Source organism: Sphingobacterium populi, assembly GCF_001586775.1.
GTDB lineage: Bacteria > Bacteroidota > Bacteroidia > Sphingobacteriales > Sphingobacteriaceae > Sphingobacterium > Sphingobacterium populi.
The window spans coordinates 749730-807400 of the sequence record NZ_LQXS01000001.1 but is presented as its reverse complement, the minus strand read 5'-3'; the positions used below and the strand labels follow the sequence as shown (position 1 = coordinate 807400).

General features: G+C 41.2%; 47 protein-coding genes and 3 pseudogenes (2 of these 50 cut by a window edge). 30 read left to right on the top strand and 20 right to left on the bottom strand.

The annotated features are described in order from the left end of the window. The 3 genes from A0125_RS03205 to A0125_RS03195 form a co-directional block, all read left to right on the top strand. Positions 1 to 981, top strand: partial view of a sensor histidine kinase gene (locus A0125_RS03205; RefSeq protein ID WP_066751984.1) — the 3' portion only. It extends 114 nt beyond the left edge of the window; 981 of the gene's 1095 nt are visible here — the last part of the coding sequence; the start codon falls outside the window, past its left edge; its stop codon occupies positions 979 to 981. Positions 982 to 1160: 179 nt separating this feature from the next. Next, complete coding sequence (locus A0125_RS03200) at positions 1161 to 1604, top strand: ferritin-like domain-containing protein (protein WP_197464748.1); 444 nt, start codon at positions 1161 to 1163, stop codon at positions 1602 to 1604. 192 nt (positions 1605 to 1796) lie between these two features. Continuing rightward, positions 1797 to 2189: a hypothetical protein gene (locus A0125_RS03195; protein WP_066751980.1), complete on the top strand. Its 393-nt coding sequence runs from the start codon at positions 1797 to 1799 to the stop codon at positions 2187 to 2189. Between the two features lie 3 nt (positions 2190 to 2192). Here A0125_RS03195 and A0125_RS03190 read toward each other — a convergent pair whose 3' ends face one another. Beyond that, positions 2193 to 2678: a regulatory protein RecX gene (locus A0125_RS03190; RefSeq protein WP_066751977.1), complete on the bottom strand. Its 486-nt coding sequence runs from the start codon at positions 2676 to 2678 to the stop codon at positions 2193 to 2195. Positions 2679 to 2778: 100 nt separating this feature from the next. On the opposite strand from A0125_RS03190, the gene A0125_RS03185 reads away from it, so the two are divergent. The 8 genes from A0125_RS03185 (at position 2779) to A0125_RS03150 (ending at position 13290) form a co-directional block, all read left to right on the top strand. Further along, entirely contained in the window at positions 2779 to 3759 is a 981-nt protein-coding gene (locus A0125_RS03185; RefSeq protein WP_066751974.1) for a TolB-like translocation protein, read from the top strand. Positions 3760 to 3876: 117 nt separating this feature from the next. After that, a complete protein-coding gene (locus A0125_RS03180; protein WP_066751972.1) occupies positions 3877 to 5805 on the top strand; it encodes a tetratricopeptide repeat-containing sensor histidine kinase in 1929 nt (642 codons plus the stop codon). Beyond that, complete coding sequence (locus A0125_RS03175; protein ID WP_066751971.1) at positions 5798 to 6418, top strand: response regulator; 621 nt, start codon at positions 5798 to 5800, stop codon at positions 6416 to 6418. Before A0125_RS03180 ends, A0125_RS03175 begins: the two co-directional genes overlap by 8 nt. A 60-nt stretch (positions 6419 to 6478) precedes the next feature. Continuing rightward, positions 6479 to 7492: a ligase-associated DNA damage response exonuclease gene (locus tag A0125_RS03170; RefSeq protein WP_066751968.1), complete on the top strand. Its 1014-nt coding sequence runs from the start codon at positions 6479 to 6481 to the stop codon at positions 7490 to 7492. Continuing rightward, positions 7489 to 9078, top strand: coding sequence for an ATP-dependent DNA ligase (locus A0125_RS03165; RefSeq protein WP_066751966.1), 1590 nt, complete (start codon positions 7489 to 7491; stop codon positions 9076 to 9078). The genes A0125_RS03170 and A0125_RS03165 overlap by 4 nt, the downstream gene beginning before the upstream one ends. Before the next feature lie 4 nt (positions 9079 to 9082). Then, positions 9083 to 11551: a ligase-associated DNA damage response DEXH box helicase gene (locus A0125_RS03160; protein ID WP_231863097.1), complete on the top strand. Its 2469-nt coding sequence runs from the start codon at positions 9083 to 9085 to the stop codon at positions 11549 to 11551. Further along, the gene (pdeM, locus tag A0125_RS03155) at positions 11548 to 12207 is read left to right on the top strand and encodes a ligase-associated DNA damage response endonuclease PdeM (RefSeq protein WP_066751963.1); all 660 of its coding nucleotides are present in this window, start codon (positions 11548 to 11550) and stop codon (positions 12205 to 12207) included. Before A0125_RS03160 ends, pdeM begins: the two co-directional genes overlap by 4 nt. 12 nt (positions 12208 to 12219) lie before the next feature. Next, complete coding sequence (locus tag A0125_RS03150) at positions 12220 to 13290, top strand: endonuclease/exonuclease/phosphatase family protein (RefSeq protein ID WP_066751960.1); 1071 nt, start codon at positions 12220 to 12222, stop codon at positions 13288 to 13290. A gap of 41 nt (positions 13291 to 13331) precedes the next feature. On the opposite strand, the gene A0125_RS03145 is transcribed toward A0125_RS03150, so the two are convergent. Further along, complete coding sequence (locus A0125_RS03145) at positions 13332 to 14108, bottom strand: SDR family NAD(P)-dependent oxidoreductase (RefSeq protein WP_066751957.1); 777 nt, start codon at positions 14106 to 14108, stop codon at positions 13332 to 13334. 91 nt (positions 14109 to 14199) lie between these two features. Here A0125_RS03145 and A0125_RS03140 point away from each other — a divergent pair, with 91 nt between their 5' ends. Genes A0125_RS03140 through A0125_RS03130 form a run of 3 tightly spaced genes read left to right on the top strand, consistent with a single transcriptional unit; the run spans position 14200 to position 17908 of the window. Further along, complete coding sequence (locus A0125_RS03140) at positions 14200 to 16044, top strand: glycoside hydrolase family 15 protein (protein ID WP_066751954.1); 1845 nt, start codon at positions 14200 to 14202, stop codon at positions 16042 to 16044. Between the two features lie 23 nt (positions 16045 to 16067). Further along, positions 16068 to 16958, top strand: coding sequence for an SMP-30/gluconolactonase/LRE family protein (locus tag A0125_RS03135; RefSeq protein WP_066751951.1), 891 nt, complete (start codon positions 16068 to 16070; stop codon positions 16956 to 16958). A gap of 56 nt (positions 16959 to 17014) precedes the next feature. Then, positions 17015 to 17908 (top strand): bestrophin family protein, encoded by an 894-nt coding sequence (locus tag A0125_RS03130; protein ID WP_066751948.1) that lies wholly within the window; start codon positions 17015 to 17017, stop codon positions 17906 to 17908. A gap of 172 nt (positions 17909 to 18080) precedes the next feature. On the opposite strand, the gene A0125_RS03125 is transcribed toward A0125_RS03130, so the two are convergent. Genes A0125_RS03125 through A0125_RS03115 form a run of 3 tightly spaced genes read right to left on the bottom strand, consistent with a single transcriptional unit; the run spans position 18081 to position 21070 of the window. Next, positions 18081 to 18926: a glycosyltransferase family 2 protein gene (locus A0125_RS03125; RefSeq protein WP_066751945.1), complete on the bottom strand. Its 846-nt coding sequence runs from the start codon at positions 18924 to 18926 to the stop codon at positions 18081 to 18083. Continuing rightward, positions 18919 to 19995, bottom strand: a complete 1077-nt coding sequence (locus A0125_RS03120; protein WP_066751942.1) for a glycosyltransferase — start codon at positions 19993 to 19995, stop codon at positions 18919 to 18921. The genes A0125_RS03125 and A0125_RS03120 overlap by 8 nt, the downstream gene beginning before the upstream one ends. Next, a complete protein-coding gene (locus A0125_RS03115) occupies positions 19985 to 21070 on the bottom strand; it encodes a glycosyltransferase family 4 protein (RefSeq protein WP_066752723.1) in 1086 nt (361 codons plus the stop codon). The genes A0125_RS03120 and A0125_RS03115 overlap by 11 nt, the downstream gene beginning before the upstream one ends. Positions 21071 to 21379: 309 nt before the next feature. On the opposite strand from A0125_RS03115, the gene A0125_RS03110 reads away from it, so the two are divergent. Next, positions 21380 to 22255 (top strand): helix-turn-helix domain-containing protein, encoded by an 876-nt coding sequence (locus A0125_RS03110; protein WP_066751939.1) that lies wholly within the window; start codon positions 21380 to 21382, stop codon positions 22253 to 22255. A 5-nt stretch (positions 22256 to 22260) separates the two neighbouring features. Continuing rightward, entirely contained in the window at positions 22261 to 22722 is a 462-nt protein-coding gene (locus tag A0125_RS03105) for a DUF983 domain-containing protein (protein WP_066751936.1), read from the top strand. 97 nt (positions 22723 to 22819) lie between these two features. Here the strand turns inward: A0125_RS03105 and A0125_RS03100 are convergent, their stop codons facing one another. Continuing rightward, the gene (locus tag A0125_RS03100; protein WP_066752720.1) at positions 22820 to 24361 is read right to left on the bottom strand and encodes a family 43 glycosylhydrolase; all 1542 of its coding nucleotides are present in this window, start codon (positions 24359 to 24361) and stop codon (positions 22820 to 22822) included. A gap of 264 nt (positions 24362 to 24625) precedes the next feature. Between A0125_RS03100 and A0125_RS03095 the strand changes: the two genes are divergently transcribed. Further along, a complete protein-coding gene (locus tag A0125_RS03095; RefSeq protein WP_197464747.1) occupies positions 24626 to 25003 on the top strand; it encodes a VOC family protein in 378 nt (125 codons plus the stop codon). Positions 25004 to 25013: 10 nt separating this feature from the next. Beyond that, positions 25014 to 25406, top strand: a complete 393-nt coding sequence (locus A0125_RS03090) for a nuclear transport factor 2-like protein (protein WP_066751926.1) — start codon at positions 25014 to 25016, stop codon at positions 25404 to 25406. 130 nt (positions 25407 to 25536) lie between these two features. Here A0125_RS03090 and A0125_RS03085 read toward each other — a convergent pair whose 3' ends face one another. Next, positions 25537 to 25911, bottom strand: coding sequence for a DUF4180 domain-containing protein (locus A0125_RS03085; protein WP_197464746.1), 375 nt, complete (start codon positions 25909 to 25911; stop codon positions 25537 to 25539). Positions 25912 to 26160: 249 nt separating this feature from the next. Between A0125_RS03085 and A0125_RS03080 the strand changes: the two genes are divergently transcribed. From A0125_RS03080 to A0125_RS03070, 3 genes are read left to right on the top strand one after another with little or no spacing between them, the layout of a single operon-like run. Then, entirely contained in the window at positions 26161 to 26745 is a 585-nt protein-coding gene (locus A0125_RS03080; RefSeq protein WP_156472390.1) for a hypothetical protein, read from the top strand. A gap of 3 nt (positions 26746 to 26748) precedes the next feature. Continuing rightward, a complete protein-coding gene (locus tag A0125_RS03075; RefSeq protein WP_066751920.1) occupies positions 26749 to 28872 on the top strand; it encodes a cation:proton antiporter in 2124 nt (707 codons plus the stop codon). A gap of 10 nt (positions 28873 to 28882) precedes the next feature. After that, on the top strand, positions 28883 to 29578 hold the full coding sequence (locus tag A0125_RS03070) for a hypothetical protein (protein ID WP_066751917.1): 696 nt from the start codon (positions 28883 to 28885) through the stop codon (positions 29576 to 29578). Between the two features lie 30 nt (positions 29579 to 29608). On the opposite strand, the gene A0125_RS03065 is transcribed toward A0125_RS03070, so the two are convergent. The 3 genes and pseudogenes from A0125_RS03065 to A0125_RS16010 form a co-directional block, all read right to left on the bottom strand. Then, positions 29609 to 30244, bottom strand: coding sequence for a hypothetical protein (locus tag A0125_RS03065; protein ID WP_066751914.1), 636 nt, complete (start codon positions 30242 to 30244; stop codon positions 29609 to 29611). 290 nt (positions 30245 to 30534) lie between these two features. Beyond that, positions 30535 to 31740, bottom strand: coding sequence for a thioester reductase domain-containing protein (locus A0125_RS16015; RefSeq protein WP_231863123.1), 1206 nt, complete (start codon positions 31738 to 31740; stop codon positions 30535 to 30537). 69 nt (positions 31741 to 31809) lie between these two features. Beyond that, positions 31810 to 33579, bottom strand: a pseudogene (locus tag A0125_RS16010) (amino acid adenylation domain-containing protein); the annotation flags it as partial. A 567-nt stretch (positions 33580 to 34146) separates the two neighbouring features. Here A0125_RS16010 and A0125_RS03055 point away from each other — a divergent pair. Next, positions 34147 to 34704, top strand: a pseudogene (locus A0125_RS03055) (AAA family ATPase). A 41-nt stretch (positions 34705 to 34745) separates the two neighbouring features. On the opposite strand, the gene gloA2 reads toward A0125_RS03055, so the two are convergent. Genes gloA2 through dinB form a run of 4 tightly spaced genes read right to left on the bottom strand, consistent with a single transcriptional unit; the run spans position 34746 to position 39435 of the window. Beyond that, positions 34746 to 35132 (bottom strand): SMU1112c/YaeR family gloxylase I-like metalloprotein, encoded by a 387-nt coding sequence (gloA2, locus tag A0125_RS03050; protein ID WP_066751910.1) that lies wholly within the window; start codon positions 35130 to 35132, stop codon positions 34746 to 34748. A gap of 53 nt (positions 35133 to 35185) precedes the next feature. After that, on the bottom strand, positions 35186 to 36838 hold the full coding sequence (locus tag A0125_RS15755) for a helix-hairpin-helix domain-containing protein (RefSeq protein WP_197464743.1): 1653 nt from the start codon (positions 36836 to 36838) through the stop codon (positions 35186 to 35188). Further along, complete coding sequence (locus A0125_RS15750; protein ID WP_197464742.1) at positions 36757 to 38238, bottom strand: PHP domain-containing protein; 1482 nt, start codon at positions 38236 to 38238, stop codon at positions 36757 to 36759. The genes A0125_RS15755 and A0125_RS15750 overlap by 82 nt, the downstream gene beginning before the upstream one ends. An 18-nt stretch (positions 38239 to 38256) precedes the next feature. Further along, the gene (gene dinB / locus A0125_RS03040) at positions 38257 to 39435 is read right to left on the bottom strand and encodes a DNA polymerase IV (RefSeq protein WP_066751908.1); all 1179 of its coding nucleotides are present in this window, start codon (positions 39433 to 39435) and stop codon (positions 38257 to 38259) included. Positions 39436 to 39516: 81 nt separating this feature from the next. On the opposite strand from dinB, the gene A0125_RS03035 reads away from it, so the two are divergent. Beyond that, positions 39517 to 39756, top strand: coding sequence for a helix-turn-helix domain-containing protein (locus tag A0125_RS03035; protein ID WP_066751905.1), 240 nt, complete (start codon positions 39517 to 39519; stop codon positions 39754 to 39756). Positions 39757 to 39779: 23 nt separating this feature from the next. Here the strand turns inward: A0125_RS03035 and A0125_RS03030 are convergent, their stop codons facing one another. Further along, complete coding sequence (locus A0125_RS03030; protein ID WP_197464741.1) at positions 39780 to 40904, bottom strand: hypothetical protein; 1125 nt, start codon at positions 40902 to 40904, stop codon at positions 39780 to 39782. Between the two features lie 226 nt (positions 40905 to 41130). On the opposite strand from A0125_RS03030, the gene A0125_RS03025 reads away from it, so the two are divergent. Then, complete coding sequence (locus A0125_RS03025; protein ID WP_066751899.1) at positions 41131 to 41355, top strand: hypothetical protein; 225 nt, start codon at positions 41131 to 41133, stop codon at positions 41353 to 41355. Positions 41356 to 41398: 43 nt separating this feature from the next. Here A0125_RS03025 and A0125_RS03020 read toward each other — a convergent pair whose 3' ends face one another. Continuing rightward, positions 41399 to 42457: a PA0069 family radical SAM protein gene (locus tag A0125_RS03020; RefSeq protein WP_066751896.1), complete on the bottom strand. Its 1059-nt coding sequence runs from the start codon at positions 42455 to 42457 to the stop codon at positions 41399 to 41401. Between the two features lie 52 nt (positions 42458 to 42509). Continuing rightward, a complete protein-coding gene (gene ppk1, locus A0125_RS03015) occupies positions 42510 to 44573 on the bottom strand; it encodes a polyphosphate kinase 1 (protein ID WP_066751894.1) in 2064 nt (687 codons plus the stop codon). A 406-nt stretch (positions 44574 to 44979) separates the two neighbouring features. Here ppk1 and A0125_RS03005 point away from each other — a divergent pair, with 406 nt between their 5' ends. The 3 genes from A0125_RS03005 to A0125_RS02995 all read left to right on the top strand — a co-directional run bounded on the left by A0125_RS03005 (position 44980) and on the right by A0125_RS02995 (position 51144). After that, positions 44980 to 45357 (top strand): hypothetical protein, encoded by a 378-nt coding sequence (locus tag A0125_RS03005; protein ID WP_156472389.1) that lies wholly within the window; start codon positions 44980 to 44982, stop codon positions 45355 to 45357. Positions 45358 to 45441: 84 nt separating this feature from the next. Then, complete coding sequence (locus tag A0125_RS03000; protein WP_066751886.1) at positions 45442 to 46572, top strand: efflux RND transporter periplasmic adaptor subunit; 1131 nt, start codon at positions 45442 to 45444, stop codon at positions 46570 to 46572. A gap of 9 nt (positions 46573 to 46581) precedes the next feature. Then, positions 46582 to 51144, top strand: coding sequence for an efflux RND transporter permease subunit (locus A0125_RS02995; RefSeq protein ID WP_066751883.1), 4563 nt, complete (start codon positions 46582 to 46584; stop codon positions 51142 to 51144). Positions 51145 to 51268: 124 nt separating this feature from the next. On the opposite strand, the gene A0125_RS02990 is transcribed toward A0125_RS02995, so the two are convergent. Continuing rightward, on the bottom strand, positions 51269 to 52477 hold the full coding sequence (locus tag A0125_RS02990; RefSeq protein WP_231863096.1) for a pyridoxal phosphate-dependent aminotransferase: 1209 nt from the start codon (positions 52475 to 52477) through the stop codon (positions 51269 to 51271). 311 nt (positions 52478 to 52788) lie between these two features. Then, positions 52789 to 53460: a DUF4397 domain-containing protein gene (locus tag A0125_RS02985; RefSeq protein ID WP_066751880.1), complete on the bottom strand. Its 672-nt coding sequence runs from the start codon at positions 53458 to 53460 to the stop codon at positions 52789 to 52791. A gap of 235 nt (positions 53461 to 53695) precedes the next feature. Between A0125_RS02985 and A0125_RS02980 the strand changes: the two genes are divergently transcribed. Then, positions 53696 to 54199: a lipocalin-like domain-containing protein gene (locus A0125_RS02980; RefSeq protein ID WP_066751877.1), complete on the top strand. Its 504-nt coding sequence runs from the start codon at positions 53696 to 53698 to the stop codon at positions 54197 to 54199. A gap of 88 nt (positions 54200 to 54287) precedes the next feature. Next, positions 54288 to 56200 (top strand): annotated as a pseudogene (locus tag A0125_RS02975) (amidophosphoribosyltransferase). Between the two features lie 27 nt (positions 56201 to 56227). Here the strand turns inward: A0125_RS02975 and A0125_RS02970 are convergent. Beyond that, positions 56228 to 56827, bottom strand: a complete 600-nt coding sequence (locus A0125_RS02970; RefSeq protein WP_066751874.1) for an HPP family protein — start codon at positions 56825 to 56827, stop codon at positions 56228 to 56230. A gap of 55 nt (positions 56828 to 56882) precedes the next feature. On the opposite strand from A0125_RS02970, the gene A0125_RS02965 reads away from it, so the two are divergent. Next, positions 56883 to 57671, top strand: the 5' portion of a protein-coding gene (locus tag A0125_RS02965; RefSeq protein ID WP_082784863.1) for a neutral/alkaline non-lysosomal ceramidase N-terminal domain-containing protein. 555 nt of this gene lie beyond the right edge of the window; only the first 789 of its 1344 coding nucleotides appear in the window; the start codon lies at positions 56883 to 56885; its stop codon lies beyond the right edge, outside the window.

Sequence of the window (57671 nt, the reverse complement as noted above, 5' to 3'; positions counted from 1 at the left end):
GCTAGATTTGCGACCATCGCGCAATTACGTGAAGGGCATCAATATAATTATTGCAGTTATGGATTTGAACTGGATAGAATAGATCAAGCGGATTCTTTACTGTATAGGTTACAACAAGGAAGTGATCTGGTGGTATGTGAAGATGTACTAAACTTACCACTTTTATCACCAATTTTGCTGGGGAATGAATCGTTGAGAATACTTTTCTATGTTGGCGTACCTTTGTATTGTGAAAATGGAAATTTGCTGGCTTTCCTATGCATATATCATGATGCACCCAATAAAATATCCAGTATACAGCTCGAATTGCTGAAAACAGTTGTCAAAAAATTGTCCAGCTTAGTTGAGAACAATACGATAGATTTGAATACTGGTCTTTCGCTTGATGATCCAGAAGCAGAGGTTATTCGTCGAGAAAAGCTTTTTGATGGCAAGACGGTGGTCACATTATTATTAGATAAAAATTTTCGAGTTGTTACCTGCCATCCATACCTATCGCAATTAATCTGTGAGAATTTGCAACTTGAGATCAAAGCTGGTGATGATATTAGAGATTACCTTGGGCCTCAAACCAAGTCTGATTTTATTGAAAATTATTATAAAGCCTTAGATGGCAAAAGCATTTCTCAAGAAATTAAATATGGTATTTGTTGGGGCGGTGTCCAGTCGTATTGTCACTTTAGTCCGGCATACGATCTCTCAGGTAAGCTAATTGGCGTATCTTATCACGCTTTGCCCATCTTGCCGGAAAATACTGAAAATCACATCTCGTTGCGAGATAGGAAGAGAATACAGTGGATTAATGATTTACAATCCCATCGATTTCGTGGTCCAGTATCGTCCATTTTGGGGATTACCCAGATATGGAAAGAACTTGGAAGCGCACCGCAGCAGCAGGAGATCAATATGATTATCGAAGCTGCCAACAAACTCGATAGGGAGATACAGAGTGCCTTACTAGAGTTAAGTAAAAGTTCGTAGCAATTTAAATCGTAATTTCCAGTGATTCGTGTACGCTTTGAATTATAGTCGGATAATGGAACGCTGAATCTTAAATTTTTGTTAAAGTAACCAATTCGAACTAGCGTAGTAAAACCATATCGTAAAATACGTGTTGAATCTTGGACGGTTGATAGTCGCCGTCGTAAAAATAATTAATCATGATGAAAGTAGATATTTTACACGATTTGATCGAAATTAATAATGATCGGGTAGCTGGTTTTAACAAAGCTAATGAAGATATTGGAGACGAAAATGTGGATCTGCGTGAATTATTTACGCAATACGCTGATCAAAGTAGACGCTTCGCACAAGAGCTTAGTGCTGAGGTAGGTAAACTCGGTGAAGACGTAGAGACGGATAAAAGTGTTGCAGGCACATTGCACCGCGCATGGATCGATATTAAATCCCTATTCACATCTGGTGATCGCAAGACGATTCTTGACGAGGCCGAACGCGGTGAAGACGCAATAAAAGCTGCTTACAAAAAAGCTTTAGAAGATGAAACGGTTACTGCGGATCTTCGTGAAGTATTGACAAAACAAGCAAAGGACATTCAAGATGCCCATGATACAATCAAGGGATTACGAGACCTTTCAAAATAGCGCTGTCTTTACGTACTGAAGCGCAAAGTTTTAAATTTCAAGGAGTTAAATTAGCGCCGCACATGATTTTTTGTGTGTGGCGCTGATTTAACTTTCGTTATTTTATAATTGCTTGCTATAATAGTTATTTATTTTAAAATATATTATTTATATAATATATTTGTTTTTTAAAAAACTAATATCTAACGAATTATGAAATTGAATAAGCGAATTGGGGAAACGCTAAAATTAGTAAAAATCGAATATAAGACTGATTACCAAAAAGCGATTAACGCTGATCTAATTGCTGACTACCTACATGCCTTATGTAGCTATTACAATGAACTAGTAGGGAAGAACATTTCGTTATCCAATCCCATTGAGTTTGCTTGCAAATATTATCGAATGTATTTACAAGGTATGCTTTGCCAGGTTGGTTATCAAGGGGATCAATCAAAAGCTTCGATTTATACTTACTTCAACACATTAATTGCAGAAGAATTGCATACTTCAAAGATTCGTCAGAAAGAAATTAAACTTTCGCTTTGGCAACAATATAGTGCTGAATTATTGTCCGAATTTACACACCGAGAAGATTTATCATAGCAGCTATTCGCTTCGGGAGTCCATCACCTCCGCAATTAAGTTTGATTCATACCCTCGACCGATAGCGTACTGAAAAAGTTTATGTTTTCTTTTGAAATCATCCGCCTCCCGAAGTAACGATTCTTTTTTGTGTATTAGTGATTCCAGCGTCGCAAAGTATTCTTGTGAATCAATTTCTTCCATAGCGATCCGGATTAAAGGAGCAGATATTTGCTTTATTTTTAAGCCTTGTTTGATCTTGATCCTTCCCCAGCCCTTCATCTTAAATTTGCCACGAGCATACGCTCGTGCAAAGCGTTCCTCATTCAAGAAATTGTCTTCAATAAGCTGACTGATCGTGGCTTCTACATCATTTTTATGCAGTCCCCAGCTATATAATTTATCACGTACCTCTTGTTGTGCGCGTTCTTGAAACGCGCAAAAATTTTCTGCTTTAGCTTTCGCCTGCATCGGAGTATATTTTTTTGGGGAGCGGTCAGTTTCTTGCATAGCAAATGGCTTTGTACAAAAATACTGGTTTCCATGGATTGTGCTGCAAAACTTATTATGCGAAATTTAAGTTTAGATAGCGCACTTAAAAAATTACTTTATGAAAACATCTTTTTCGTCCGTACGAGCGTACGGCATCATCTTTTTTGTCATATCAGTTTTTGTCGGCTGTTCGAAAGATAATGGCATTGGTGATCATGATAATGCGGGTGGATTAGCTAGCCTTTCTGGTACCATTTATTATGATTGGGCGACAGATGGAATTTTAAGATTTAATATGCCAGCTGGTTCTGGCGGCGCATTTATTCCGAATAATAGCGACCTGAATAGTTTTGATGTTTCCAGAGATGGCCAAGAAAGATTGACCGTGATGAACGAAAGTACAGTAGGTGTTTACCCGATTCGTTTTACCATTAGTAAAATGTCTGATAATGCCATTCTGGAAAACTTCGTGTACCATAGTCCGGCTTTGAACGCCTACTGTAAAGGTTATCTATCACATGATAAAAGTCATATCCTCATTACGTCTAATGACAAAGAAGATGGTATTACCATCGTCAAGCGAAATGGTGAATTCGTAACCCGCATTAACGATATTAATGGCGAGCCGTTTGATTTCAATGCCACGCGACTGTGGCTACCCGGCAATAGCTTATTGCTTACTCACAAGAATTACATTATCCGCCTAAATCCACCTTATACATCTGGTCAATTAGTTAAAGAGATGACTTATGATGACTGGGGCGATCTTGCCGTCAATCCGGCTGGTACGCAGCTTCTGGTTCGTATCGGCAATCATTTGCATACTATGGACATGAACGGATCCGAGCCAGTTAAGATTACAGAAAGCAATTTTAAAGAAGCAGAAGGAGTATTCTCCCCAGATGGTAAACACATCTTAGTAGGCTCTAATTATAGGCAGACAGGTCCGTTTGGATATGTTTGGGATTTGAAGATCATACCGAACGACGGCAAAATATACAATGTAGATCCGGTCGCAGCTAATTCAGCAGGAGTAATACCTGTGATTTGGAGAGATGAAAAAACGGAAATGGCAGGTGGACAAGTCATTTGGCGCTAGCCAATATAATATGTGCTGCTAATTCTGTAACTTACGTCTTACGTGAATACATCTTACGCTATGCGCATTTTTCGTTGGTTTATTTGTTTTTTGCTAACACTGTTTACTTACGTTGGTATGGCACAGTCCATGCAAGATATCAAACAGTATGGAGACAGCATATATAAGACCATCCATGCACTGCCAGACAACGAAGAAAAAGCTTTTGCCCTGCTAGATTTGAGCTTCTTTTGGGGAGATTATGATACTGCTAAAGCATTTTTGTACATCAAGCAAGCCGAGGAGCTATTTCCTAAAGACAAAAATCAGGCTTTTCTCCAAGGTGTTTTAAGTTTTTACAAAGCGTCGGCCAATTTTGATGCCAATCCGGACAAGGCAAAGCAACTATATATGGCAGCCGAAAAAAGTCTGAAATCCGTAAACCACGAACGTGCTACACGCTATCGTATACGCCTATGGTCAAGCTATGGCGCCATCTTACAGCGAGAAGGTCGTGCACGAGAATACGTCGAAGCGCTAATAAATCGGGTCATACCAATGGCTACTGCCATCCGAGATACATCGTTGTTAGGAAGTAATTATCAGAATGTGGCAATGGCTTTGATGAATATGCAGGATTACAAAAAAGCCGATGATTACTACAAAAGTGCTATAACGATGTTGCAAGCAGAGGGCGCAAATGATGAACATCGGCTCACCGCTTATGTCAACGCCGCTAGAAATGCCATTTTTCAACAACATCTTAATCAGGCTGAGGTACTGCTTCAGCAAGCTGCCAAAACGCTGCAATCCATACCGCATTCTACCTATGGACCGATGTATTATACCGTATATGGCAGTTATTGGAAAAAGAAAAGGGACTGGGAAAAAGCTTTTGTACAATTTGAGAAAGGTCTAGCAATGGCTCGCGCGATGAGAAGCGAATCAATGACAGCTACCGTATTATTTGATCAATATGAAGCTTATTACGATGCTGGTCGTGTTGCGCAAGCCAAGCAAGCACTATTACAAGTATTACCCTATGTAGAGCGTACCCCGATCTTGCGCAATAAGCAGCGGATTTATTATAACCTCGCCATAGTAGAAAATGATCTTAAGAATTATAAAGCGTCAGCGAGCTGGTATCAAAAATATGCGGCTGTGGTCGACAGCATGGCAGTAGATGCTAATGAGACGAGAATCTTAGAACTCGAAAAGAAGTATCAGACCGCGGAGAAAGAACGAGAACTGTTGATCACAAAAGAAAAGAATCAGGCACAGGAGCTTACACTTATTCGTACAAGAGGCTGGATTGTCAGTTTATTATTCTGCTTAATCCTGTTACTAATGTTTGTATTTATTGGGTATAGTAGTATGCGTAATCGTAAACGTATACACGCACAACAGGAAAAATTACACCTGCTACACGCGATGGCGCATGGCGAAGAACAGGAAAGAAGTCGCATTGCAAGAGATCTGCATGACGGTTTAGGCGGTATCTTGGCGGGAATCAAGCTTAAACTTTCGGCTATTGTATCCCAATCAGCAGCAGCTAACAAATCAGCTCAGCCGATACAAGATGACCGATTACAGCAATTGATCCAACAAGTAGATTACTCGGTCGATGAGGTACGAAGAGTAGCTCGAAATATGATGCCCGAATCATTGCGCACCTTGGGGCTAACAGCGGCACTTAGCGATCTGTGCCGAAGTATGCAAAATGCCGACTTAAAGGTTGATTTTCGTGCGTCGGACTTATCCGGGAACTATACTCCGCAGTTTTTGACTGGCGTATATCGTATCGCCCAAGAACTGTTGACGAATACAGTACGTCATAGCCAAGCGTCTCATGTGCTGCTGCAATGTAGCGAGCATGAGACCAGATTTTACCTATCTATTGAGGATAATGGGCGGGGCTTTGACCGAGAAATACTCCAAGAACCGACACGTGGTATTGGTCTTCAAAATATTCGGAATAGAGTAGATATGCTCAATGGACATATGGAGATCGATACCGCACCTGGAAAAGGTGTTTCTATTCATATAACACTCAACAAACATGGCTGAACAAATTAAAGTAATTGTCGTAGATGATCACCCTTTAGTGCTACGCGGCTTTGAGTATATCTTGGCCGGGGCAGATGACATACAGTTAAAACAATCTTTCGAAGATGCACGCGAAGCGCTCTCTTATCTTGATAAAACAGCTGTAGATGTCGTTTTATTGGATATTAATATGCCAGAAATGGATGGATTCGATGCGATACAGATCCTACAAAAGCAGTATCCACAAGTACAGGTTATTGCGATCAGCAATCTTAATGAAGCGAGCGTAGCTAGTCGGATGCTACAAAATGGAGCTTCTGGTTATTTGCTGAAAAATGTATCATCAGAGGAATTGATTGACGCTATTAAAGCCGTTTGTTGCGGAGAAAAAATTGTTGCCCATGAGATGCAAGAAATGCTTAAGCAATCGGATCAAACGGTGCCAATCGTAACACGGCGTGAACAAGAGATTCTTTTGTTGCTTGCGAAAGGATTGACGACGGGCAATATCGCCGAAAATATGTTCATTAGCCCGCTCACGGTCGAAAGTCATCGTAGAAATTTACTTCAAAAATTCAAGGTCAACAATGTAGCATCGCTCATTCATAAAGCAACAGAAATGCGTTTTATATAAACCTTTTCATTGTGGAGATCAGCAAACAAAACAGGCAAATTTCATGTTGCATGTTGTACTATGTTGACATTTACTGATAAAGGAATCTATTGTGAGCCAGGCAAATTTTATATCGATCCGTGGAGGCCGGTAGATTATGCCATCATTACGCATGGTCATGCAGATCATGCCAAGTGGGGCATGAAAAATTATCTGTGTCATCATTATACCGTGCCTATTTTACAAAGCAGAATTGGTGCCGATATTGCCGTACAAGGCGTAGAGTATCATGAAGTAATTTCTCGCAACGGCGTCAAAATCTCGCTTCATCCCGCAGGACATATCATCGGATCAGCACAGATTCGAATAGAATATAAAGGAAAAGTTTCCGTAGTATCGGGCGATTATAAAATCCAAGAAGATGGTCTTTCTACACCGTTCGAACCTGTCAAGTGCCATGAATTCGTAACCGAAAGCACATTTGGCTTGCCAATTTACCGATGGCAGCCAATTGCCACACAGAATCATCAATTGCAGCAGTGGGTACAGCACAATCAGGCACAGCAAAAGACGTCTGTTTTTGTCGGTTATTCTTTGGGCAAAGCGCAGCGAATTATGCAAGCGCTGGAAGAGGCAGGTCCCTTGTATGTTCATTACTCCATCGGTAAATTGAACCGCGCTTTCGAACAAATTGGCGTGCGGTTGCCCAAGTACGAAATTGTAGACCTTCGAGAAGATGTCAAGCATTTGGATCAAGGTATTGTGATTGTGCCGCCATCCTTATTGGAGTCTAAGGTTATCAAGAAAATACCACATATGGCACATGCCATCTGTTCAGGCTGGATGCAAGTGCGTGGTGCCAGAAGATGGCGTAGTGCAGATGCAGGCTTTCCCATTAGCGATCATGCCGATTGGGAAGGACTGATAGAAGCGGTAAAAGCCACAGGTGCCGAACAGGTGCACGTGACACACGGACAAACTGCGGTGTTTGCAAAATATCTGAATGAGATTGGCATCGCGGCAGATGTAGTGCCTACCGAATATGGACAAGAAGAAGAGGAAGATAGTCCGGAACATAAGGAGGTACAATCATGAAAGCATTTGCAGCGTTGATTTTTGCTCTAGATAGTACCAACAAAACGACGGCCAAATTAGATGCGATCCAGCAGTTTTTGCGCGATGGCGAGGAGAAAGATAAGTTGTGGTTTCTGGCACTATTTACAGGGAAGCGCCCCAAACGCCCATTAAACACTACGTTATTAAAATCCTGGGCGATGGAGGTGACACAAATTCCTGAATGGCTTTTCTTAGAATCTTATTCGGCAGTGGGCGATCTCGGTGAAACGATTGCTTTAGTATTGCCGCCACCATCCTGCGTCGTGGAGCGCAGCCTGTCAGAATGGATGACGGATATCCTTCTACTAAAGAGTCAATCCGAAAACGATAAGAAAGCTTTTGTTTTGCAGGCATGGGATACCCTTTTGCCCCAAGAGCGCTTTATTTTTAATAAGCTGCTAGGCGGTAGTTTTCGGATTGGAGTATCTTCCAAAACGCTTATTAATGCCCTTGCTCGTTTTTACGGAATGGACGAAAGTGCAGTGGCACATAGCATAATGGGGCAGTGGAATATGGAAGAAGTGGTTTTTGATCGATTGGTGCAAGGGCACTACAGCGATACAGAACTATCGAAACCGTATCCATTTTGCTTGGCCTATGCTTTAGAAAAATCATTGCCCGATCTTGGATCTCGTGCCGAATGGCAAGCCGAATATAAGTGGGATGGTATCCGTGGGCAATTTATCAAGCGAGACGGTGAGGTTTTTATTTGGTCGCGAGGTGAGGAGCTCTTGACCGAACAATTTCCTGAAATTGCAGCAGCACTATCCGGCTGGGAAGAGGATTTTGTGATTGATGGTGAGCTGCTCGCTATAAAAGATGATCTTGTACTGCCATTTAGCGAGCTTCAAAAGCGATTGAATCGCAAACAGATATCAAAAAAAATGCTGACCGATCTCCCTGTGTCTGTTTTTTTATACGATTTATTGGAGTATGATAACGAGGACTGGCGCGCTCGTCCATTATCTGAACGGCGTGCTCAATTGGAGCTGTTGGTCTCACGGCATGCTACGCCGTCGCTACGCCTATCGGAAGTAATACAGGGTGATGAATGGAGCACACTGCCTGCCATACGCGAAGATGCGCGCTCGCGTAATAGCGAAGGATTAATGCTCAAACATTTGGCTTCGCCTTATCACAGCGGTCGTAAAAAGGGCGATTGGTGGAAATGGAAAGTAGATCCACTCACTATCGATGCGGTACTGATTTATGCGCAGAAGGGAAGTGGCCGACGCAGTGCCTACTATACCGACTACACTTTTGCGGTGCGGCGAGGCGACGAATTGGTGACTATTGCCAAAGCATATTCTGGTTTGACGGATAAGGAAATTCAAGAAGTTAGTCGCTTTGTTAATCGCAACGCCACCGAAAAATTCGGGCCTGTACGTACCGTTAAACCTGAGTTAGTATTTGAGATCGCATTTGAAGGAATAGCATTTAGCAATCGACATAAATCTGGCGTGGCTTTGCGTTTCCCACGTATTCTTCGCTGGCGTAAAGACAAAACAATAGCTGATATTGACCATATTGACGAAATTAAAAAATTAATCCCTTCCAGCACCTGATTTCATGAGGATGTCCGTCAAGAAGAATAGCCAGACAGATGGCTACACCATCATCGCACAGTGGATGGCAGACAAAGGAAATCGGCCGTTTAGTTTTCAGGAGAAAACATGGGCAGCCTATGCATCTGGCAAAAGTGGTATGGTGGTCGCTCCCACAGGATTTGGCAAGACCTTTTCCGTCTTTCTGGCCGTATTACAAGATTTTATGAATCATCCAGATCATTACCAAAAGGGCTTAAAGCTGATTTGGATTACGCCAATTCGTAGTTTGGCTAAGGATCTAGCGCGCGCTATGCAGGAAGCTATCAGCGACATTGGCTTGGATTGGATAGTCGATGTGCGAAATGGGGATACCGACGTAAAGCGGAAGCAGCAGCAAAGTAAACAAATGCCAGACGTGCTTTTGGTGACGCCAGAAAGTTTACACCTTTTGTTGGCACAGAAATCTCGAAATCAGTTTTTCAAATCTTTGCGCTGTGTCGCGGTGGATGAATGGCACGAATTGCTCGGTACCAAGCGTGGCGTGATGGTCGAATTGGCGCTCGCATTTTTGCGTCACCAGTACGGCAAGTTGCGCATTTGGGGAATTACAGCAACCATTGGCAATCTCGATCAAGCCTTGGAAGTATTGATTCCGGCGCCTTTGAAAGGCTTGAAGATTGTAGCAACCGAAAAGAAACAGATAGATATACAGCCAGTATATCCTCATGAAGTAGAAGTATTACCTTGGGCAGGTCATATGGGCGGCAAATTGGCCGAACACGTTGTTCCCATCATTTTGGCAAGTCGTTCAAGCATAATATTCACCAACACCAGGGGACAAAGTGAAATGTGGTATCAGCTGCTACTTGAAGCACATCCTGACTTTGCAGGGCAGATCGCTTTGCATCACGGCTCCATCGATGGCGCTATTCGAGAGTGGATCGAAGATGCGCTGAGCGCAGGAAAACTGAAAGCAGTGGTGTCTACGTCATCCTTGGATTTAGGAGTCGATTTCAAGCCGGTCGATACCGTGATACAGATCGGTTCGAGTAAAGGCGTAGCTCGCTTTATGCAGCGCGCAGGCCGAAGCGGACATTCACCTTTTGAGGTCTCTAAAATCTATGTGGTTCCCACGCATTCGTTAGAATTGATTGAAGTGGCCGCTTTAAAGGAAGCAGTTAAAAATAATACGATTGAATCCCGCGATCCGATGGTGCAAACTTTTGATGTGTTGGTTCAATTTTTAGTGACGATTGCTCTAGGCGGCGGATTTCGCCCAGCAGAGATGATGTCCACGATGAAAGATACGCATGCATTCTCGTACCTCACGGAAGAAGAATGGTCTTGGTGTCTATTTTTCATTACGCGTGGAGGACAGATCGGCGCGAACTACCAAGAATTTCATAAAGTCGTGGAGAATGAGGAAGGCTTGATGGTGGTGCCCAAACGTCGCATTGCGATGTTGCACCGTATGAATCTCGGGGTGATTGTGAGCGAAGCGATGATGCGCGTGCGATTCACTTCTGGCGGCTATGTAGGCATGATTGAAGAATATTTTATCTCTAAATTAAAGGCAGGTGATAAATTTATCCTTGCCGGTCGCGTATTGGAATTAGTGCGGATTAAAGAGATGACTACTTATGTGCGTTTGTCTTCCGGCAAAGCAATTACACCAAGTTGGTTAGGAGGGCGGCTACCACTAAGTTCTAATCTTAGTCATTTTTTGCGGCAAAAATTAGCGCGATCTGTACAACCATCGGCCAAAGAGCAAGAGCTACGCTTTCTGCATCCGCTTTTCGCTAGACAACAGACGTTCTCACACATTCCTGCCGAAGACGAATTTTTGGTTGAATTAATCGTGACCAAAGAAGGATATCATCTGTTCATGTATCCTTTCGAAGGTCGTCTTATCCACGAGGTGATGGCCGCTTTAATGGCGTACCGCATTAGTCGCTATTTTCCCATTAGCTTTTCGATGGCAATGAATGATTACGGTTTTGAATTATTCTCCGACACGGAGATCACACTCAGCGAGGCACAATTGCGAGCGATACTAAGCGCTGATAATTTGATGGAAGATGTACTGTCGAGTATTAACGCGACGGAGATGGCCAAGCGTAAGTTTCGTGATATCGCAGTGATAGCCGGCATGGTGATACAAACATTTCCTGGAGCACAGAAAAACAACAAATCCCTACAATCCTCGTCAGGTATTATTTTTCAGGTTTTAGAGGATCACGATCCTCAAAATCTACTCCTTCGACAAGCATATGCAGAAGTATTTAATCAACAGCTGGAAGAACCGCGATTGCAAAGCGCGTTCAAACGTATAAATTCCAGCAAGATTATCTTTAAATTTGCGACTGGTTTCACGCCGTTGAGCTTTCCTATTAAGGTAGACAGCATGCGGCAATCACTTTCTAGTGAGGATTTGGCCACACGCGTGCGCCGAATGCAGGAAAGTGGAAGCAAACCCGGAAGAAGGCGATGAAAAACATACAGGAACAGGAGATTACTTTTGCGGGGCAACTATTGAAGTTAACGAATCAGCGAGTCGTGTATTGGCCTGCCGAGAAGGCAATAATCCTGTCTGATCTGCACGTAGGAAAGGCGGCCCATTTTCGCAAATCGGGTATAGCACTGCCTCAGCAGGTGGCTACGCGTGATATGGAGCGCTTGCAATATCTGATCAATCATTACCAACCCGAAAAAGTAGTGATTACTGGTGATCTGCTGCATGCCGGAATGAATTCCGAAGTCGCTTTATTGCGTGATATTATTCTGAAAACGATTAACTGTGAATTCTTATTGATCAAAGGAAACCACGATCGCCTGCCGGATCGTACTTTTGCGGAATTGGGAATTGGACTGGTGGCGGATAGCTTGGTGTTACGAGATATTCATTTTACGCATGGTGATCGGCCATTTGCGGATACGGCGCACACCGTCAGCGGTCATTTACATCCAGGTGTGCATGTTGCGGTAGGCCGCAAAAGTACGATGCGATTTCCTTGTTTTGTATTATCCGATACACAATTAATATTACCAGCTTTTAGTCTTTTTAGTGGATTAGATACGAGCTGTATACCCGATGGGGCTTTTTGTTATGCTATTTATGAAGATGGCTTATTTGCTGTGAGTTGCTAATTTAATACTACGATGTTTACCACTTTACTTGTTTTGTCGATCTTACTGATCGTCTTGAGTACTCTGCCCTTTATTCAGAATCAACATTGGGTATTTCGCGTGCCAGAGTTTATGCGGTTGCAGCTCCTTTTCCTGCAACTTATCGTATTCCCGGTTACCTTTTTCTATGTGCATATCAGTGGGTGGATGTGGGCATTGCAGACTGCTCAGGCGGCACTGATTATCTTCCATTTATATGTTTTTATTCGGTATACCAAGTTTTGGAGAAGTCAACGTAGTAAAGATGCCGAAGGCCATAAATCGGAAAAGGTACGCATCATTGCTTGTAATATTTATCAATATAATACCGATTTTCAGCGTTTTATAGATCTTATTGAGAAGGAGGATCCGGATTTGTTCTTGACGATGGAAAGCGACAGTGCTTGGGAAGAAGCCATGCGGCCGCTCGAGCAGGCTTACCCAAACTACCAAAAAGTAACTTTAGATAATACGTACGGTATGCATTTGTATACGCGACTCAAAATGCATCGTGTAGAGACGCACTACTTCGTAGCTGACGATTTACCGAGTATAGAGGCGGAACTCGAAACATCGGACGGACATCGTTTTGTGTTTTTTGGAGTGCATCCGCCACCGCCAAGTCCTACCGAAGAAGATAATTCGAAAGAAAGAGATGGCGACTTACTGTGCGTGGCCAAAAAAGTTCGTGACTACGACTTGCCGGTCGTAGTAGCTGGCGATTTTAATAATGTTGCTTGGGCGAGAGCATCTATATTGTTTAAAAAAACCAGTGAATTAATTGACGCTCGCATAGGGCGCGGTATTTTGGCAACCTTTCACGCTAAATACTGGTTTTTCCGCGTGCCTTTAGATTTGTTATTTCATTGCAAAGCAGTATTTATTGATGAATTATTAATTTATCCATCTATTGGTTCTGATCATTTTCCGGTGGGTTGCACTTTTCATATCAATTTGCATAGCGATGAGCAACAAGAGGAAGTGAAGCACCTAGAAGCAGAAGAAGCGCACGATGTGGAAGAACTGATAGAAGAGGGAAAACAAGAAGAGAGCGACAATAGATAGGCGCTCTCTTCTTGTCATTATTCCGTAATTGACGTCTTTAATTAAGCGCCTTGACCCAGATTGATGCTCAGGCCACCATCAATAGTTAGCGTAGCACCTGTTACATAATCACTATCGGCCGATGCGAGGAAAACAGCCGCAGCTTTGATATCTTTGGTTTCTCCTGCGCGCTTCATCGGAATATGTTGTTCTTTTTCTTCTTTCACCTTTTCATCGTCCATCGATTCTTGATTCATCTTCGTAAGAATCATACCTGGCGCGATATTATTCACTTGAATCTGTTGTTCGGCTAATTCCAGCGCAAGACTACGACTAAAGTTCTTCAAACCACCTTTTGAGGCATTGTAATCGCTATTCCCCGCGGTCACCACATCTTCATGTATGGAGCTTACATTAATAATTTTACCGCCTTTTTGTGAAGGGGCTCGTAGACGCAAATACTTACGAGTACAATAGAATGGCCCATACAAATTAGTTTTAATGCAGGTGTCAAAAACATCGTTTTCCATATCTACCACGTTGATGTTACTACCATTCACACCAGCATTATTTACTAAAATATCAATCTGGCCATATTCTTGTACGACTTTCTCGAAAACATCATTTACACTTTCTTCCTTACTAACGTCTAAAGCATGGACTGTATGTTTCACATTTTTAGAGTCGAGGTATTTGGAAGTGTCTTTAGCACTTTCATGATCTGAGCGATACGTAATAATAACCGTAGCGCCTTCTTCTCCCAATGCTTCTGCAATGGCGCGACCAATGCCAGAATCGGATCCTGTAATAATGGCTACTTTATTGTCGAGTTTTCCCATCTGTAAATAATTATTTAGAAAAAAAACAAGAATTCACCCTTTTTGTTTTTAAACTAACAAGCTAAAAAAAATCCCTTGTTGCAAATTATTTATGCGAAAAAAATCTGGTTATCCCGCTATCGAAGATCATGGCGTAATTGGTAATATGCATACTGCTGCCCTCGTAGCGCTGGATGGTACCATAGATTTCATGTGTTTTCCTAAATTCGACTCACCGACTATATTTGGTGCACTCTTAGACAAAGACAAGGGTGGCTATTTTAGCATTACTCCCGAAATGAAGGATGTCAATGTTAAACAAATCTATATCCCTGGTACAGCGGTATTGATTACACGATTTTTTTCGGAAGATGGTATTGCAGAAATTACCGATTACATGCCCGTCGTGGAAGATTCTTGTTTTACATTTAACGCGATCGTGCGAAAAGTAAAGGCTATCCGAGGCAATATTACGTTCAAAATGCAGTGCAAACCCCGATTTGGCTATGCAAAAGTAAAACATACGGCCGAGCGTAAAGACGATGGTATACATTTTAGCACCAAAAATAATGGCCAATCTACCGTGCGCCTGTCATCTACGTGTGATATTATGCTTCGCGAAAATGACGCTTATTCTTCGTTTACGTTGCAGGAAGGACATAAGAACATTTTTGTATTAGAGGCTGCTAAAGACGGTGATCAAACGAATTTCAAGAGTTTGGAGGGATATGGAATTGAAAATTATTTTGCTACAATCAAATACTGGCGTGATTGGCTAAAGCAGTCTAATTATCAAGGCAGATGGCAAGAAATTATACACCGATCGGCTATAACACTCAAATTGATGACATCCATGCAGTATGGATCTACCGTAGCGGCGATTACTTTTGGTCTTCCAGAAGAGATCGGTGGTGACCGAAATTGGGATTATCGCTTTACGTGGATACGCGATGCTGCATTTTCTATGTATGCCTTTCTAAAATTAGGTTTTAAAGATGAAGCCAAAGCATTCTTGGATTGGATCATCACGCAGGATAAAGATCGTGACCTACATCTTTTATATCGAGTGGATGGAGCTTCGGAAATGGAAGAGCAGGAATTGACACACCTCGAAGGGTATAAGCAAAGTAAGCCTGTGCGTATTGGTAATGAGGCCAACAATCAGTTACAATTAGATATTTATGGAGAGTTGCTAGATACTATCTACATATACAATAAGATGTACAAGCCTATTACCTTCGAGCTATGGGAAATCATTGTGAAGGAAATTGCACAGGTTGAAAAAAGATGGAAAGAACCCGATCACGGAATTTGGGAAATTAGGAACGAAAAACACGAATTTTTGCATAGCCGTTTGATGTGTTGGGTAGCTATAGATCGCGCGATCAAGATTGGCCAAGACCGCTCTTTTCCTTATGACGCTGAGCGATGGCATCAGTTGCGCAATGATATATATACCGATATCTACAAAAATTTCTGGAATGATGATATAAAAGCGTGGATACAATATAAAGATGGCAAGAAAACGTCAGATAGAATGGACGCCAGTGTACTGCTGATGCCATTGGTGCATTTTATTACAGCAGACGAACCGCGGTGGAAAGAAACGATGAAGCAGCTTGACGAAAAGCTGCGTATCGATGTGCTGGTATACCGTTACTTGAACGATGACGGAATCGATGGGTTGGAAGGCGAAGAAGGCACCTTTACCATGTGTTCTTTTTGGTACATCGAATGCTTAGCCAAGATGGGCAGAGTAGACGAAGCTGTAGAAAATTTCGAGAAAATGCTCAGCTACGGCAATCATCTGGGCTTATTTGCTGAGCAGATTAGCAAAAAAGGAGAACATCTTGGCAACTTTCCACAGGCATTCACCCATTTGGGCCTCATCAGCGCCGCATTAGAACTTAATAAACAGATTAATAGGCAAACAGAAAGCCTAAAAAAACCTTCATAAAATCATAAAATTTCCCTATAAATATGATAGAAAAAACGTTAAAAGTAGCCGTAGCAGTTCCATGCCAGCTTGGTGAATCTCCAGTATGGGACGATAGGCAACAATGTCTTCACTATGTAGATATACTCAATTCCCTTATCTATTCTTATTATCCCGCCGATAAATCCGTCAAGACCACAGAAGTGAGTCATGCGGTTGGTGCGATTGTACCACAACAGGACGGTACTTTTTTAGCAGCACTTTCCACAGGCATTCATCATATCAATTTACCACACGGCGAAGCAAAGTTTTTGATACAACCTGAGCCACATGCGCCTGAGAACCGATTTAATGACGGTAAAGCCGATGCCAGTGGCCGACTCTGGGTTGCAACCATGAACATGCAAGAACAAAAAAACAAAGGTGCTTTATATGTGGTATATCCAGATTTGACATTCAAAAAAATCTTGGACGAAACGACTATTTCTAATGGATTGGATTGGGATGAAAGTGAAGGCATTTTCTATCATGTCGAAAGTGATGATGCGATCATCAACCGCTATACCTATGATACGGTGCAGGTCGGTATTGCGAATAGACAAAAAGTAGCTACATTTACAAAAGAAGAAGGCGTGCCCGATGGCATGACTTTAGATGTTGAAGGAATGCTATGGGTTGCTCATTTTGGTGGTGGCTGCGTGACCAGGCGTGATCCTGAAACGGGAGAAGTGCTGGCAAAAATTGAGTTGCCAGTCAAGCAAATTACGAGTTGTGTATTTGGAGGCAAAAACATGAATGACCTCTACATTACCACCGCGGCCAAAGGGTTGTCTGAAGATGAGCTAAGTCAGCAACCACAGGCTGGTTATACATTTGTATTAGAAGATCTACCTTATCAGGGAAGAAAACCAAACAAGTTTGTGCAAATCGCTTAGTCGACCAATCACAATTTATCTACCAACACACATTTTAAACTCATTTATTAGTATTTATGTTAATTAGCAGAAAGATTCCAATACGGTATATTTTCAATAAAATCCGTCTAGAACTCCTGTATGTGATCATTATTGGGTCTGTTGTAAAATATCTAACAATTACATTTATCGATTATATACCACCAATGCATATTTCCATACCTGCATTCATTGGTACAGCGATTTCAGTTCTGCTATCATTCAATCTCAATCAATCTTACGATCGGTGGTGGGAAGCGCGAAAGATATGGGGAGCAGTAGTGAATGATAGCCGTAGCGTGGTGCTACAGTTGCAATCATTTCTGTCGCCAGCAAATAAAGCGGTGATTGAGCAAATTGCATTGAGACATGTAGCTTGGTGTTATAGTTTAGGACAAAATTTACGTGGGCAGGATCCTACTAAAAACCTCGAAGGACTAATTAGTGATAGCGATATGAAAGCATTGGAAGGACATAGCAATGTACCGCTTGCATTATTGCAACAAGGAGCTTTGCAAGTTGCAGATTTAAGACGATCGGGCGATCTCAATGAGTTTAGTCACATACAGATTAATACATCTTTTGTGAATTTTTCTGATCAAATGGGTATGGCGGAGCGCATCAAGAATACGGTATTCCCAGTAACTTACCGTCTTTTCCTTCATTTTATGATTTATGTATTTGTCGTTACTTTGTCTATTTCTCTAGGCGAAATAGCCAGTTTGTTTGAGTTACCTTTGCTTGTTGTGAGCTCAAGTTGCTTCTTTTTGCTAGAACGAACGGCCACTCACATGCAAGATCCATTTAGTAATCGGGCACATGATACGCCAATGACAACTATTGCGCGTAATATTCATATAAATACGCTGGATTTATTGGGCAAAGAAGATAAGCCAGATCCGATACAGCCTGAATCCTTTTACATATTATAAAAAAATGTTGGCGAACGGATTCGTCAACAGGAGGCTCTTATCTTTAAGTGATTGTAGAGCCTCCTGTTCTCTTTATTTCGATAGTGCGTTAGTAAAATATGCTTATAAATTGGCTTAGGATCAGCTCATCATTAGATAGCCTTTGATACGAGCGCGTGGAATGTTAATGAAATTACGTACGCTTTAGTGCAGCAATGATTTCTTCATCAGACGGTAAAGAAAGAATCTCCAAACCTCCATCTGATCGTCTTATATAACCCAACTTTTCAAAAGCATGCAACCAACCTTCCATCGGCCATTTGTGCCATTTACCAAAAAAGCGAGTAGCATTTTGGCAAATATTTGCCAAGTGATTTAGCGGCGGTTGATAAGAAGCGTGGTATTGATGGAATGCAAGCGCTGGAATTGTATGAAGAGGTACGCCGTGGGCTCTTGCTTGAAAAGCAAAATCGGTGTCTTCGCCACCATATCCAGTATATTGAATGTCAAAACCACCAATTTTATCAAAAATCTCTTTTGTACAGCCAAAGTTCAGTGACCAAAATAGTTCGTAAGAATATTGCTCCAAATGTTCGCGTACAGGATCGGGCTTACTGATCTCTGCGAGACGAGTAGTCCAGTTATTTTCTTGATCAAAACCTTCACTCAGGTAGCGGACACGTCCAGTGTACAATACGTTGGAATTAGCTTGAAAGTGAGCGAGATAAGATTCTAAAAAATCGTGTTGTGGAATACAATCCACATCTAAAAAAACATGATACGATCCAGTTGATTGCTGCATTGCAAGATTGCGTGCGGCACCTAGATTGAGTCCGTCCTTTGTCTCTAAGACCATACTACGAATAGGAAAAGGAAATTGCTGTGCTAAGTTGTCAATAACTTTTTCATTCATAAAGATAATCAGAACTTCACAAGGCAAGATTGAACCGTTTGCAATGCCGTTTAGCATGTTCATAAGTGCACTCTCGCGCTGATGTACCAAGGTCAAGATCGAAATATTCGCTGTATTATTATTCATATGGATTTTGTGATGAAGCCGTAGTCAATAGATGATTATACGTATGATCTAATGCGCGTTTGATATTATTGACCGCATCTTTATTCGTTAGTGCGGCCAATTGTGTCGTATCCAGCGTTCTGGCCTTTGCCACACATTCGTTCCAGTCCGTTCGGTACACATTCTTTTCTAGAACGGTAATAGCACAACCAACCTGTTCGAGATATTGAGCTTTTTGCAGTTGTTCATTAAAAGGGCGTTCGGCTGGAAGACAGATAATATGCTTTCTTAAGTCTGCCAATTCCATAATTGTATTATGACCTGCATTGCAGATTACCACATCGCAGGTAGCCAAAATATCGGAAGGATCATGTACTTTGTCATAATATGTGGTCTTCTCAAGAGGCAAAAGGTCTGATGTAGCACCGATAATGTGTAGGTGCGTAAATGGATCAAGTTGTTGTCGTATATGCCTAATCAAAAAATCATCTATGTTGGTACCACCTTGTCCGATAAATATGGCGACATCTTGCCCAAAAGTATTTTTTGTGGTTACATTGGTGTAACGCGAAAATCCACCTGCGTAGTAAGTTTTATGCATCGCGGGATTATCAGATTCTGAATCCAAAAGTTCGGGAAATGGTGCTATGATTAATTCTGCTGCTTCGTATGCGATACGATGAGCCACATCTGTACGTTGCCCACTTTGTCGAATTACGACGGTAGGAATACCGCATAACCGTGCTAATAAGCAGATTTCAACGGATACATCTACGACGAGCAACGTGTTGGGGTTTCGTCTGAAAAAATCAACAATCAATGCATTCCTATTGATTAACCCTGAAACGCGCAACGGTGCATAATGTAAGAAGGATGGCGTGGTCGAGATGTATTCTGTATCCTGAGTTGACGGTGTATCGTACGGTAAATGTACACAGTTGACATTGTCGGGTAGGTGTCGAGCATATTTGAGCAAATCACTTCCCATAAATGTGATTTGTTGGTCATGGAATGATTTGGCTATTTCTATAGCACGCATCACATGTCCGGAACCATGATGATGAACATAATAGCAATATTTAAATGGCATGGGGCAAATATTTGGCATCCACAATGTCATGAAACAATTTCTCATATGCCGACACCATTTTCTCCATGCCGAGTGCTTTTTCTGCACGAGCACGGCATTCCATTCTAGAAAGGGTGCTTGCCTTTAAAATGCATTCGGCTAATTGTTGAGTATTACAAGATGAGGTGAGAGCCCCAGTTTGCTCATTTACAATATGTGGCAAAGCTCCTCTTGCAAATCCGGCAACTGGCGTACCGCACGCTAAGCTTTCGGCGACCACTAAACCAAAAGGCTCATCCCAACACGGTGTGATGATGCTTACTTCGGCTTGGCCGATCAATGTATTTAGTTGGTCGTGCGTGCACAAATCGATCCACTCTGCATCATGACCCAAAAGCGGTGCAACAAGCGTATCAAAGTAATGACGATCAGCAATCGAGCCAGCGATTTTGATGTGTTTGCCTGCCAAACGCGCAGCTTCGATAGCATAGTGAGTGCCTTTGTCCGGATGAATCCTTCCAAACCAAATGACATACTCTCTGCTGTTGGTAGGGGTGAACGTCCATTTTTTGAGATCTATGCCATTGTTGATCACTTGGCAGTTTGACAAATAAGGTTGCCACGATTGTGCGTTGGATTGCGATACTGATACGTAGGTCATCTTACTTTGGCGTTTTATTTTGCCAATCGCGCGCTTCATTTCAAATATGGGAGGAGTGTGCAATACGGTTACCATTGGTGTATCTATAATAGTAGACATCGTAATAGGCACATAGTTCAAGCTGTTGTTAAAAATAATATCGAAACCATGATTGTCAATATCTTGCATCAATTCCAAATAGGCATGATGTGTCGAAATGAAATCTTCAGATAACTCGTGTGCACGGAATCGACTAAATGTTTCTCTATCATAATCCATATCACTCATAATCGAGTGTACCGGCAGTGAGGGATCTGAATGTTCGCTAGCGAATAAGGTTACATCATGTCCACGACGCATCAATAGACAGGTAATATCGTAGGTAAATGCTTCCAAGCCGCCCATAAATGGTTTGCGAATAGGATGTTTCAGGTGTGCTATTATTCCAATTTTCATGTGATTGCGTTTTTCGTCTAGTGTGTACGTAGCGGCATAGATTGAAATACTTTTCTCTAGGCACGGTAGATTACAGATGGTTTTGTATACCCTAAGCCAGCAAGCATAGTCAAAGTAGATGCCAAGCAAAGCAAAAAATAACGAACGCGTATTTTGAACGCGACATTCCAGTAATTAGTACTATGGATCAGTAGATTTATTCTTGCGAATACACACTGCGTAGGTATTTAATGATTCATATCAGTAAATAGTACCATTATATAAGTAAACTGTACCACATATATTGGTACTTCTACCGTACCTTTGGGTATGAAGAGCGAGATACCTACATATGACATTCAGAGTATTGGTGGTTTTCAATACGATGATATTTATGTTGGTAGATTTGGTCCGTATTCGGGCACGCATCAGCACTTACACTATCCGCATCGTCATAGCTTTTATCATGTGGTATTATTTACCGAAGGTGCGGGATCGCATGCTATCGATTTCGAAAAATTTGAGGTGCAACCTTGGCAGATCTATTTCATGATCCCAGGACAGGTGCACAGTTGGAGTTTTGATGGCGACGTGGATGGTTATGTGCTCAACTTCTCGAGCAGCTATTTTCAATCATTCTTATTGCAATCAGATTATATACAGCGTTTCAGTTTTTTTCAGGGAATTACGCAAGACTCTGTTATACAGATTCCTACTGATAATCGCGCGAAGATTAAAGATATATTCGAACGTGTACTCGCGGCCGGTGGGTACAATAATCTGCATCGTGAGGATTATATCAAAGTGCTCTTGCTAGAGCTGTTCATTTTGGTATCTCATACCGCGATCCATAGAACGGAAAAGGATATTTCTTCGTATAACTATTTGCTGTTGAAAAACTTTCAGCGATTAATTGAAGCCAATTTTAAGATGATTCGGCTGCCAAAAGATTATGCGCAATTGCTGTACATTACGCCCAATCATTTAAATGCATTGTGCAATGATCTTCTGGGTATGCCGGCAGGTGAGGTGATTCGAAATAGAGTGCTACTGGAAGCCAAAAGATTACTAGTTAATTTAGATTTGTCGATCAATCAGATCTCCTTACAACTCAATTTTAGTGACAATTCCTACTTTACTAAATTTTTTAAAAAATATGTGTCTATGACACCGGATGAATTTCGTAAAAAGACGTTTAGAAAATAAAAACTATGGAAAATTTAGATCATCGTGCTAACGCAGTCAAAAACGGAAATGCTAGTTCATATCTAGTGCCTACTGAATTTAAAGCGGCGTTGCAAGCCAAATGCCCAAAATGTCGTCGCGGTAATATTTTTGCCAATTCTATGTATGGATTTAAGGCGCAAAAGATGAATATCCACTGTCCACATTGTGACTTAAAGTTTGAACGCGAACCTGGTTACTTTTACGTTTCTATGTTTGTTAGTTATGCCTTCAATGTAGCACAGATGATTAGCATTGCAGTAGCAACCTATGTATTGACAGGCAATTTGGAAAATATTTGGTTGTATATCTTCACTATTTTTCCCGGTGTGCTATTGCTAGCACCGTTCAATTACAGGTATTCGAGAGTAGTATTACTTTATTGGCTAAGTCCTGGATTGCATTATGATCCTGCTAAAAGTAAAGATCGACCTTATACCTATTCTTAGGCAAAAGTATACCATGAAAAATCGAAATGCCGCAAATCTACTTTCGAAAGAATGATTGCTTCAAGCATTATCGTAGCATAAACATGGGTGAATCTATTTACTGTAATTGGTTGATTTTAAAATAATTGAAGATAGCTGGCTCGCTGACTTCTCCGGCATGGATAAGCCCTGGGCGTGCGACGCGATCCCAACGAGTCAGTGATGTGGCATCAATAGGTTGCTGGTTGAGTTTGTTCCAATCTTTACCATCTTTGCTCATAAAGAAATCACAATATACCCCTCGATTAACTTCTGCTTTAAGGTAGATGCCATTAAGCGTATCAAGGACGGCTTTTTTCAAAACGGTTTCGTTGCCATCTAGCACCGTTTTTACTATCACATTGTTTCCTTCGCAGCTCAGTAGCACAAGGTTCTTATTGTCGCCATACAATGTTAATCCTTTTGAGGCGTCATTGTGATTTGCGACTTGAGTTTCAAAGGAATAATGAGCCGTTGTAGGACGAATACACATCACCGTACCGTAATTATTATCTGGATTTGTGATTCCTTTTACGTGAAGTTGCTGATTTCGGATTTCCGTTTTGTTAGACGAATACGGATAATTCCAAGTCCAATCTACCTTGGGCTTATTAGCTTCAAAAAAATCTTCAAAATCAGGTGTTTTGTTTTGGCTGAGCAAAGCCAAACCGGTCATTTGGTTTTGCACAGCTTTGGTGCCACTAGTAAAGTAAGGCCAACCTTCCGCATTCATTTCGATTTGTTGTAAAATCGGCTGTCGGCCTTGATACACCTTATCGCCAGCCACGTAGCCATGACATAGATAATACAATTGATCGTCTAATCCTTTAACTGCCGTACCATGTCCGACTGAGACATAATCGTCTCCACCAATTAAGATCGGATTATCGTTGTACTTTTCATATGGGCCAGTAAAACTTTTAGCTCGCGCCACACGCACATCGTAGTTACTTTTAGGCCCACAGCAGTCGCGTGCGGCGTAGATCAAGTAATAATACTGATCTACTTTATAATGATATTGTCCTTCCATGCCGATACCTTCGTCATCGCGCAACATCGAAAAAGGCTCACCTTCTAATCGTAAACCATCTGCCGATAATTTGCTACCAACGATTTCTATAGGGCGATCATCCAATCCATACGCTTTCCAAGTGATATATAATTGTCCTGCATCGGCAAACACGAAAGCATCTATAGCTTCTTTACCATGTTCGATTATGATACCGTGATCTACAAATGGACTTTCGGGTGAATCAGCGACGGCAACGCCGATGCAACTCACGCCATCAGATCGCCGCCGCGCAGTGTAATAACAATATACTTTGCCATCCATCTCGTAAAGCTCTGGTGCCCAAAACGAAGAAAGTGTCCACTCGGGTTGCACTTCGAATATATGGCCAATTTGTGTCCAATTAATCAGATCTTTCGATTTGAAATACGGATAGAAAGGAGCCCATTCGGAAGATGTAGCGGTGGCGTAGTACTGATCATCGACGCGAATAACACTGGGATCGGGAAGATCTCCAGCAATCACGGGATTATTAAATTGCTGCTGCGCAGAGCAGGGAAGCAAGAGGAACAAAACGAATAGAGATCCTATACATTGGAAGACTTTCTGCATGACTTTAATTCTTAGTACGGTGGTTCTAATAGTGGCAAGTTTGTAAGTAGATTTACGTTTTAGCAGGATTAATATACAGAATAATTTATGAATATAGAATGGATTCTGATATAAATATACAATGGTGTCCTTAACCATAATACGCGAACCGGACGCGATAAGCTATTCTTGTCATAAGACAAGTTTGTTTGAATGCGTATTGATTAAGTTTGTGTACTGATATGACCATCTTACATTCTATGACAATCACCTTATTTTAATTACATGATGAGATCAATGTTCGAAGCAGGAATTAATATTGCTATAAAAATTCCAAAATCTAAATATGACCAGACAGTATCCTTCTATAAGAATGTGCTACATTTTGAAGTTACGGAAAAGCCAATATCGCATCCTACTGTGTCGAGAACACATGAAGTTAAATTTGGGCAAAACATAATTTGGCTGGATTGTGTAGATTTTTACACACACTCAGAAACTTGGTTACAACTCACTGTACCCGATATTGCAGAAGCAACTACTCATTTACTTGCCAATGGAATACCAACTTGTGATGAATTAGAAGAATTACCAAATAATATGCACTGGATTCAAGATCCAGCGGGCACCGTTTTTAATATACAAGAAATAAAAAAATCCTAAACCATTAGCGATGAAATTGACCGTTCCAGATGATTGCGACAATTCTCCACGTAGGCGCATACTGCGTGACCTTTTAAAAAAATGGTATACTGCAGATTGGGATAATCTATCTGCGATGCTACACGATGATTTTACGTTCCGACTTGTAGAGCAATCGCGTACAATCTTTAAAGAAGATTTAAAATCTTATCTCTCTTCGGGTAATCATACTATTCACTTAACAATTGACAAAATACTGTCACATGGAAAGTTTGGCGCAGTAAAAGGAATGGTAGAGCAGTCGGTAGGTAAAACGAATTTCGCTTTTTTTATGGAGTTCAGATCTGCAGGAAACGATCTCATCCATTCGATTGTACTTTTTAATATAAACCATGAAGAGCACGTTGTGGATAGAGTGGACTGAATGCGTTCACCTCATTTATCAACTGATCGGTAGCATCCTATTGCTAGCCTAGATCTTCGGCGCGGCACATTATACTCATCAATAAGATTAGTTTCGCAAAAAAAGCCGTACGAATTAGAGAATATCCAATCTATGCATTTGGAGATAATAAGTTTATAGCTTCTTCTAATGTGCTAACGAAGTTTATTTGATGCCCCTTGTTGCTTTCCAAGATAAAGTCGCGCAAACTGTTGCTAGAATAGCGTGAAAAATCTCCTACAATCACTGTACGTAGGCGATAATTAGTGAATTTTTGTAATATTTCACCTGCTAAGCCCGTTTTTAGGTCAAAAAAAGCAGGTGTAATATTCTTTTCGTAAATGACAACCCGATCAATTCCCTGATAATATAAATTCCCCACCAAATCTACGCCATCTTCCAAAGAGCGAATAATGATTTCGGAAGAAGATAGTTCTGCGATTTCACTGTTTAGTGCTTTATGTATTTGTATATCAATATTTTCCATTATGCTACATATGAAGTTAGGTGCAATCGATTTCGAGACTATACTGCTATAATAGCTACTTTACCTATTTGCATTCATGTTAAAGTTACGTTTTGAAAGGAAAGTTCAAAGTGTTTTTTGAAATAAATAAGCCTATTTTTACGGTTATTAGCTAACGCAATCAAACCATTGTAGATAGTGAAAAACAAATTGAGATATTGCTAGTTAAACAATCAGATTGCAGTGCATAAAAAACCAAACAGATACTCTATGATGCTGAAAACACATTTCTATTTTTTTATAGCGTTACTATTACTGACGTCCTCTTGTCGGAATAACACACGTACAAACGAACTTGAAAGACGGGAGAATGCTCTTAGCCAACGTGAAAAAGAGGTTGCCGGTATCATGGACGAGTATAATCAGCTACTGTTAATGCGCGATAGTCTAAAATACACCGATTCGCTGCAAGTCGATTCTATTCAAAATAAATCCACGTGGACGGATCAACTTGTCGGCGATTGGGAAAGTCGGCTCGTGTGTGTGTCCACTAGTTGCCGTGGGTATGTAATTGGCGATCAGCGTACGGAGCATTGGACTTTTGAGGCAGATAGCACTGGTCTTGAATTGCATATCGCTAGAAAAGCTGCTGATCCGAAGATATATTTAACGCGAGCGTCCGAAAGCAAAAATGATCTGACTTTGATCGATAAAAATGCCAATAGCAGCAAATCGAATTCATTATTATCTTTCGAAGACATAAATGGAAAACAAATTCGTGGACAAAAGCGTAGCTCTGGTTCTGATAATTGTGAGCTTATATTCTCTGTACTCCTAACGCCGAGATCAAAATAATATATGGTAAACTTAGCTATACACGGATTCACATTGCCGGTAGAAGACCCGATTATCAAATTTTTGATTGAATTGGTGATCATTCTTTTTATCCCAATTTTATTGAATAAAATAAAAGTACCACACCTGCTTGGGCTAATCATTGCTGGTGCAATTGTAGGACCCAACGGTTTCAACATACTGCTTCGCGATAGCAGCGTGGTGGTGATTGGGACGACAGGTTTGCTTTACATCATGTTTCTTGCCGGATTGGAAATCGACATGGGCGATTTCAAAAAAAACAAGTGGAAAAGTATAACATTCTCCATTTACACCTTTGCAGTACCATTTGGACTAGGTTTGTTAGGAGGTTATTACATACTGGGATTTTCATTGCTCACTTCCATACTGTTCGCGAGTCTTTTTAGTTCTCACACGCTCATTGTATACCCGCTGGTAAGTAGCTTAGGTGTTACAAAGAAAATATCGGTCAATGTTACAGTCGGCGGCACAATGATCACTGACGTACTTTCTTTATTGGTTTTAGCCGTTGTTGTCGGGATGACACAAGGGGAAGTGGGCACTGCTTTTTGGGTGCAGCTCACGGTTTCTATGATCCTATTTTCCTTAATTGTATTATTCGTTTTTCCGATTATAGCACGCTGGTTTTTTAAAACGATCCACGATAAAATATCCCAATACATCTTTGTTGTCGTCATTATTTATCTTGGCGCATTATTAGCCGAGATAGCTGGTGTCGAAGCGATCATTGGTGCTTTTTTTGCTGGACTAGCGTTGAATCGATTAATTCCTCACACCTCGCCACTGATGAATCGTGTTGAGTTTGTGGGAAATGCACTTTTCATACCTTTTTTCTTAATCAGTGTCGGTATGTTGATCGATTTCCGAGCATTCATTAGTAGTTGGGAAACTTTGGGAGTAGCATCTGTTATGCTTGTTGCTTCCATCGGAGGCAAATATGCTGCTGCTATGCTCACCAAATCTACATTTCGTTTTACCAAAGATGAAGGCATGCTGATCTTCGGTATGAGTGCCGCTTCTGCTGCCGCAACGTTAGCAGCCGTACTAGTCGGATACAATATTATAATTGGTGAATCGCCAAATGGTGAACCGATTCGTTTATTAAATGAGCATGTACTAAACGGTAGTATTTTGCTCATTCTTGTATCGTGTACGATATCTTCTTTCATTTCCATGGCTAGTGCACAACGTATTGCAGAAGCTGAAAATGAAAAAACAGTATCCGACAGCGATGGTCAGGAAGAAAAAATTCTGATGCCAATCAACAACGAAGAAATGACTCAAAAAATGATAAACCTTGGTTTGTTGATTAAAAATAAAAGCACAAAAGAAGGTGTTTACGTGATGAATGTCATCAACGAAGAAACCAAGGAATCGTCGTTGAAGAATGCCGAGAAGATCTTAGAAAATGCAGTAAAATTAGGCGCTTCGGCAGATACTTTGATCACACCAATTAAACGATACGATAGTTCTGTTGTATCGGGGATCAATAATGTGATTAAGGAAAATGATGTAACGGACCTGATTATAGGATTGCAGAAGGAGCGGGGCTTTACGCCATCATTTATTTATAACCTGTACAATGGTTACCTTAAGAATGAACAGGTCAACTTGATGTTGTATCATGCGATACAACCGTTGTCCACGATCAAAAATTATGTGGTGCTCATACCGCCCGGCGCAGATAGTGAACCAGGTTTTTTCTACGCATTGCTCCGGATTTGGAATATTGCCAAAAACTCGGGGGCTACAATGCAATTCCATGCCACTAGCGCTATGATTAAAGTGCTGAAACGCATCCTTAAGAAGTCAAACATTGAGGCCGAAATGAACGAAATAACGACATGGGAAGAAGCGCAGCAGAAAGCAGAAGATTTAGGTCGCGATCAAGGATTAATTATTGTGATGGCCGATCGCAACCTATTTAGTTATGCTTCGCAAATGCACGCCGTACCTGATTATCTGAATAAGCAGGCGGTAGATAATAACTACATCCTTATATATCCGTTCTCTAAAGAAAGAGGTATCGCTCAAGAATCGCGCTCAGTCAATAACGTCAATGATTTTGCGACTATCGGCAAGCTGATCTCCAAAGTTTTTAAGTAATTTATTGTCCATGAAGCATATTACGGTCAAAAATGTAGTCGCATATTTATTCACAATCTTGTGCGTAAATGCAGGGATGGCGCAAACCCAAGAATCTGTAGCGGGCGAGTGCACCTGTCCAGAAAATAATTATGCGCCGGCAGATGTAAACTTACTATTTGATTTTACCAACAATAAGAAGATAGTTGCCTGCGGCTATGTGATACAGGAAGAGCAGCCCGATGTGCTGAGTGAATTTGTGTTAGCAGAATGCGGCCGTGATAGCATTATAGATTTTTGGGATGCGATGACAGTGTGTCGATTGGCTTTTAGAGAAGATACCTTATGGGTGCAAGAACTGTATGAGTTGCCCATAGGTCCTGATTTACAGCCCGTGGAGATCGTGTGGGCGATAGAGCGATTTGCGTATCAAGACGATAGATTGACGCGGGAAAAGCAGCTTAATCGTAATTTAAAATTATATGATAATAGCACTATAGATAAAATTTTGCAGCGCTATAAACAAATGGATGATTTCTTAAACGATGATAAAATGGTTTTGGTAGATCAATTGTTTGTGGCGGCCTTGAGTGGAAAAGCAGAAGCTAAAGCAGCTTTTTTTGACTTCCATAGGCGTTTTCCGGATCTTGATGGCGCATATTTGCATCAATATCGAATCCTAACGGAGATGCTTAGTGCTTGGGAAAATAAAGACCAGCCGCTGTAAAGTCGATTCTTTTACTTTTCACTAGAGAAGCTACAATGGCTTATTAGGCGCGAAAAGTTGTTCTGCTTCTACCTCACGATTATTGCCTTGCGCTTGTTGGTAGGCGGGCTTTCCTACAGCCAAGGATTTTAACAGCCCGATCCAAGATGATTCCGTATCGTTAGTCGTAGCCGCCAAATCATCTTGGGCGTACATCGCCATTTCTTGTAAATGCACATATTGACCAGATGGAATTGGTATGAAGGCCTCCGCTAACGTAATGTCATTGTGGAAAGAAGTGGTATAAAAAAAGGTCGATCCATAATCAGAGCTTTCTTTCTTCAGTTGCGATACATCGATAGCATCCACAAGAGATGCTACAAGGTACATGGGGTACTTTGCTGCTTGATATTCACCCCAAAGAATAATATCTTTTTTAGGGAATTTTCCTAAGTAAGCCTTAAACTGTCGGCGTACTTCTGATAATTGGATATTCTTTTTTCCGAAATAGGTGTTTCCATAAAATAGAATCCGTAGCTGAAGACTGTCGTTCCGATATTCATTCATAGCATCTTTAGCATAGGTGTTTTTAGAAGCGATTCCTTGATTTACAGCAGAACAACTACCGAAAGCCAGGAGTGTAAAGATGATGGAGATAATAGAGATGGTATTTCTGCACGTTTGCATAGCGTGTAATTCGGTTTACTTTTTCGGTTAGTTATTATCCTAAGGTAGAGAATTGCTTTCGTAATGTAACCTTCATTTCACTTTTTTCTGTACCATAAAGGATAATGGCATATCGATTTATCCTACTAGGAGTACGGCAATTTCGGGTAAACTGCTGGTTTTCGTGCCCGTAAAATTTTGCTTTGCACTTGGATTGCTTCCCTATACTACTGACATCAGGGAGACAGCGTATTAGTAAAAGCGTCATTTTGGAACCAAAATGACGCTTTATGTTTTTTATAATCAAATATTTATTCGGACAAAACACCCATGTATTGCAGATACGGTGTCATCAGCTTTTCGTCAAATATAGGCGGCTGCAAATCGGAATCAGATAAAAATCGTTTCGTATTCGAGCGGTCATAATAATACGTGTTTTCGTACGCCTCAACCAAACATTTACCTTCATGAACGTCTTCAGTGAATAAAGCTAATAATGGATAAATAGGCAGCTTATCGTCATCGATCCATTGATTTAGCCATTGATTATACTCCATTCCATCGAGCTTTATATTATAGTATTCTTTTATTTTCGCACAAAAATCTGTCAGCGAAACATCATTCTCGGCAAGCGGAGAAAGGTGAAAATTCAGTCCGACCGATTCTTTTTTCTTACTAATATGTACAATAGCTTTACACATATAATCTACAGTGGTAAGTTCGTCTTTAAGCCCCATAACCAGCGGAAATGATTTTAGCTGAACACAACTTCTGATCAATGCTCCCCACCATTGGTTCATCACGGTAGCGCCAGAAGTGCTGTGGCACACCGCAAAACCTAATCTAAAATTGATAATTGGCAATCCTTTCGCCTTCGCTTTTTCTGCAATGCTTTCCATAACCCATTTACTCTTAATATATCCTAAATCTCGCGTTACGGCTGGCATGTTTTGATAAATTGAGTCATCTTCATACATCCATGTTTTTTGAGTAAATGGCCTTCCCCAGCTAAAAACCCCCATGGATGATAACAGCACGAGGTATTTCACTTTTTGTGTTACTGCTAGCTCAATAATGTTATGCAAGCCATCTATATTTGGTTTTTTTATGAGTGAGTATGGTTGTACGTAGCTTACGGAACTTCCAGAATGATAGATTACTTCTACTTTTTCGGCTATAATCGCATAATCATGGTCATTCATGCCGAAGTTTTCTAAGGAAAGATCTCCAATAACCGCGATAGTACGGTGATTATATTCGGGCAACCATGGTAATCTGAACTTTGCAAATGTGTCTTTGATGCGTTGTAAACCTTCTGTTGCTGTAGAAGCGCGCACGAGGGTATAAATAGTTGCTGTAGTGTTTTTTAGTAGCTCTTCCAAAAGATGCGATCCTACAAAACCTGTGACGCCGGTGAGAAACAAAAACTTAGGATTGGCTAATACAGAAGGGTCGGGTGGGGTAGTAATTTCGAAGTTGCTTAACAGTTCAGAATCTTGTATCAGTTCTTTTTCCATCTCTTCGGCCTTCGCTTTCTGAGAAATTTCTAACTGGTTTAGCCTTTTTTCGACTTCTGTTACGAAAGATGATATCGTCGTGTAAATATATAGTTCTGGTAAGGTAATTCGGTTTCTGACTTTTTCTGGTAGCATTACATGCCAGTGCGCAACAAGGAGTGAATACCCGCCGAGATCAAAAAAATCGTCATTATCATCGATATCTTGGATCTCCAACAGTTCAGACCATATGTGTTTCACGACTTCGGTTAGGTTATTGTCGTTCCACACCGGTGTTTGCGCATTTTCGGATACGGCTTCTGGAATTATAAGTTGCGTTTTATCGACTTTTCCAGCGTGTGTAAGCGGCATTTTATTGACAAAGACAATTTTGTCAGGCACCATGTATGTTGGCATTACCTGTTGTAACTTTGATTTTATATGTTGTGGTGTGACATCTTGAAACTCCTGATGTTCGGCGAATTGTACGAAGGCAATCAATGCAGGTAAACCATTTTCTTTATGCTGCACTTTGATAGCTGCACGTAGTATTTGGGGTAATTTCGTTATGTGATGTTCGATTTCTGCTAGTTCGATCCGGTATCCCCTGATTTTGACTTGTTCATCTCGGCGTCCTGCAAATTCTAGATTACCATCTGCTCGGCGACGCACAATATCGCCAGTTTTGTACAATACTCTGTATTCACCCAAATCTTCGTGTGACCATTCTGGAGCTTCGATAAAAGATTTGGCAGTATCTTCTGGTCTATTTAAGTAACCTAAAGCAAGGCATAAACCTCCAATGTAGAGTTCACCAGCCACATCGTCTTCAACGGGATTCAATTGATCGTCCAATACAAACAATGTGGCAGATGGTATTGGTTTTCCAATAATTCTTGGATTAAAATCGTCCTTAAATTCATAATTGGTAACTGCTACTGTCGCTTCTGTCGGGCCATAACTATTAACGAGATGGATTCTATTGTACCAATTTCGTACGGTAGCTTCTGTACAAGCTTCGCCACCAATTCCGATGGTATGAAGATCGCCAATTGGTTTATTTACAGGTAAAGAGGCCAAAACCATCGGTGGCAACAATGGTATAATCTCTATTTGATGTGCTACGATGAATTCTTATAATGGCACTCCAACGATTTTATTATTAGGATAGAGATAAATTGTAGCACCTTTCACTAGTGGTACCCAGATATCAATTACGGCCGCGTCAAAACTTGGAGATGCAAATTGTAGAGTTCTGCTGCTGCTATTTATACCGAGCGCTTTAGCTTGATGCAAGACGAAATGAGAAAAGGAGTGATTTCCGATCATCACTCCTTTTGGAACTCCTGTACTACCCGATGTATATATGACGTAGGCAGTTGAATTAGGAAATATGCTGATTTCCAAATTTTCTTTAGGAATGCTATTAAAGTCGGCATTGTAGTGTAAAAGATCGAGAGATACGTATTTAGTAGTTTGTTTGTCGATTTTATCTAAGTACACGTTTTCAATAATGAGCAGATCTAAGGCAGCGTCGCTTATCATCATCTCGATTCGTGCTTGTGGTAGGTCACCATCAATAGGCAGGTAAGCAGCACCTGTTTTCAAGACTGCTAAAAAAGAAACGATTCTTCGTGCAGATTGTCCGATGCAAACTCCAACAATGCTACCAGCGCTAATATTTTGCTGATAGAGGTAAGCGGCCAACTGATTAGCTTGTTGGTTTAGCTCATGATAACTAATTCGTTCATTTCCGTCTACAAGTGCGATTTTAGTGGGATTTAGTACACTCAAGTCTTCTATTTGTTGTACTACACTGGAGAATTCCTCTAAAAAAGAAGATTCTGATGTGGCAACCATGTTGCTGTTGGGGGTGATTAAATTGTCTTTCATTGGAATTTTAAGTTAAAGGGTTGTATAGATGTTACTAATTAGTTTATAGGTTAATACAGCAAATAAATTTCAATGTGTAATAGAATGGCTATCTTATGGTGTTAAATAAAATACCATTAATAGGTAAATATTTAATGAAGTTAAAAATTTATCGCATTAAATAGCAAGCTATTTTTTTGATAAATGATAAAAATAACACAGGAAAGCAGTTTAAATAACGTTAGCTTATGGAACGTATCGCGTTTTAATAAGGCGTTAATAAATACATAATAACTTGATAAATAGGTGTTAATACAACATGTTAAATTATACGTGATATTTTACTCATTACAGTGGTTGTAGTCGGTGTGATTCAGCATATCAAACCGACTACATATTAACTAAATAGAGAAAATTAAATATTTTCACCCGTAGTTATTGTTTGAAAATAATATATTTGGATATGTAGGTAACGAGTGGGATAATCTGCTTGTGCTGACAAGGATCAAACCGATCTGGCTAAGAAAATACATTAATTTTTAATCTCAGCTTTTCATGAAATCACCCTATTTCTACATTATAACAGGTGGGCCAGGAGTTGGCAAAACATCACTCATTGAAGAACTAAATCGGCAAGGATTTTCAACCGTATCGGAAGATGCTCGGCGAATTATTAAAGAACAAGTAGGTTTAGGAGAAGACGGCGTACCTTGAAAAAACAAGGTGAAATATGCTCAATTGATGCGTGAAGAATCCATACGTAGCTATGAACGAGTTATGAAAGACATCGATTCCTCCATTTACTTTTTTGATCGTGGTTTATTAGATGCGATTTGCTATATGCGTATGCAAAAGATCACCATATCAACACACATGCTGGATCAAATAGCGAAGTACCGATACGCTAATCCAGTATTTGTGCTACCACCTTGGCCAGAAATTTATCAAAAAGATACGGAGCGCAAGCAAGATTGGAAAGAAGCCAAGTCTACATTTGCGCAAATGAAAGAAGCCTATGTAGCATTCGGTTATCAGGTGATTGAGCTACCCAAAAGTTCTGTCACTGATCGCGCTGAATTTATCTTGAACCATATTGGGCAACATATAAAGTAAATAAGTTTGAATTATAGCGTATATTCCTTTTAGATAGATAATTATCCTTCGTAAATCTCTATCGGCAAGTTATCTGGATCGCTAAAAAATGTAAACTTCTTTCCCGTGAATTCATCTATACGAATTGGTTCGGATTCGATTTTTTTACTACTAAGGTAAGCTACAGATTTCACTATATCATCTACCGCAAAAGCAATATGTCGTAATCCGGTAGCTTCGGGTCTGCTTGGTCGGGCTGGTGGGGCGGGGAAAGAGAAAAGTTCAATTAGGTATTGGCCATTAATAGCTAAATCTAGTTTGTAAGACTGCCGATCTGCCCGATAGATTTCTTGCATGATTTGCATTCCGAGTACTTGTGTATAAAATTCCTTCGATCGCTCATAGTCGGATGCGATAATGGCAACATGGTGCAAAGATTTTATTTCCATAGCATAAATGTACGGTATATTTATGAAGTCCCTGATTTCGAAAAATGCTTTCGCTATTTAATTTTATGACGCGGCAGATTTATTTCATGAGCTTGTGGATAAGGTTTTCTATTCGTCATGCTCACATCTTCTTGTATTCTACGCTGTGTATCGAATTGTCTTTTGTGATCATAGGCATAGCGCGGATCGGGGATAAAGGCCATCTTTGCCATTTTGTGAATGGTAATCGTAGGGAAATGATAATCTACCTCTACTGTACCCAATAACAAATAACACCCACCACCTTTGAAAGGATATTCTGTTAAGCTATCAGGAAAATGCGCGGTATCAAAATAACTTCCTTGTACATCTACCCAAGTGCCAAAGTACATGGTTCCACGTTTGGTAGGCACATGTTTTCGCGAAATCAGATAAGCTAGCATCTTTACTTGTTTTTTGTGGTGCTGAGTTAATTCATTTACCATGACGGTACCACGATAACGGGTTTGCAATAAGTCAAATGGCGAACAGGATGTCGGGAACCCCAATAATTCGATTTCGTCAAAAGCATCTTCAAAAAAAGATCTCTCTAGTTTTGGAAGCTTATACTCGCGAGCGGGTTCATGCAATAATACGGGTTGCCTAGCCTGTGGTTTGAAAGCCAGCAACAACAGGCGCGCTTGTACTAGCAATTCACTTTTGCTCTTTCCTGTAAAACGAAGCGCTCCGATAAATATGAGCGTCTGTATACTTTCTATGCCCATGGGTACACGGAGAAGTAAATCTTCCAAAGAAATATATGCTCCTTGCTGGAGTCGCTGCGCTACAATCTGATCAGCCAATTTGGATTCAAGACCTTGTAAATGCATGAAGCCTAAGTAAACATTACTGCCGTACACAGTGGTGCTGATATCACTATGGTTGACGCAGGGATTTTGTATGATGGCGCCAGACATGCGCGCTTCGTGCACATACACTTCAGTACGATAAAACCCACCTTGATTATTAATCACGGCGACCATAAATTCTATAGGATAATACACTTTTAGGTAAAGACTCTGATAACTTTCTACCGCGTAAGAAGCCGAATGCGCTTTGCAAAACGAATAACCTGCAAACGATTCAATCTGGCGATATACTTCCTCGCTGAGCTTCGAGCTGTGTCCTTTTGCGGCGCAAGATGCAAAGAAATTATGGCGTACTTGTTGCAGCGCTTCTAAGGAGCGCCCCTTGCCACTCATCGCACGGCGCAGCACATCGCCATCTGCCGCCGATAAGCCTCCAAAATGCATAGCAATCTTGATCACATCTTCTTGATACACCATAATGCCATACGTATCGCCCAAGTGCTCGCGAAATACTTCATGCATATATTCAAACTGATCGGGATAGTTATGTCTGAAAATGTATTCCTTCATCATGCCCGACTGCGCTACTCCAGGCCGTATGATAGAAGATGCAGCTACCAAGGTGCGATAATCGGCACATTTCAAACGGCGCAATAAGCCGCGCATGGCCGGGGATTCGATATAAAAGCAACCAATCGTTTGCCCGCGCGCGAGGTAATCATTGCACTGTGTTTCTTCTTTGGAAATCCGTGTATTACGGATATCGATAGTAATTCCTCGGTTTTGCGCGATAATCTTCACGGCATCGTTGATACTGCCAATGCCGCGTTGACTAAGGATATCAAATTTCTCCAATCCAATACTTTCGGCCACATGCATATCAAACTGTACAATTGGGAAGCCTTTTGGGGGTAATTCCAATGCCGAGACTGCGTAATTGGCTCTTCCGAAATCAGTATGCCGCAGGCGTGCATACTGCGCTGATTGGGATATTTTTCTAAAAGATTGCCATAATGATGTATTTGACGTACGACGGAATTGGTATCATGACGATCTGTTGGTTGCGTAGCCAATGCATCAAGCTCTTCCTTAGGTAATCCAAATACTTTTCCCAATTCCCGAAAGATGGAACGGTATTTAAATTCTATGTTAGTACCACAAAAAGCCACATGATCCTTGCCATAGCGATCAAAGATATAGCGAAGGATGACATCACGCTCTTGCCAACCCCAGTCGATATCAAAATCGGGTGGCACTTTACGATTTAGATTTAAGAAACGCTCGAAATACAAATCCAGTTCCAGTGGGCAGATATCGGTAATACCTAAGCAATAAGCTATTATGCTATTGGCTCCGCTACCGCGACCAATATGCATAAAGCCTTGGTTATTGCTGTATTGCACAATATCCCACGTGATTAAGAAATAACCACTAAAATTGAGTTCATCAATGACTTGTAATTCTCGTTCGGCTCGTTGTTTCGCAAGCTCATGCTTCGTTCCATATCGCCGCAGCAATCCTTTCTTTGTTAATTCTGCTAACAGCAAGCGGTCGCCCTCACGGCTATCGGTGAAGTGTTTTTTGTTTTTAGGTGTTGTATAGTCAAAGTCAAACGAACAACTCGCTAACAACTGCTGCGTATTGGCTACAATCTGAGGGTAATCTTGAAAGATAGCATGCAGATCTTGTATTAAGCGAAAGTGTTCGTCGGGACGGCAGCAGTCTTCGCGGCTGAGTCTAGAAAGCAGCACATTGCGATCTATTGCTCGCAGAATACAGTGCAATTTGTACGATGGCTTATCACTAAGGGTTATAGGTGCACAAATTACCATTTTGGCAAGATAACGTTGCCATTTCGTACGAATCAACAGATTGATTTCGTGCGGTTGTACACCAATGTACTCGTTTTCGTTTAATGCCGAAGGAGCTTCGCTCATTGGATAGATTACCGCCGTATCAGGTAGAGCCGGGCATCGGGCTGGCAACGGAGTTTCTTCCATGTTGTAAATGGTGCGCAGTTGGCAAATGGCGCCCACGCCACGAGTGTTCTTCGCGAGCAGAATAAAATGCAACTTGCCATTTTCGCGCATTTCCATACCTACAACCGGCTTGATACCGTTTTGACGACAGGTTTGCGCAAACTCGTAAATACCGCTCACGGTATTGATGTCGGTAAGCGCTATGGACTTTGAGCCGCTAGCCACGGCTTGCTTCACCAAGTCTTTAATAGAAAGCGTTCCGTAACGCAGGCTGTGATAAGATCGGCAGTTCAAGTACATAAGCGCTCAGGATTAATTTCAGGGTTTTTCCCTTTTGCTGAATTTTGGGTTTTCCAATTTTTTAATTCCTCCGGCACGGTTCACTTTATCGTATCCAAAACGGCTTTTGATTTGATCCATCGCTTGATAGAGTGCTACCATTTCTTGCGTATCTTCAAACAAGTTGATCTGCAAGCTGCCGCGTACCAGATTAGTAAAGCGCACGCCAATCAAGCGAATGCGCATACGCCTGTTATATAATTTGTCAAAAAGCTCCAAAGCACAACGCGACAAAGTATGATCGGCCGAAGTGTACGCCAAGCGACATTGCTTGGTTTCGGTATCAAAATTCGCATAGCGAAGTTTGATGACCACGGTTGAGGTAAGCCACTGCTCAGTACGAAGCTGATAGGCCAACTTCTCGACCATTCCGCCGATAATACTGCGCAGCTTGCTCAAGTCGATGGTGTCTGTACTGAAGGTGCTTTCTGTAGAGATGGATTTGCGTTCGGAATAAGGCTGTACAGGAGTGCTATCGATGCCGTTGGCTTTTTTCCAAAGTTCCAATCCGTTTTTTCCAATCATTTGCTGTAGCACTTCGACAGGCATATCGGCCAACGTGTGGATCTGGCGGATGCCAATGCGAGATAGTAATTGAAAAGTGCTATCGCCCACCATAGGGATCTTTCGTATGGATAGGGGATTGAGAAAAGATCGTACTCCATCTGCCGCAATTTGTTTGCGACCAATGGGTTTGGCTTCGCCCGTACCGATTTTAGCAACGGTTTTGTTGATAGAAAGGGCAAAGCTTATCGGTAAGCCAGTTTGCGAGGTTACCCGTTGGGCTAATTCTTCAGTCCATCGATAGGCTCCGAAGAAGCGATCCATGCCAGTTATATCCAAATAATGCTCATCAATACTGGCTTTTTCTACTACTGGAGATTGTTCTTCAATAATCTCGGTAACCGTGTGGGAGAGCTGAGAGTACATTTCCATATCTCCTTTGATCACCTTCGCTTCTGGACATAAACGCAAGGCCATTTTGATAGGCATAGCAGAGCGTACGCCGTAATAACGCGCTTCGTATGAGCAAGATGCTACCACACCACGATCGCCACCGCCAATAATAACAGGCATTTTTTGTAATTCGCTGTTTTTTAGCCGTTCGCAGGATACGAAGAATGTATCTAGATCCATATGTACAATGGCGCGTTCCATCTTGATTTCTTCTATTAATTTTCACAAACCTACTTGTTTTAGCTAAAAATATTAGTAATATTGTTGTTCCAAATTAGGACAATGTTGTATCTATCTGAAAACATACGCTACCTACGAGCCAAAGCAGGCAAATCACAGCGAGCGCTGGCCGAGCAGCTTGGGATTACGCGTGCGCGATACTCGAAGTATGAATATGGTACAGCGGAGCCGCCTTTGGAAATTTTATTAAAAATATCTGACTATTACCATGTTACGATAAATGTGCTGATCGCATCGTCTATATGTGATAGGACGACTACCGCACACCATCATAGTAAATAAAAGAAATGTGTGCTCAGGGATGATTAAAAATAATACCCTAAGTTGATATTGAATCTGCGTTGGAGCTTGGCATCAGGATTACCCCGGCTGAAATCATCTATAAAATTACCTCCGAACCAAGAATGATTGTATCCAGCAGCGTGTTCAATGTAAGTGACTACTGGTCCTATATTAGCGCGCACGCCTGTTACATTCATATAAGAGTTTTCAAAAGCTCTAAGATGCTTTTGCATATAGCCAAAATCATTGTATGCTGTGAACTGTTTAAGTATTCCCCAGTTTACATCAAAGTTTCTGGCTATACCAAGCGTGTATATGTTAAAGTTAGTGGCTACTTCGTAAGAAGAACCATACGCCGCCATTTCTACTATTTGGTTGGATTCGCCTTCAGTATTTATGGGATTATGTACTGCGTGTATGAAACTGGCCTTAAGATTCCACTTCTGGTAATCAGCTTCATAAGCTAATGCTCCAGCATAATGATTGCCGACTTGCTCGGTATCCATATTGTACAAACCGCCATATTGAGCAGACACACCAATACGTTGCCTGACTGTACCCAACGTTTTATATACCAAATTACCATTCACTTGATTGATCTTTTTATTACGGCCTACGATATCATACGCAAAACGGCTATGTGAAAGCTCTGCTTGTCCGCCAACATCCAAAGTTTCTGCATTTTTAAAGAAGGCAATATCATAATCCCAATGTTTTTTTTGTCGCAAATAACGAATTCCCATATCGTAATTATCTTCCAAACCTACATAGTAGCCTATATTAAAAAACCAGTTGTTGGCGGCATAAGGTTGAAGTCCAAAAGGAACAGAAGCCAGCCCGACCTGAATCTGCTCGCCCTCACGAAATTCATACCCCATCCAGGCATGTTTTAAAAATCCTCCTCCAAAAGAAGCAGCATACTGGCGATATTCGGCATCTAGCAATACTTTTTTGTAAGCAGCCTGTACATTTAGGCGTAATACATCATACAGAATAGCTCCACCTTGGTTACGCTGTTGTTCATCCCACGAGTTGTATAAATAATTGAAACGTAGCGCTCCCCCAAGATGGACTTGCAAAGAATCTTGAGCAACAGATTGGTTATAAAATAGACAACACCATAATGAAAGTAACGTATACTTCATCATAAACGAAAAATGGTTTGGCATCAATTAAGCAATTAAAAAATAATTATAAAACTAATGGGAATTAAAATTAACTATAATTATTGTGTGATTTTTTGTTCGCAACATTTTTTTATGATAAAAAAATCTAATTCTCAGTTTTGTAAGTAGGTATAAATACCTAAAAACCTGTATATCTAAACAAGAAATTGTGAATGCTGTTTTTTTTCTGAACAACAAAGTTAAGATTATGAAGAGAAAAAATTATGTACTAGGGATGTTAGCTGCTGCTGTGTTGGCGCTAAGCGCTTGCAACAATCATCCTCGTGAAGAGGCAGAGCAACCACGTATGCCAGAAGATCGCACAATGGATCCCCACGATGGCGCACCAGCAACAACAGATACTGCACACCGCGATACGATGCCTACATCGGATACACTCAATACGAGAAATCCCGCTCAACCGAACTTTTAGTAGACGAATGTAGTATTAGACAATACTTGCATCTTCCGATCGCTCAAAACAACTGAAGCTGATCGGAAGATGCAGATCGTCTAAAATGACTTTTGGAAAGGGTGTGTATCTCTTGATTGAGGCCATATTTTCGAGCGTGTAGTTTAAAATTGTCGTTGATGATTTGGGCTATATTTCCTGCACCTCGCATACGCTCTCCGAACGTGCTATTATTAAGCTGGCCGCTGTGACAAGATGCAATTTGATGTAATATTTTTTCGGCTCTGTCAGGATAAGTTTTTTCTAGCCAATCCTTGAAGAGCGCACTGATTTCCCCGTTTAGACGAACAATAGTATAGCCTGCCCAGCGTGCGCCATGATCACTAGCTGCTTGCAATACCGCTGGTATTTCGTGATCTGTCAATCCGGGTATAATCGGCGCACACATAATACCCGTAGGAATCCCACACGAATTTAGCGCTTCTAATGTGCGAAGGCGCTCCCGAGATGTTGCTGTTCTAGGCTCCAGCTTTTGTCGTGTAGCTTCTGTCAATGAGTTGATCGACAGATACACAACACAAAGTTGTTTTTTAGCCATGTCTTGCAAAATGTCTATATCTCGCTTTATAAGGCTGTTTTTGGTAATAATACCTATCGGTTGTCCTTGCTCCAATGCTATCTGAAGTATTTGTCGAGTGAGCTGATATTTACGTTCTAAAGGTTGGTAGCAATCGGTATTTCCAGAAAGCGAAATGGTATCCGCATTCCAGTTTTTTTTATTGATAAATTCTTTGAATAGTGCTGGCGCATTCTCTTTTACTAAAATTTTGCTTTCGAAATCAACACCAGCGCTGTATCCCCAGTATTGATGAGAATTTCTGGCATAACAATATATACAGCCATGCTCACAGCCTTGATACGGATTGGCCGAATACGCCATGCCTACATCAGGACTGTCCACTTTGTTGACTAAGGTTTTAGGATAAACGGTTGTTTGAAAGGTACGGATCGCTTCTTCTTCCCATTCATCGATACCTTCTGCATGGTGCTGGCCATACTGGTTTGCCAAAAACCGATTTTGCGAATTGTATTGAGCTCCTCGGCCTTTTGTATATTGTTTCATGTCGATTCTTGCTACAAAAAACAAATATACTAATATTTTTAGTAAAAAATAGTTAGGTGGCTTCTTTGAGATATTGATGAATCTTTAACTGAGAACGGTAAGATTCTTGTTCGTCTTCAACGTATTGGTTGCTCAAGGTTTCATCCAAGATCCTGGCTTTTACATTATCTTTCAATTGTATGCTCAACATATCTTTCAGCTGTTTTTTTATGCCCTGATCCGAAATATGGATTGCCGCTTCTATGCGATGATCTAAATTGCGAGTCATCCAATCGGCAGAAGAAATGTAAATATCTTCTTTTCCACCATTATAAAAATACATTACACGAGCATGCTCTAAGTATTCGTCTACAATACTAATTGCATGTATTGGTTGTTTGAAACGCTTCTGATTGACGGCGCAATAGATTCCACGTACGATCAAATCAATCACCACACCGGCGGAAGCAGCTTCGTATAGCTTTTTGATGAGATCTTTATCACTTAGCGAGTTGACCTTAATAATCATATGTCCTTTTCGGCCTGCATTTACTTCAGCGATCTCTTTATCAATGTAAATCATCAATTTATTTCGCATGGCTGTCGGACATACTAGCAGGTGTTTGCAAGAGGATAGATAGCTGTCTAGATCGCCTTTTGGTTTTTCCAATGCATTAAACACTTTATTGATATCTGCCATTATTCGCCGATCACTTGTCATTACACAATAGTCGCCATAAAGTGCTGCTGTCTTTTCGTTGATATTTCCTGTGCTCACGAAACCATATTGGATGGTTTTGCCATTGGCTCGTTTTTTAATGACGCATAGCTTGGCGTGGACTTTCTTATTGGGGATACCGAGTAAGACTTGAATGCCTTCCATTTCAAAACGATCTTTCCACTCGAGGTTGTGCTCTTCATCGAATCTGGCTCTGAGCTCTACCATTACGATTACTTCTTTGCCATTGCGTGATGCGTTGATAAGTGCATTGGCAATCTTTGAGTTTGTTGCCATTCGGTAAATTGTCACTCGGATCGATTTCACATCGGGATCCATCGCGGCCTCACGTAGCAGATCAATTACTGGATCGAAGGTATGATACGGAAATGAGAGTAAAACATCTTTTTGGGTAATTACGTCTGTAATGCGTTGTCCTTCTACGAATGCAGGATGATCAAATGAGGTGCGTTCTGCGGGTTTTGTATAGGCTTTAAATACATCCGGAAAATCCATGAAGTGCTTGAAATTATGGATTTTTTGACCGGGTATAATACTATCCTTTTTACTCAAATTGAGCTTTTTGATCAAAAATTCTACCAAGTTGGTATCCATATTTTTATCGAAGACAAAACGTGTTGGTTTGCCTTTCCGACGATTCTTGACAGCCTTGGTAATTTTTTCCACTAAACTTGTATTGACATCATTGTCAAGATCAAAATCGGCATCTTTACTGATTTTGAAAGCGTGCGCATGAAACTCATCAAATCCAAAATAGGAGAAGATGTGGGGCAGATTGACTTTGATCACGTCCTCTAACAGTACGACCACCTTATCATTTTTGCGTTGCGATGGGACAATTAAAAATCTTCCTACGATGCGTGTCGGTAATTCAATAATGGCAAACTTGGTTTCGTACAACCATTGCGACTTTTTCATGGCTATGCCTAAGTACAGGCTTTTGTCGCGCAGATAGGGCATAGGACGGACGTCATCCAGTAACAGTGGAATAATATTACTTTCTACTTTATCACTATAGTATTTCTTTACAAAATTAATCTGTTCGTCATTTAGTTCATCCGCTGAGGCAATAAATGTATTTTGTTTGGCCATTTCTTTCCGGACGTTTTTCCAGATTTGGTCAAACTTTTTTTGTTGCCTTACGACGATATTATGTACTTCCTCTAAGATGACTGATGGATCATCGAAAAAAGAGGACATGGCGGCTTTATCTTTAATTTCAGAAGCCCGCTTTAAACCGGCTACACGTACCCTAAAAAACTCGTCCAAATTATTAGAAAATATCCCTAAAAACTTGATACGCATCGCAAGTGGGACACTCGGATCTGCGGCTTCTTGCAACACGCGACCATTAAAACTTAACCAACTGATATCTCTTGGATTATACTTTTTAGACATGTAAAGTGATCTATAAAACCAAAATTAGTCCATGTATGTGAGCATAATGTTATCCTAATGTTAATTCAATTGTTTGCCAGATTCGATCGTTGCTTGTGCAATTGCCTTCATTAACGATAAAGACGGCGCATTTTTTCGATCACAATTGCGCCTTATAAAAGGATGTCTTTTTGCACTACTGCTAGCAGGCGAAATGTTTTTCTTATGCCACATGGATACCAGGTTTATAACCAACAAGAGAGCCATTGGTTTAGTAAATACTCTTAATACTTAGATAAATATAAGATATAATCAGTACATCTAGGTTTACAATGTAAAATTTGTATAGAATAACCGCCAAATCCTATACTTATGGGCCTCACTTCTTACCAATAGTGTGCGATAAAGACTATATTTGGCTACTGATATGTTTATTAAGATAATTCATCTTCTGTCGTTACTTAGTTTCCTCAATATGCTCACCTTCGATAAGAGTCGGCATATGGAAATGTTGTTTGGGCAATCAGAGCTCGTGACCGATACATTAGTAGAATTTATCTTAGAAGATATCATGCATATCGACGGTGATCCGATTTGCGATCCAGATGATCCTGAAATCGTTTATGAGGATTTTCGAGATATTGGCCAAGCAACGATTGCAATACTTCCTGTATTTTTGTTTTTTGCCGGTTATTTATTTTCTGATGCAAGCAATTCTAGGTGCAAAGATCATCCCGATTATGCATCAAAAATGCGATCTATACCTGAATATTATACTTTTTTGTACCGGCTGAGGCCATTCTAAATTCTTTCCAGATTCCTGCGTTATTATTGCCTGCATGACATGTGGGCAATCCAGTTACATTTTAGTTTTTTACAGTAAATTTTTATGACGAAAAGAATTTTTGCTTGGGTTATGGCTATGTCTGCCATATCTGTTATTTCTGCCTGCTCGGCCTCAAGCAATGAAAGTGATACAAAGACAACAAAATCAGGTAGATCCATTCCCGTTACTAATCTTATCGAGATGGATACAACCGTTTATAAGCAATACATAGCCGATATACAGGCTTTTAAAAATGTTGAAATACGATCGCGTCTAACAGGATTTTTAGAGAGTATCCATGTAGACGAAGGTGCCCAAGTACGTAAGGGACAAGTACTATTTCGCTTAAACTCGGACGAGTATAAGTCAGAATTGGCCAAAGCAACGGCATTACGTAGTAGTGCACAAGCCGAGGCAAAAAAGATCGAACTAGAGATCGAAAGAACCAAAAAACTAGTCGACAAAAATATTGTTAGCGAAACAGAATACGAGCTGTTACAAGTACAGCTACGTGCTGCAAAAGCCAAGATTGCTGAATCTGACGCGATGGTGCAGCAAGCACAGACACAACTTTCTTTTGCACAAATACGTGCTCCATTTGATGGTCGTATCAATCGTATTTTGTTAAAAGAAGGATCTCTCTTGAATGAGGGAAGTCTTCTCACCAGTATATCAGATCTTAGTCAGGTAAACGTATATTTTGATATATCCGAGTCCGAATACTTGACATTAGCCAAAGATTCTAACTTCAATCGCAATACTTACCGAAAAGATGTACAGCTGCTGCTTGCCAATGGCGATCGGTATCCTAGTAAAGGAGTAGCCGAAATCGTAGAAAGCGAATTCGAAGTGCAAACGGGATCCATCTCTCTTCGCGCGCGTTTTCCAAATGAAAGATTATTGCTTAGTCACGGTGCGTCTGGCAAGATTGCTGTACCAATGGCTACAGGAAATTTACTTTTTGTGCATCAGAAATCTGTAGTAGAAATTCAAGATAAGGTATACGTTTACGTACTGCAAGATGATAACACGATCAAGATGACTCCATTCGACGCCGGTCAACGTGTCGGCCATTTTTATGTCGTCAACAACGGATTGCATAAAGAAGACAAAGTGGTGTTTGAAGGGCTTCAGGGTTTGCGCGATGGCATGACCATCAATCCAAAACCAGCCAAATTTGTAGATGAAGACTAAGATCTAATCATGTTTGAGAATTTTATAAGAAAGCCAGTGCTATCACTGGTTATATCCATATTTATTACTCTTTTGGGGTTATTAGCCCTATTTACGATTCCTATTACACAGTTTCCGGATATTGTACCACCTTCGGTAGTAGTTGCCGCAAACTACACCGGTGCCAATGCCGAAGTAAGTACCAACGCAGTAGCAATTCCTTTAGAACGCGCGATCAATGGTGTGGCAGGCATGACCTATATGAACTCCGTCACCACCAATAATGGAACGACATTAATCCAGGTATTTTTTAAAGTAGGCGTCGACCCCGATATCGCCGCGGTGAATGTGCAGAATAGGGTAACAACGGTGCTCGATGAATTGCCTGAAGAAGTAATCAAGGCGGGTGTAACCACCGAAAAGGAGGTAAACAGTATGTTGATGTACCTCAATGTGTTTACCGATGACGAAACGGCTGATGAACGCTTCATCTACAATTTTACCGACATCAATATCTTAAAAGAGTTAAAACGTATCGAAGGTGTAGGGTTTGCTCAGATCATGGGTATGCGCGATTACGCGATGCGTATTTGGGTCAAACCATCTCGCTTAACGGCCTATGCCATCTCTACAGATGAGGTAATTGAAGCTTTACGCAGACAAAATATCGAAGCTGCACCCGGACAGACGGGTATTAGTTCGGATAAGATGGTCAACATGCAACAGTATGTACTAAAATATCCGGGCAAGTTTTCAGAAATATCGGAATATGAAAACATTCCGATTCGCGCCAATGCAGATGGTACCATCATACGCATCCGCGATGTCGCCAACGTCGAATTTGGTTCTTTGGATTACGAGATGGTCTCTAAGACCGATGGTCGCCCTTCGGCATCGATCATGCTGAAGCAGTTGCCCGGATCTAATGCCCAAGACGTCATACAGCGTGTAAAAGATAAAATGGCTGAATTAAAAGAATCGTCGTTCCCGTCCGGAATGACGTACACCATGGGGTACGATGTATCGCGGTTTTTGGATGCTTCGATCTCCAGTGTATTGAAAACCTTGATAGAAGCCTTTTTACTGGTGTTCTTGGTCGTTTTTATCTTCCTTCAGAACTTCCGTGCAACGCTGATCCCGATTTTGGCCGTACCTGTCTGTTTGATTGGTGCAATCTTCTTCATGCAGATGATGGGTTTCTCTATCAACCTACTGACGCTATTTGCTTTAGTTTTGGCTATCGGTATCGTGGTGGATAATGGTATTGTGGTAGTAGAAGCGGTTTACGCCAAGATGGAAGAAGAACATATGCAACCTTTCGAGGCCACGCTATCTGCCATGAAAGAAGTAGGATCTGCCGTAATCGCCATCACACTAGTCATGTCCGCGGTCTTTGTGCCGGTAGCATTTTTGGATGGGCCTGTCGGGATATTCTATCGTCAGTTTTCATTAACCTTAGCCGCAGCGATCGTTATCTCAGGTATCAACGCCTTGACACTGACTCCGGCATTGTGTGCTATCATGCTTCGTTCGCCGCATGATAAAAAAGAAACAAATAATTGGTTGGATCGCTTTTTTCGCGGTTTCAACAAAGTATACGATCGTATATCTGGGCGTTACAAAAATTTATTGATCCGTACCAGCGGTCGTCGTGTCATTACCTTAGGATTGTTGGTGATATTCTTTGTAGCCACATGGGGTAGTAGCGCTATTTTGCCATCTGGTTTTATTCCTACCGAAGATCAAGGCATGATTTACGTATCTGTTACCACTCCAGCTGGTGCTACGGTAGATCGTACAGAGCGCGTGCTAGACGAAGTCGACGATATTGCACGTAGCTTGGATATGGTAGAAACAGCTTCTACCTTGGCAGGATATAGTATTGTAACAGAAGTTTCGGGTTCTTCTTACGGAATGGGCATGATTAACCTCAAATCGTGGGACGACCGCAAGGAATCGGTAACTGATGTTATCCGGATATTGCAAGAGAAAACAGCACATATTAATGACGGTGTAATCGAGTTTTTCCCGCCACCAACAGTACCTGGTTTTGGTAACTCATCGGGTTTTGAATTGCGCTTACTCGATCGATCTGGTAATGATGATTTGCAGGGAACAGCAGAAGTGCTTAATTCCTTTCTGGAAGAGCTAGAAGCACATGAAGCAATTGAATCGGCTACTTCGACATACAATGTCAACTTCCCGCAGTATCTGTTGGAGATTGATTACGATTTGGCCGCAAAGATGGGCATTTCGGTGGAGAATGCGATGAATACATTGCAGACCTTGATGGGGAGCTTTTATGCAACCAACTTTATCCGCTATGGTCAGATGTATAAAGTCATGGTACAATCTACCGCGCAGTCGCGCAGTCGCCCTGAAGATGTATTACAAATGCACGTAAAAACCAAAGATGAAAGCATGGTGCCGTATTCGGCATTTATCAAGATGAAACGTGTGTATGGGCCAGAACAAATTACGCGCTACAACATGTTCAACTCGGCGATGGTAACAGGGCAGGCCGCTGCGGGATTTAGTTCAGGACAGGCTATCGAAGCTGTAGAAAAGGTGGCCGAATCCTTACCACAAGGTTTCAGTATCGAGTGGTCGGGGATGACGCGCGAACAAAAAATATCAGGCAATCAGGCCTTATATGTTTTTGCCCTGTGTCTACTATTCGTATACCTATTACTGTGTGCACAATATGAAAGCTTCTTGCTACCGCTGCCCGTCATTTTGTGTTTGCCGGCCGGGATCTTTGGTGCTTTTCTATTTTTGAAACTATTTGGACTCGAAAACAATATCTACGCACAAGTAGCGCTAGTGATGCTCATCGGCTTATTAGGTAAGAATGCCATTCTAATTGTAGAATATGCCATTTTAAAGCAAAAACAAGGTGCCAGTATTCTGGATGGAGCTATTGAAGGTGCGGTAGCGCGTTTGCGGCCAATTTTGATGACTTCCTTTGCATTTGTAGCTGGTCTGATTCCACTGATGCTGGCTTCCGGAGCTGGTGCTTTGGGAAATCGCAGTATCGGTACAGCATCCGTGGGCGGAATGGTGATCGGTACGTTGCTTGGTGTAATTATTATTCCCGGCCTAGTCGTCTTATTTTCTAAAAAGACGAAAGCAAAGGGAAAAGCTAGCAGTGCCAAAATATTAGGAATATTGGTCTTTTTTGGTCTTTTCATCTCCTCGTGTACCGTCCCTAAAAAGGTGGCAAAGCCCGATGAAATGAACACGCCTACATCATTTACTAGTGCGGCTGCAGATTCGGCCGAAAATATAGCGCGCCTGCCTTGGCGCGATGTTTTCAAAGATGACTTGTTGGTATCACTGATCGACACGGCGTTGCTCCAAAATCGGGATCTACAGCAGGCACTGCGTAGAATAGAATCTGCACAAGCTTATTTTAAACAACGAAAAGCTGCTTTGCTGCCACAATTAGAGGCAGCAGCAGAAGCAGGATTGGTCAAATACGGGCATTATACTGAAGAAGGAATTGGTAATTATGATTCCAATTTTTCAGAAAATTTAACAGATAAGGAGAAGATTCCTGAACCAGCAATTCCCGATTATTTTGTGGGCTTACGGTCGTCTTGGGAATTAGATCTTTGGGGTAAGCTCCGCAATCGTCGTGAAGCAGCGTTTCAAACTATCCTTGCCGAGAATGAAGCACGCCGACTCTTAGAAACCGAGTTGGTTTCGAACATAGCCGAAACATACTATGAGTTAATGGCGCTTGACCGCATGGTCGCTGTGTACGATGAGAACATCCAATTACATGAAGATGTTTTGGAATTGATGCAAATACAAAAAGATGCGGGCAAAGCTACTGAACTGGGGGTGCAGCAATTTAAAGCTCTTCTGGCAAGTACGAAAGCAAGCCGTGCACTTGTTAAGCAGGAGATCGTGATGTGGGAACATCATATCAATAACTTGATGGGCAGATTTTACCAACCTATTGCACGAGCGAAGCAAGATAAATCCACTTGGCCATTGTTTGATACGTTGCAGGTCGGCACACCAGATCAATTGGTGAATAACCGTCCGGACATACGTTCGGCTTATTTTAACATGCTATCATCAGCGAACGAACAAGAAGCTGCTCGTTTGAGCTTTCTTCCATCTGTGGCAGTAAGCCCATATCTAGGATTACAAAGTTTCCATCTCGATCAGTTATTTAACGTCAACAGATCACTGACTTATGGCATCTTAGGCAGCATAACAATGCCGATCCTTAATCAGCGTAATCTACAAGCGCAGTACGCATTGATGCAAGCAAACTATGGCGTGGCATTTTTAGAATATGAAAAGCGCGTACTCAATGCCTTTAATGAAGTGTCTAATATAATACAGACACAAGCTGCTATCGAAGATAGAGCTTTGCATGTCATTGACAATGTGGAAGCTTTAAATGCATCGATCGATGCTGCAAACGAACTATTCTTTGCTGGCCGTGTGACCTACTTGGATATTTTCACCGCACAGAAGGAAGCCGTTAATGCGCAAATTAGCGCAGTAAACGTGATGAAAGAACGAGCAATAAATCAACTTTTACTTTATAAAGCTTTGGGAGGTGGATGGCGATAACCTAGTAGACCAATACTACCATTGTTGTCTAAACGGGTAATATCGAAACGGCGGGTTCAAAAGAACCCGCCGTCACCGTTTTAACTATTTTGAAATGCACCACAAAGTGCCAAATGCGGTACTACTAATCTACCAATTTGCCAAGCGCTTCTTTAATGCGACGCAACGCTTCACGAAGACTTTCATCCGATGCTGCATAAGACAAGCGAATGTAGTTGTTGTTACCAAATGAATCACCGCCAACAGTAGCTACGTGGCCCACATTTAGTAGATATAAAGCCAAATCTGCCGAATCTTTAATTACGTTGCCTGATGCATCTTTTTTTCCAAAGAAAGAGCTAATTTCAGGAAAAAAGTAGAAGGCACCTTCCGGAAGGTTTGTCTTAACACCTGGAATATCTTGCAATAGATCGTATACCAATTGACGACGACGTGCAAAAGCTTCTTTCATCTCATGAACACTGTCCAATCCTTGCTCATAAGCCACGATACCAGCACGTTGTGCGATCGAACACGTTCCTGAAGTAGTTTGTCCTTGCAATTTGTCATTAGCTGCCGCAATTTCTTTGCTAGCAGCAATATACCCCAAACGCCAGCCCGTCATGGCAAAAGCTTTTGAGAAACCATTAACAATAATGACACGATCTTTGATCGATTCAAATTCCGCAATAGAAGCATGTACCGTACCAAAATTTATATGCTCATAAATCTCATCCGAGATGATGAAGATATTTGGATGTTTTTCAAAAACTGCTGCCAAAGCGGCCAATTCTTCTTTACTGTATACCGATCCCGTTGGATTACAAGGGGAGGAGAACATAAATAGCTTGGTCTTAGGCGTAATAGCAGCTTCCAACTGTGCCGGCGTAATTTTAAAGTCAGATTCAATCTCTGTATTGATGAAAACTGATTTTCCTTCAGCTAAGGTCACCATTTCGGAATATGACACCCAGTACGGAGTAGGAATGATCACTTCATCATCCGGATTGATAAGTGTAAGAATCACGTTAGAAAGCGATTGCTTAGCTCCGGTAGAAACTACGATCTGCGAGATATCGTAATCAAGATTATTTTCCTTCTTCAGCTTCCCTACAATAGCTTGGCGAAGATCCGGATAGCCTGGTACAGGCGAATAACGGGTATAATTTTCGTCCAATGCCTTCTTTGCGGCTTCCTTCACGTGCTCCGGCGTATTGAAGTCCGGTTCACCCACGCTAAGACTGATCACATTAATTCCTTGTGATGCTAGTTCACGACCCAATTTGGTCATTTTCAAGGTTGCTGACTCAGATAAGTTGTTTATCCTGTCTGATAGAAATGAAGTTGTACTCATGGTATTGCAAATATATTACATAGTTTGCAGTATAGTGCCGACTTCGTTACAAATTTGTTATTATTTTCCGCGTTTACATTAGCACGAATAGCACATCATGCGCTAAAACCTTCGATACTTTGTTTATTCGTGATCGCTAGGATACAAACTACACAACGGTTTGTACCGTATCTTTATATTACGCGATCGATCGATTGGTGACATAAAAAATGCTTTGCCCACAATTCAAAATGCGAACAACACGCTGGTAAGTGTAAAAAAAAAGCCTCTAAACCTACATAGGCTTTAGAGGCAAAAAGTGATGATATAAATTAATTAGAAGCTAAACGCAGCGGATTAGCCTGATTACCACGGGTGCCAAGTAAAATCAGCGATCTGTGAAAACCAGCTCTTAACTGTATACTTTGAGATGTCGCGATTACATTTCCAGAGCTATCCCTTACCGAATAGATGTGCGTACCTGCGGGTACTGGTATATATCGTTGACTTTCAGTCACACTATTGGGCGTTTCTTGATCGCGAAGCGCGATTTCCTCTATTAAATTATCACCCTGGTATACACGAACTGCCCCAGCATCATTTCCCAAATGAATGAAACGGATAGCCGCATTTGCTCCTAGATCTTTTAAAACAGAATCTCGAGTAAGTAATACTTTAGGATCTGTAGCCGTACCATACGCATAAGATGAATAATAGGTGAACGGTTCTATGCGAAAAGTCGTATCTACAAGGTTTTGTCCTCCAGCTTCTCCACGAAAGGAGAATTGTCTACTGCCTACCAAAATATCGAAGCTGCGCGTAGTCGAATAATCGCCTGCGTGAAAATTGTTACGATCAAGCGCAAAAGTTAGCCTAGGTGCTGCAGTGTACGCGTTAATAACAGTGAGTACGGCAAACGGTTGCCTGATGTTATCACTTTTTGTACAGCTACTAGCAAGTACAATTGTTGTTAGGATCAGGATGAATTTTAAAGTATTTCTCATTTTTTTTAAACTTAGCAGGTGAATACTAATTTTTTCTTCGTCTTAGTTAACGCTTTAAGAAATATTTATGCTACAAACATCTTATGAAATTTTTATTGGCAGTGTAATTGTTTATAGTTGCCCGAGTAAACACATCACCGCGAAGTCAAATAAAAGTATTTTCAAGCTATTGGTAAACTAATTCGAATTTTATTCCGTTATATTAGCGTAAATACCATAATAAAGCCATCAAACTATGACATCAATAAAAAATGAATTGACAGGGGCGTGGAAACTGTTATCTTATATTGAGATATCAACCAATGGTGCCGATTCATTTTTCCCATTAGGGAATACTCCAAACGGAATCTTAATATATTCTGCTGATGGATATATGTCTGTCCAAATCGTTGGCACAGATGATAAAGACGAAAATCTTCTTGAGGATAGTGCTAAATATCAAAATATCAATTATCGTAACTTCCTAGTATTTAGTGGATCATACCATATCGATAACCGACAAGCCAAGGTGATACACGAAGTAATGACCTCAACTACACCGGCGCTAATAGGCAAAACAGTAGAGCGAGATGTGACTTTTGATACGGATATATTATATCTCAAGTCGACCAGGCCAATACTATCAAACGGCAAAATGGTAAATAGCTACATGACATGGCAACGGATGGATAAGCCCGAGTTTAACGCTCGTAAAGAACGAGGCATAGCGATGAAGCGGGATAAAGTAAATATTTTGTAAAAGCGCGGAGTACGCGATCCTTTTTACGCATTTTGTTTGCAGAATTATGTACAATATTTCTGTACCTTTGTCACTTCTAAAAGGAACTATGAGTGACGCAATAAAACACGAATGCGGAATTGCAATGATCCGCTTACTAAAACCCCTCTCTTACTATCAGGAAAAGTATGGCACGCCCTATTATGGGGTTAATAAGCTGTATCTTTTAATGGAGAAACAGCATAACAGAGGCCAAGACGGGGCAGGTATAGCGACAATCAAGTTTGATGTAAAACCGGGAAACCGTTACATCTCACGTTATCGCGCAATGGGATCAACCGCAGTAGCAGATATTTTCGAGTATGTGCAAAAGAAATTTGCTGCAGTAAACAAGGCATATCCCGAGCAATCCAAAGATCCACAATGGCTAAAAGACAATGTGAGCTTTACTGGAGAAGTACTTCTTGGACATCTTCGCTATGGTACACACGGCAAAAACAGCATCGAAAGCTGCCATCCTTTTCTTCGGCAGAACAACTGGATGACACGAAACCTAGTGGTTGCAGGTAATTTCAACATGACCAATGTTGATGAGTTGCTACAACAATTGTATGATTTAGGGCAACATCCTAAAGAACAGGCAGATACGGTTACTGTTTTAGAGAAGATTGGCCATTTCTTGGATGAAGAAAATCAGGAATTGTTTGATCAGGCCAAAAAAGAAGGTTATTCGAATATCGAAATCAGTTCTCAGATCGGAAAAAACCTCGACGTGTCCAAAATCCTGACACGCTCGGCGAAGACTTGGGATGGAGCTATACTATTGCCGGTATTTTCGGGCATGGCGACGCATTTGTCATGCGTGATCCGGCAGGTATTCGCCCGGCATTCTATTATCAGGACGAAGAAGTATTAGTTGTCGCTTCGGAACGTCCAGTTATTCAAACGGCATTTAATATTCCATTAGGCAGTGTGCAAGAGATCAAACCAGGTCATGCGCTTATTGCCAAAAAAGATGGCACTATTACCCAAGAAATGTTCCGCGAACCAGCGATTCAGAAATCGTGTTCGTTCGAACGCATCTATTTCTCTCGCGGTTCTGATGCCGATATTTATAAAGAGCGCAAAGCTTTAGGAAAATTACTTTGTCCGCAAGTATTAAACGCTGTCCAACACGATATTAAAAATACCGTCTTTAGCTTTATCCCTAATACGGCTGAGGTGTCCTATTACGGCATGATGGAAGGCGTGCAAGAATACGTACGCAGACATCAAAAAGAAGTATTACTTCAGCGTGCTGATAAGATATCGGATAAAGAATTGGATGATATGTTGAGTATCCAGCCGCGCTTTGAGAAGTTAAACGTGAAGGATGCCAAATTGCGCACGTTTATTACACAAGACGCCGATCGCCAGGATATGGTACAGCATGTGTACGATACCACCTATGGAATTGTGCGCGACCATGAGGATACGATCGTAGCCATTGATGATTCTATCGTCAGAGGAACGACTTTGAAGCAAAGTATTTTAACCATATTGGATCGCCTAAATCCGAAAAAGATCGTTATTGTGTCTTCTGCACCTCAAATTCGCTATCCAGATTGTTATGGTATTGATATGTCGCGGATGGGCGAATTTGTCGCTTTCGAAGCAGCGATTTCCCTATTGAAACAGCGAGGATTGGCACATATTATCGAAGATGTATACCAAAAATGCTTGGCCTCACTTACCAAGCCCAAAGATGAGGTAGACAATTATGTGAAAGCTATATATGAACCTTTTGAAGCACAGGAAATATCTGACGAGATTGCTCGTATCATAAAACCTCATCACTTAAATGCAGAGGTTGAAGTGATTTTCCAAACTTTAGAAAATCTGCATATCGCGTGTCCAAATCATTTAGGAGATTGGTATTTCTCCGGAGATTACCCGACACCGGGAGGAAATAAAGTAGTGAACCGCGCCTTCATGAATTGGATGGAAGGCAAAAACATACGTGCTTACTTTAGTAGCAACTAAAAGAATATGGCACAACGCTTTCAATCTTCATGGTTGAAAGCGTTTTTTGATTTGGCGTCGACGCGATCTGCGTAATCGTGATCTTTTTACGGGATAATGTCGTTTGGACGTGATGTTGTTAAAGATCAGTGCTACAGCTAAAAGAATGATGCAACCCGACAGTACCGGGCTGAGTACATACAGATAGCCCATACTCGCTATTTTTGTTCCGCTAGCTACTGCGATCAAAGCTGTAGCTCCGCCGGGAGGATGCAAAGTACGTGTAAACTGCATCGCTACAATAGCAAATGCAACAGACAAGGGAGCCGTTATCCAGATGATATCCGGAAACAGTTTGCCTACAGTCACACCGACAATGGCAGATACAACGTGGCCGCCAACGAGATTACGAGGCTGTGCCAACGGGCTTTGTATAGCGCCATAGATCAGTACACTAGATGCTCCAAAAGAGCCGATTAAAAATATACTTTCTAGGTGAGGAAGTTGGAACGACTGCAGCAAAGCAATGAGTCCGATACCGATGAATGCTCCCAGAAATGACCAGAATTGTTCTTTAAAGTCTACGAGGGTTTCTTTGTAAAAAACGTAGCGATAAACCCTAAAATGCCTATTAATACTTTTCTTCATGCCGCCTTTAATTCACTTTCGAAATTACGCATTGAAGAAGCAAAAATGACCTTTTATGATGAAAAAAGCGTTAAAAATATTTTTGACTATTCTAGTGTTTGTAGTCTTCATTCTATTAGTATTGGTCGAGCCTATAGATCGTACTCCTATCAATGAGACAATGCATTACCATGCATGGAAAACATTTATAAAACAAAAAGAATTTGTAGAGCACGATGGTGCTGTAGAAGTAGGCTGGACCAAAGTAAATATCACACCTGCAACATCGACACCAATGGCGGGCTATGGCAATCGCTGGGGAAAACATTTTGAAGCCGTACGTGACTCGCTTTTCGTTCGAGTGATCGCGGTGAAAAATCCAAAAACTACCGTTTACCTACTCTCTGCGGATATGTTGATCATTCCGCCAAATATCACAGATCGATTAGAAGCATTGTTAGAAGATGAAGGCATTTCCATATCAAACGTACATCTTAGCGCAACGCATACACATCATGGACAAGGAGGTTGGGGATTGAAACTTGCAGGCCGCCTTTTTGCAGGTGCTTATGATTTACAAACAGAAATCAGATTGGCCACTCAATTTCGCGATGCCATTGTCGGCGCTACTAAGAAGATGGCGTCTGCGCAGATATCTTACGATAGAATCAAAGACGAAGATAATATACGAAACAGGCTCCCAGTAGAAGGTGGTACAGTGGATCCTTGGATGCGGAACTTGACCTTTTTGCGCGAAGATAGTGCACAAGCTAAATTGATCACGTATGCAGCACATCCAACGGTATTAAATAGAAAAACTCTTCAGCTATCACGTGATTACCCAGGTATGTTATTGGATTCTATC

Bases quoted from the DNA above. Each gene is read 5' to 3' on its own strand.
- A0125_RS03180 (WP_066751972.1), top strand. From the start codon at position 3,877: ATGGCACAGTCCATGCAAGATATCAAACAGTATGGAGACAGCATATAT.
- A0125_RS03075 (WP_066751920.1), top strand. From the start codon at position 26,749: ATGGTAAACTTAGCTATACACGGATTCACATTGCCGGTAGAAGACCCG.
- A0125_RS03020 (WP_066751896.1), bottom strand. From the start codon at position 42,457: ATGAAACAATATACAAAAGGCCGAGGAGCTCAATACAATTCGCAAAAT.
- A0125_RS03035 (WP_066751905.1), top strand. From the start codon at position 39,517: ATGTTGTATCTATCTGAAAACATACGCTACCTACGAGCCAAAGCAGGC.
- pdeM (WP_066751963.1), top strand. From the start codon at position 11,548: ATGAAAAACATACAGGAACAGGAGATTACTTTTGCGGGGCAACTATTG.
- A0125_RS03090 (WP_066751926.1), top strand. From the start codon at position 25,014: ATGAAATTGACCGTTCCAGATGATTGCGACAATTCTCCACGTAGGCGC.
- A0125_RS03005 (WP_156472389.1), top strand. From the start codon at position 44,980: ATGTTTATTAAGATAATTCATCTTCTGTCGTTACTTAGTTTCCTCAAT.
- A0125_RS03195 (WP_066751980.1), top strand. From the start codon at position 1,797: ATGAAATTGAATAAGCGAATTGGGGAAACGCTAAAATTAGTAAAAATC.
- gloA2 (WP_066751910.1), bottom strand. From the start codon at position 35,132: ATGGAAATAAAATCTTTGCACCATGTTGCCATTATCGCATCCGACTAT.
- A0125_RS03200 (WP_197464748.1), top strand. From the start codon at position 1,161: ATGATGAAAGTAGATATTTTACACGATTTGATCGAAATTAATAATGAT.
- A0125_RS02990 (WP_231863096.1), bottom strand. From the start codon at position 52,477: ATGAGTACAACTTCATTTCTATCAGACAGGATAAACAACTTATCTGAG.
- ppk1 (WP_066751894.1), bottom strand. From the start codon at position 44,573: ATGTCTAAAAAGTATAATCCAAGAGATATCAGTTGGTTAAGTTTTAAT.
- A0125_RS03110 (WP_066751939.1), top strand. From the start codon at position 21,380: ATGAAGAGCGAGATACCTACATATGACATTCAGAGTATTGGTGGTTTT.
- A0125_RS03175 (WP_066751971.1), top strand. From the start codon at position 5,798: ATGGCTGAACAAATTAAAGTAATTGTCGTAGATGATCACCCTTTAGTG.
- A0125_RS03025 (WP_066751899.1), top strand. From the start codon at position 41,131: ATGAAGAGAAAAAATTATGTACTAGGGATGTTAGCTGCTGCTGTGTTG.
- A0125_RS02980 (WP_066751877.1), top strand. From the start codon at position 53,696: ATGACATCAATAAAAAATGAATTGACAGGGGCGTGGAAACTGTTATCT.
- A0125_RS03170 (WP_066751968.1), top strand. From the start codon at position 6,479: ATGTTGACATTTACTGATAAAGGAATCTATTGTGAGCCAGGCAAATTT.
- A0125_RS03150 (WP_066751960.1), top strand. From the start codon at position 12,220: ATGTTTACCACTTTACTTGTTTTGTCGATCTTACTGATCGTCTTGAGT.
- A0125_RS03000 (WP_066751886.1), top strand. From the start codon at position 45,442: ATGACGAAAAGAATTTTTGCTTGGGTTATGGCTATGTCTGCCATATCT.
- A0125_RS03145 (WP_066751957.1), bottom strand. From the start codon at position 14,108: ATGGGAAAACTCGACAATAAAGTAGCCATTATTACAGGATCCGATTCT.
- A0125_RS03185 (WP_066751974.1), top strand. From the start codon at position 2,779: ATGAAAACATCTTTTTCGTCCGTACGAGCGTACGGCATCATCTTTTTT.
- A0125_RS02995 (WP_066751883.1), top strand. From the start codon at position 46,582: ATGTTTGAGAATTTTATAAGAAAGCCAGTGCTATCACTGGTTATATCC.
- A0125_RS03095 (WP_197464747.1), top strand. From the start codon at position 24,626: ATGATGAGATCAATGTTCGAAGCAGGAATTAATATTGCTATAAAAATT.
- A0125_RS03065 (WP_066751914.1), bottom strand. From the start codon at position 30,244: ATGCAAACGTGCAGAAATACCATCTCTATTATCTCCATCATCTTTACA.
- A0125_RS03085 (WP_197464746.1), bottom strand. From the start codon at position 25,911: ATGGAAAATATTGATATACAAATACATAAAGCACTAAACAGTGAAATC.
- A0125_RS03100 (WP_066752720.1), bottom strand. From the start codon at position 24,361: ATGCAGAAAGTCTTCCAATGTATAGGATCTCTATTCGTTTTGTTCCTC.
- A0125_RS02970 (WP_066751874.1), bottom strand. From the start codon at position 56,827: ATGAAGAAAAGTATTAATAGGCATTTTAGGGTTTATCGCTACGTTTTT.
- A0125_RS03115 (WP_066752723.1), bottom strand. From the start codon at position 21,070: ATGAAAATTGGAATAATAGCACACCTGAAACATCCTATTCGCAAACCA.
- A0125_RS15755 (WP_197464743.1), bottom strand. From the start codon at position 36,838: ATGCATGTGGCCGAAAGTATTGGATTGGAGAAATTTGATATCCTTAGT.
- A0125_RS03190 (WP_066751977.1), bottom strand. From the start codon at position 2,678: ATGCAAGAAACTGACCGCTCCCCAAAAAAATATACTCCGATGCAGGCG.
- A0125_RS03135 (WP_066751951.1), top strand. From the start codon at position 16,068: ATGATAGAAAAAACGTTAAAAGTAGCCGTAGCAGTTCCATGCCAGCTT.
- A0125_RS02985 (WP_066751880.1), bottom strand. From the start codon at position 53,460: ATGAGAAATACTTTAAAATTCATCCTGATCCTAACAACAATTGTACTT.
- A0125_RS03160 (WP_231863097.1), top strand. From the start codon at position 9,083: ATGAGGATGTCCGTCAAGAAGAATAGCCAGACAGATGGCTACACCATC.
- A0125_RS03070 (WP_066751917.1), top strand. From the start codon at position 28,883: ATGAAGCATATTACGGTCAAAAATGTAGTCGCATATTTATTCACAATC.
- dinB (WP_066751908.1), bottom strand. From the start codon at position 39,435: ATGGAACGCGCCATTGTACATATGGATCTAGATACATTCTTCGTATCC.
- A0125_RS03105 (WP_066751936.1), top strand. From the start codon at position 22,261: ATGGAAAATTTAGATCATCGTGCTAACGCAGTCAAAAACGGAAATGCT.
- A0125_RS03125 (WP_066751945.1), bottom strand. From the start codon at position 18,926: ATGAATAATAATACAGCGAATATTTCGATCTTGACCTTGGTACATCAG.
- A0125_RS15750 (WP_197464742.1), bottom strand. From the start codon at position 38,238: ATGTACTTGAACTGCCGATCTTATCACAGCCTGCGTTACGGAACGCTT.
- A0125_RS03140 (WP_066751954.1), top strand. From the start codon at position 14,200: ATGCGAAAAAAATCTGGTTATCCCGCTATCGAAGATCATGGCGTAATT.
- A0125_RS03165 (WP_066751966.1), top strand. From the start codon at position 7,489: ATGAAAGCATTTGCAGCGTTGATTTTTGCTCTAGATAGTACCAACAAA.
- A0125_RS16015 (WP_231863123.1), bottom strand. From the start codon at position 31,740: ATGGAAAAAGAACTGATACAAGATTCTGAACTGTTAAGCAACTTCGAA.
- A0125_RS03030 (WP_197464741.1), bottom strand. From the start codon at position 40,904: ATGATGAAGTATACGTTACTTTCATTATGGTGTTGTCTATTTTATAAC.
- A0125_RS03120 (WP_066751942.1), bottom strand. From the start codon at position 19,995: ATGCCATTTAAATATTGCTATTATGTTCATCATCATGGTTCCGGACAT.
- A0125_RS03080 (WP_156472390.1), top strand. From the start codon at position 26,161: ATGATGCTGAAAACACATTTCTATTTTTTTATAGCGTTACTATTACTG.
- A0125_RS03130 (WP_066751948.1), top strand. From the start codon at position 17,015: ATGTTAATTAGCAGAAAGATTCCAATACGGTATATTTTCAATAAAATC.